Origin of the sequence: Streptomyces sp. A5-4, from assembly GCF_051131715.1 — a bacterium.
Classification (GTDB): domain Bacteria; phylum Actinomycetota; class Actinomycetes; order Streptomycetales; family Streptomycetaceae; genus Streptomyces.
The window spans coordinates 6,350,053-6,407,723 of the sequence record NZ_CP178591.1 but is presented as its reverse complement, the minus strand read 5'-3'; the positions used below and the strand labels follow the sequence as shown (position 1 = coordinate 6,407,723).

51 protein-coding genes and 3 pseudogenes (2 of these 54 only partly in view) are annotated in these 57,671 nt (G+C 70.3%); 9 read left to right on the top strand and 45 right to left on the bottom strand.

Going from position 1 to position 57,671, the window contains the following annotated elements:
• Together tsf and rpsB are read right to left on the bottom strand one after the other, a co-directional pair.
• Positions 1-655 carry the 5' portion of a translation elongation factor Ts gene (gene tsf, locus ACLLJJ_RS30115; protein WP_434597162.1) on the bottom strand. 182 nt of this gene lie to the left of the window's left edge, so only the first 655 of its 837 coding nucleotides appear in the window; the start codon lies at positions 653-655; its stop codon lies off the left edge, out of view.
• 107 nt (positions 656-762) lie between these two features.
• Entirely contained in the window at positions 763-1,737 is a 975-nt protein-coding gene (gene rpsB / locus ACLLJJ_RS30110; RefSeq protein ID WP_283515803.1) for a 30S ribosomal protein S2, read from the bottom strand.
• A 279-nt stretch (positions 1,738-2,016) separates the two neighbouring features.
• Between rpsB and ACLLJJ_RS30105 the strand changes: the two are divergent.
• Positions 2,017-2,652: pseudogene (locus tag ACLLJJ_RS30105) on the top strand (peptidoglycan DD-metalloendopeptidase family protein); the annotation flags it as partial.
• Positions 2,653-2,813: 161 nt separating this feature from the next.
• On the opposite strand, the gene ACLLJJ_RS30100 reads toward ACLLJJ_RS30105, so the two are convergent.
• The 23 genes and pseudogenes from ACLLJJ_RS30100 to ACLLJJ_RS29990 all read right to left on the bottom strand — a co-directional run bounded on the left by ACLLJJ_RS30100 (position 2,814) and on the right by ACLLJJ_RS29990 (position 21,359).
• Positions 2,814-3,371 carry a TetR/AcrR family transcriptional regulator gene (locus ACLLJJ_RS30100; protein ID WP_434600563.1) on the bottom strand — a complete coding sequence of 186 codons (558 nt, stop codon included), beginning with the start codon at positions 3,369-3,371 and terminating at the stop codon, positions 2,814-2,816.
• A gap of 120 nt (positions 3,372-3,491) precedes the next feature.
• Positions 3,492-4,328: an RNA polymerase sigma factor WhiG gene (whiG, locus tag ACLLJJ_RS30095; RefSeq protein ID WP_283515802.1), complete on the bottom strand. Its 837-nt coding sequence runs from the start codon at positions 4,326-4,328 to the stop codon at positions 3,492-3,494.
• 245 nt (positions 4,329-4,573) lie between these two features.
• On the bottom strand, positions 4,574-5,872 hold the full coding sequence (dprA, locus tag ACLLJJ_RS30090) for a DNA-processing protein DprA (RefSeq protein WP_434597159.1): 1,299 nt from the start codon (positions 5,870-5,872) through the stop codon (positions 4,574-4,576).
• Positions 5,873-6,032: 160 nt separating this feature from the next.
• Positions 6,033-6,671: pseudogene (locus ACLLJJ_RS30085) on the bottom strand (ATP-binding protein); the annotation flags it as partial.
• A 136-nt stretch (positions 6,672-6,807) separates the two neighbouring features.
• Entirely contained in the window at positions 6,808-7,227 is a 420-nt protein-coding gene (locus ACLLJJ_RS30080; RefSeq protein ID WP_434597157.1) for a hypothetical protein, read from the bottom strand.
• A gap of 10 nt (positions 7,228-7,237) precedes the next feature.
• Entirely contained in the window at positions 7,238-7,834 is a 597-nt protein-coding gene (locus ACLLJJ_RS30075; protein WP_434597155.1) for a hypothetical protein, read from the bottom strand.
• Positions 7,831-8,013 carry a hypothetical protein gene (locus tag ACLLJJ_RS30070; RefSeq protein WP_434597154.1) on the bottom strand — a complete coding sequence of 61 codons (183 nt, stop codon included), beginning with the start codon at positions 8,011-8,013 and terminating at the stop codon, positions 7,831-7,833. The genes ACLLJJ_RS30075 and ACLLJJ_RS30070 overlap by 4 nt, the downstream gene beginning before the upstream one ends.
• Positions 8,010-10,652, bottom strand: coding sequence for a tyrosine-type recombinase/integrase (locus ACLLJJ_RS30065; RefSeq protein ID WP_434597153.1), 2,643 nt, complete (start codon positions 10,650-10,652; stop codon positions 8,010-8,012). The genes ACLLJJ_RS30070 and ACLLJJ_RS30065 overlap by 4 nt, the downstream gene beginning before the upstream one ends.
• Positions 10,649-11,842, bottom strand: a complete 1,194-nt coding sequence (locus ACLLJJ_RS30060; protein ID WP_434597151.1) for a tyrosine-type recombinase/integrase — start codon at positions 11,840-11,842, stop codon at positions 10,649-10,651. Before ACLLJJ_RS30060 ends, ACLLJJ_RS30065 begins: the two co-directional genes overlap by 4 nt.
• A gap of 125 nt (positions 11,843-11,967) precedes the next feature.
• Positions 11,968-12,948, bottom strand: a pseudogene (locus ACLLJJ_RS30055) (ATP-binding protein); the annotation flags it as partial.
• Positions 12,948-13,316: a YraN family protein gene (locus ACLLJJ_RS30050; protein ID WP_434597150.1), complete on the bottom strand. Its 369-nt coding sequence runs from the start codon at positions 13,314-13,316 to the stop codon at positions 12,948-12,950. The gene ACLLJJ_RS30050 and the pseudogene ACLLJJ_RS30055, both read right to left, overlap by 1 nt.
• Positions 13,317-13,414: 98 nt before the next feature.
• Positions 13,415-13,723, bottom strand: coding sequence for a DUF2469 domain-containing protein (locus ACLLJJ_RS30045; protein WP_003993268.1), 309 nt, complete (start codon positions 13,721-13,723; stop codon positions 13,415-13,417).
• Positions 13,724-13,778: 55 nt separating this feature from the next.
• A complete protein-coding gene (locus tag ACLLJJ_RS30040) occupies positions 13,779-14,303 on the bottom strand; it encodes an NUDIX hydrolase (RefSeq protein WP_434597144.1) in 525 nt (174 codons plus the stop codon).
• Positions 14,304-14,322: 19 nt separating this feature from the next.
• On the bottom strand, positions 14,323-15,081 hold the full coding sequence (lepB, locus tag ACLLJJ_RS30035) for a signal peptidase I (protein ID WP_434597143.1): 759 nt from the start codon (positions 15,079-15,081) through the stop codon (positions 14,323-14,325).
• A 50-nt stretch (positions 15,082-15,131) separates the two neighbouring features.
• Positions 15,132-16,055, bottom strand: coding sequence for a signal peptidase I (gene lepB, locus ACLLJJ_RS30030; RefSeq protein ID WP_434600562.1), 924 nt, complete (start codon positions 16,053-16,055; stop codon positions 15,132-15,134).
• Positions 15,982-17,034, bottom strand: a complete 1,053-nt coding sequence (gene lepB / locus ACLLJJ_RS30025) for a signal peptidase I (RefSeq protein WP_434597141.1) — start codon at positions 17,032-17,034, stop codon at positions 15,982-15,984. The genes lepB (ACLLJJ_RS30030) and lepB (ACLLJJ_RS30025) overlap by 74 nt, the downstream gene beginning before the upstream one ends.
• Positions 17,027-17,788: a signal peptidase I gene (gene lepB / locus ACLLJJ_RS30020; protein ID WP_434597139.1), complete on the bottom strand. Its 762-nt coding sequence runs from the start codon at positions 17,786-17,788 to the stop codon at positions 17,027-17,029. The genes lepB (ACLLJJ_RS30025) and lepB (ACLLJJ_RS30020) overlap by 8 nt, the downstream gene beginning before the upstream one ends.
• A 46-nt stretch (positions 17,789-17,834) precedes the next feature.
• Positions 17,835-18,185, bottom strand: coding sequence for a 50S ribosomal protein L19 (gene rplS / locus ACLLJJ_RS30015; RefSeq protein WP_283515794.1), 351 nt, complete (start codon positions 18,183-18,185; stop codon positions 17,835-17,837).
• A gap of 134 nt (positions 18,186-18,319) precedes the next feature.
• Positions 18,320-19,141, bottom strand: coding sequence for a tRNA (guanosine(37)-N1)-methyltransferase TrmD (trmD, locus tag ACLLJJ_RS30010; RefSeq protein WP_434597136.1), 822 nt, complete (start codon positions 19,139-19,141; stop codon positions 18,320-18,322).
• Entirely contained in the window at positions 19,141-19,743 is a 603-nt protein-coding gene (gene rimM, locus ACLLJJ_RS30005) for a ribosome maturation factor RimM (protein WP_434597134.1), read from the bottom strand. Before rimM ends, trmD begins: the two co-directional genes overlap by 1 nt.
• Before the next feature lie 102 nt (positions 19,744-19,845).
• On the bottom strand, positions 19,846-20,085 hold the full coding sequence (locus ACLLJJ_RS30000) for an RNA-binding protein (RefSeq protein WP_283515791.1): 240 nt from the start codon (positions 20,083-20,085) through the stop codon (positions 19,846-19,848).
• Positions 20,086-20,087: 2 nt separating this feature from the next.
• Positions 20,088-20,543 carry a 30S ribosomal protein S16 gene (rpsP, locus tag ACLLJJ_RS29995; RefSeq protein WP_434597131.1) on the bottom strand — a complete coding sequence of 152 codons (456 nt, stop codon included), beginning with the start codon at positions 20,541-20,543 and terminating at the stop codon, positions 20,088-20,090.
• Between the two features lie 222 nt (positions 20,544-20,765).
• Positions 20,766-21,359 (bottom strand): hypothetical protein, encoded by a 594-nt coding sequence (locus tag ACLLJJ_RS29990; RefSeq protein WP_434597130.1) that lies wholly within the window; start codon positions 21,357-21,359, stop codon positions 20,766-20,768.
• Positions 21,360-21,935: 576 nt separating this feature from the next.
• Here ACLLJJ_RS29990 and ACLLJJ_RS29985 point away from each other — a divergent pair.
• Positions 21,936-22,805 (top strand): SAM-dependent methyltransferase, encoded by an 870-nt coding sequence (locus ACLLJJ_RS29985; RefSeq protein WP_434597128.1) that lies wholly within the window; start codon positions 21,936-21,938, stop codon positions 22,803-22,805.
• Positions 22,806-22,913: 108 nt separating this feature from the next.
• Here ACLLJJ_RS29985 and ffh read toward each other — a convergent pair whose 3' ends face one another.
• From ffh to nsdA, 5 genes are all read right to left on the bottom strand, one after another.
• Entirely contained in the window at positions 22,914-24,464 is a 1,551-nt protein-coding gene (gene ffh, locus ACLLJJ_RS29980; protein ID WP_434597125.1) for a signal recognition particle protein, read from the bottom strand.
• A 134-nt stretch (positions 24,465-24,598) separates the two neighbouring features.
• Entirely contained in the window at positions 24,599-27,076 is a 2,478-nt protein-coding gene (locus tag ACLLJJ_RS29975; RefSeq protein WP_434597123.1) for a [protein-PII] uridylyltransferase, read from the bottom strand.
• A gap of 84 nt (positions 27,077-27,160) precedes the next feature.
• Positions 27,161-27,499, bottom strand: coding sequence for a P-II family nitrogen regulator (locus ACLLJJ_RS29970; protein ID WP_274562355.1), 339 nt, complete (start codon positions 27,497-27,499; stop codon positions 27,161-27,163).
• Positions 27,496-28,860, bottom strand: coding sequence for an ammonium transporter (locus ACLLJJ_RS29965; RefSeq protein WP_434597120.1), 1,365 nt, complete (start codon positions 28,858-28,860; stop codon positions 27,496-27,498). Before ACLLJJ_RS29965 ends, ACLLJJ_RS29970 begins: the two co-directional genes overlap by 4 nt.
• 343 nt (positions 28,861-29,203) lie before the next feature.
• Entirely contained in the window at positions 29,204-30,679 is a 1,476-nt protein-coding gene (gene nsdA / locus ACLLJJ_RS29960; RefSeq protein ID WP_434597118.1) for a transcriptional repressor NsdA, read from the bottom strand.
• Between the two features lie 426 nt (positions 30,680-31,105).
• Between nsdA and ACLLJJ_RS29955 the strand changes: the two genes are divergently transcribed.
• Complete coding sequence (locus tag ACLLJJ_RS29955; RefSeq protein WP_434597115.1) at positions 31,106-31,777, top strand: bifunctional DNA primase/polymerase; 672 nt, start codon at positions 31,106-31,108, stop codon at positions 31,775-31,777.
• Between the two features lie 98 nt (positions 31,778-31,875).
• Here ACLLJJ_RS29955 and ftsY read toward each other — a convergent pair whose 3' ends face one another.
• Positions 31,876-33,099, bottom strand: coding sequence for a signal recognition particle-docking protein FtsY (gene ftsY / locus ACLLJJ_RS29950; RefSeq protein ID WP_434597112.1), 1,224 nt, complete (start codon positions 33,097-33,099; stop codon positions 31,876-31,878).
• Positions 33,100-33,250: 151 nt separating this feature from the next.
• On the opposite strand from ftsY, the gene ACLLJJ_RS29945 reads away from it, so the two are divergent.
• Both ACLLJJ_RS29945 and ACLLJJ_RS29940 read left to right on the top strand, forming a co-directional pair.
• The gene (locus ACLLJJ_RS29945) at positions 33,251-34,714 is read left to right on the top strand and encodes a cytosine permease (RefSeq protein WP_434597110.1); all 1,464 of its coding nucleotides are present in this window, start codon (positions 33,251-33,253) and stop codon (positions 34,712-34,714) included.
• A 60-nt stretch (positions 34,715-34,774) separates the two neighbouring features.
• A complete protein-coding gene (locus ACLLJJ_RS29940) occupies positions 34,775-35,761 on the top strand; it encodes an LLM class flavin-dependent oxidoreductase (RefSeq protein WP_434597107.1) in 987 nt (328 codons plus the stop codon).
• Positions 35,762-35,812: 51 nt separating this feature from the next.
• Here the strand turns inward: ACLLJJ_RS29940 and ACLLJJ_RS29935 are convergent, their stop codons facing one another.
• The 4 genes from ACLLJJ_RS29935 to ACLLJJ_RS29920 all read right to left on the bottom strand — a co-directional run bounded on the left by ACLLJJ_RS29935 (position 35,813) and on the right by ACLLJJ_RS29920 (position 42,132).
• Positions 35,813-37,231 (bottom strand): sugar porter family MFS transporter, encoded by a 1,419-nt coding sequence (locus ACLLJJ_RS29935; RefSeq protein WP_434597104.1) that lies wholly within the window; start codon positions 37,229-37,231, stop codon positions 35,813-35,815.
• 195 nt (positions 37,232-37,426) lie between these two features.
• The gene (gene smc / locus ACLLJJ_RS29930) at positions 37,427-41,050 is read right to left on the bottom strand and encodes a chromosome segregation protein SMC (RefSeq protein WP_434597102.1); all 3,624 of its coding nucleotides are present in this window, start codon (positions 41,048-41,050) and stop codon (positions 37,427-37,429) included.
• 213 nt (positions 41,051-41,263) lie between these two features.
• Positions 41,264-41,479: a hypothetical protein gene (locus ACLLJJ_RS29925; protein WP_283515778.1), complete on the bottom strand. Its 216-nt coding sequence runs from the start codon at positions 41,477-41,479 to the stop codon at positions 41,264-41,266.
• Positions 41,480-41,850: 371 nt separating this feature from the next.
• Positions 41,851-42,132 (bottom strand): acylphosphatase, encoded by a 282-nt coding sequence (locus tag ACLLJJ_RS29920; protein WP_434597100.1) that lies wholly within the window; start codon positions 42,130-42,132, stop codon positions 41,851-41,853.
• 147 nt (positions 42,133-42,279) lie between these two features.
• Here ACLLJJ_RS29920 and ACLLJJ_RS29915 point away from each other — a divergent pair, with 147 nt between their 5' ends.
• A complete protein-coding gene (locus ACLLJJ_RS29915; RefSeq protein ID WP_434597098.1) occupies positions 42,280-43,215 on the top strand; it encodes a CAP domain-containing protein in 936 nt (311 codons plus the stop codon).
• Positions 43,216-43,340: 125 nt separating this feature from the next.
• Here the strand turns inward: ACLLJJ_RS29915 and mutM are convergent, their stop codons facing one another.
• From mutM to ACLLJJ_RS29870, 9 genes are all read right to left on the bottom strand, one after another.
• Entirely contained in the window at positions 43,341-44,210 is an 870-nt protein-coding gene (mutM, locus tag ACLLJJ_RS29910) for a bifunctional DNA-formamidopyrimidine glycosylase/DNA-(apurinic or apyrimidinic site) lyase (protein WP_434597096.1), read from the bottom strand.
• A gap of 110 nt (positions 44,211-44,320) precedes the next feature.
• Entirely contained in the window at positions 44,321-45,163 is an 843-nt protein-coding gene (rnc, locus tag ACLLJJ_RS29905; protein ID WP_434597094.1) for a ribonuclease III, read from the bottom strand.
• 7 nt (positions 45,164-45,170) lie between these two features.
• Complete coding sequence (gene rpmF, locus ACLLJJ_RS29900) at positions 45,171-45,344, bottom strand: 50S ribosomal protein L32 (RefSeq protein ID WP_003965982.1); 174 nt, start codon at positions 45,342-45,344, stop codon at positions 45,171-45,173.
• Positions 45,345-45,346: 2 nt separating this feature from the next.
• Positions 45,347-45,991 carry a YceD family protein gene (locus ACLLJJ_RS29895; protein WP_434600561.1) on the bottom strand — a complete coding sequence of 215 codons (645 nt, stop codon included), beginning with the start codon at positions 45,989-45,991 and terminating at the stop codon, positions 45,347-45,349.
• A gap of 133 nt (positions 45,992-46,124) precedes the next feature.
• Positions 46,125-47,222 carry a cell division initiation protein gene (locus tag ACLLJJ_RS29890; protein WP_434597083.1) on the bottom strand — a complete coding sequence of 366 codons (1,098 nt, stop codon included), beginning with the start codon at positions 47,220-47,222 and terminating at the stop codon, positions 46,125-46,127.
• Positions 47,223-47,362: 140 nt separating this feature from the next.
• Complete coding sequence (coaD, locus tag ACLLJJ_RS29885) at positions 47,363-47,842, bottom strand: pantetheine-phosphate adenylyltransferase (protein WP_283515879.1); 480 nt, start codon at positions 47,840-47,842, stop codon at positions 47,363-47,365.
• 26 nt (positions 47,843-47,868) lie between these two features.
• Positions 47,869-48,453, bottom strand: coding sequence for a 16S rRNA (guanine(966)-N(2))-methyltransferase RsmD (rsmD, locus tag ACLLJJ_RS29880; protein ID WP_434597082.1), 585 nt, complete (start codon positions 48,451-48,453; stop codon positions 47,869-47,871).
• Between the two features lie 172 nt (positions 48,454-48,625).
• Complete coding sequence (gene recG, locus ACLLJJ_RS29875) at positions 48,626-50,833, bottom strand: ATP-dependent DNA helicase RecG (RefSeq protein WP_434597080.1); 2,208 nt, start codon at positions 50,831-50,833, stop codon at positions 48,626-48,628.
• 194 nt (positions 50,834-51,027) lie between these two features.
• The gene (locus ACLLJJ_RS29870; RefSeq protein WP_434597078.1) at positions 51,028-52,683 is read right to left on the bottom strand and encodes a DAK2 domain-containing protein; all 1,656 of its coding nucleotides are present in this window, start codon (positions 52,681-52,683) and stop codon (positions 51,028-51,030) included.
• Positions 52,684-52,924: 241 nt separating this feature from the next.
• Here ACLLJJ_RS29870 and rpmB point away from each other — a divergent pair, with 241 nt between their 5' ends.
• The 3 genes from rpmB to ACLLJJ_RS29855 all read left to right on the top strand — a co-directional run bounded on the left by rpmB (position 52,925) and on the right by ACLLJJ_RS29855 (position 57,556).
• Positions 52,925-53,110 carry a 50S ribosomal protein L28 gene (gene rpmB / locus ACLLJJ_RS29865; RefSeq protein WP_078877327.1) on the top strand — a complete coding sequence of 62 codons (186 nt, stop codon included), beginning with the start codon at positions 52,925-52,927 and terminating at the stop codon, positions 53,108-53,110.
• Positions 53,111-53,229: 119 nt separating this feature from the next.
• Complete coding sequence (locus tag ACLLJJ_RS29860) at positions 53,230-56,280, top strand: BTAD domain-containing putative transcriptional regulator (protein WP_434597075.1); 3,051 nt, start codon at positions 53,230-53,232, stop codon at positions 56,278-56,280.
• Positions 56,281-56,314: 34 nt separating this feature from the next.
• Positions 56,315-57,556: an FAD-dependent monooxygenase gene (locus ACLLJJ_RS29855; protein ID WP_434597073.1), complete on the top strand. Its 1,242-nt coding sequence runs from the start codon at positions 56,315-56,317 to the stop codon at positions 57,554-57,556.
• On the opposite strand, the gene thiD is transcribed toward ACLLJJ_RS29855, so the two are convergent.
• On the bottom strand, positions 57,534-57,671 hold the 3' end of the coding sequence (gene thiD, locus ACLLJJ_RS29850) for a bifunctional hydroxymethylpyrimidine kinase/phosphomethylpyrimidine kinase (protein WP_434597071.1). It continues 666 nt past the right edge of the window; only the last 138 of its 804 coding nucleotides appear in the window; its start codon lies beyond the right edge, outside the window; its stop codon occupies positions 57,534-57,536. The genes ACLLJJ_RS29855 and thiD overlap by 23 nt on opposite strands.

Below are 57,671 nucleotides of genomic sequence, written 5' to 3'. Positions count from 1 at the left end.
CGCGGGAGGTGGCCTCGGCGACGCGGCGCTCGTTCTCGACGACGTCCGCGGGGACCTCGTCGCGGTTCAGGTACTTCGGCGAGAACGCGGTGATGTGCTGAGCAACATCCTTCGCGACCTCGGGGTTTTCCTTGTCCAGCTCGACCAGGACGCCGACCTGCGGCGGAAGGTCGGGCATGGTGCGGTGCATGTACGCAGCCACGTAACCGCCGGTGAACTGCGCGAAGCGGTCCAGGACGATCTTCTCGCCGAGGGTGGCGTTGGCCTCGTCGACGTACGCCTGAACGGTCTTGCCGGACTCGATCTCCGAGGCGAGCAGCGCCTCGATGTCCGCCGGGGACGTCTTGGCGACGTGGGCGGCGAGCGTGTTGGCGACGACCTGGAACTTGTCACCCTTGGCGACGAAGTCCGTCTCGCACTTCAGCTCGAGCAGGACGCCGGAGGTCTTGTCCTCGGAGATGAGGGAGACGACGGCGCCGTTCTCGGCAGAACGGCTCTCGCGCTTGGCGACGCCCTTCTGGCCCTTGACGCGAAGGAGCTCAACGGCCTTGTCGACGTTGCCGTCGGCCTCGTCGATCGCCCTCTTGCAGTCCATCATGCCGGCGCCGGTGAGCTCGCGGAGCTTCTTGACGTCCGCGGCGGTGTAGTTCGCCATGGTTGTAAATCTCTCTCGAAGTCGAAGCGAAGATCTACGGAGTGGACAGCGGGGGCGGGCGCCAGTAGTGGCACCCTCCCCCGCCGTCATCAGCCGTAGCGGAGGTGTCAGGCCTTGTCGGCCTCGGCGGCCGGAGCGGCAGCCTCGTCCTCGGCGACCGGGGCGGCAGCCTCGGTGACAACCTCAGCGGCAGTCTCGGCGGCGGCGGGGGCCTCGTCGGCCTCCTCCGCGTCGGCGACCTTCTCGGTCTCGGCGGAGGTCTGGACGTCGCCCTCGGCGGCCGGAGCGGCGTCGTCAGCCTTCTTGTCGCCCTCGAGCAGGTCGCGCTCCCACTCCGCGAGCGGCTCGCCGGCGGCCTTCTCGCCCGGCTTCTTGTCGCCCGTGGCGGCACCGGAACGGGCGATGAGGCCCTCGGCGACGGCGTCGGCGATCACGCGGGTGAGCAGGGTGACGGAGCGGATCGCGTCGTCGTTGCCCGGGATCTTGTAGTCGACCTCGTCGGGGTCACAGTTGGTGTCGAGGATCGCGACGACCGGGATGTGGAGCTTGCGCGCCTCACCGACGGCGATGTGCTCCTTCTTGGTGTCCACGATCCAGACGGCGCTGGGCACCTTGGACATCTCGCGGATACCGCCGAGGGTCTTCTCCAGCTTGATCTTCTCGCGGGAGAGAACCAGCAGCTCCTTCTTCGTGAGGCCCGATGCGGCCACATCGGCGAAGTCGATCTGCTCAAGCTCCTTCAGACGCTGAAGGCGCTTGTAGACGGTGGAGAAGTTCGTCAGCATGCCGCCGAGCCAACGCTGGTTGACGTAGGGCATGCCCACGCGCGTCGCCTGCTCGGCGATCGCTTCCTGCGCCTGCTTCTTGGTGCCGATGAACATGATCGAGCCACCGTGCGCGACCGTCTGCTTGACGAACTCGTAGGCGCGGTCGATGTACGACAGCGACTGCAGCAGGTCGATGATGTAGATGCCGTTGCGCTCCGTGAAGATGAATCGCTTCATCTTCGGGTTCCAACGACGGGTCTGGTGACCGAAGTGGACGCCGCTTTCCAGCAGCTCCCGCATCGTGACGACGGCCATGGCCGTACTCCTTGGGTTACTCGGTTGCCGCGACCGCAGGATTGCGGCCACGCCTGACGCCCCGATGCGCCGTGCCACGAGGGACCGAGCGGCGCGGCCACCGACCGCTGAGAGGGTGGGTGGCGGGGCGTGCGAAGTCGACCCGGTGACCCGGATCGCCATCAGAAGTGTACGGGACCCTGGCGGTGCCGGGTGACGGCGTTATACACAACCGACCGGTGGTCCACAGATCCGGTTCATGATCCCCGCGGAACGGTCCGGCGCGCGACGGTTTGTGCCATGCGACGACTGACTCCGCAGGCTCTGACCCTGCTGCCGATCCTGCTGACCCTGCTGCTCTGCGGGGCTTCACGGGCCTCGACCGGGGAGGCGCCGGGCCCGTTCCCGACCCCGGGCGGGGCTTCGGCCCAGGCTCCCAGGGCCCCGGCCGGGGCCCCGCTCCTCACACGGTCCGGTGGTGCGGCGGGGGCCACGGCCCATGGCCGGTCCGCTTTCCCGGTCGGGGCCCCGGCCCCTGCCCTGTCCGGTGCACCGGCCGGGGGCGAGCCCCCTGTTCCGCCCGGTGCTCCCGGCTTCCGGGCCCCGGCTCCGTCCGGTGCCGGGGACGCTTCCTGGCCGGTGGGCGACGGGCGTCCTCAGGTCCTGCGGGGCTGGGAGCCTCCCCCGTCTCCATACGCGGCCGGCCACCGGGGCGTGGATCTGGCCGCGGCGCCGGGCGCCCCCGTGCGGGCCGCGGTCGCGGGGCGGGTGACCTTCGCGGGCGGGGTCGCCGGTCGTGGGGTGCTGTCCATCGCCCTGTCCGGCACGGGCGACCCGCCCCTGCGGACGACGTACGAGCCGGTGCGCGCGGTGGTCTCCAAGGGGAACGAGGTCCGGGCCGGCCAGTTGGTGGCGACCGTGCAGGACGGCCCTTTCCACTGCCCGGTCGGCTGTCTGCACTGGGGGCTGCTCCGGGGCATGACATACCTGGACCCGCTGACGCTGCTCCCGCCCCAGCTGCTGCGCGGCGGCCCGCCGCGCCTGCTCCCGGTCTTCGGCGTCCCGGTCCCGCTGCCCACCGCGCCCGGTGGGGCGGCTCAGCCCCCGACGCCGCGCAGGGCCATCGCGACCGCGGTCTCCGCGATCACTCCGGGCTCCTCCGCCGCACCGAGCTCAATGCGCCGCACCGCCGCGTCGACCACGCCCTGCAGCATCATCGCCGCCAGCCGGGGCTGCTCGTGGCCCAGCTCGGCGAGTGCCTCCACGATCATGGTGACCAGACCGCCGTGCGCGGCGCGGATCTTCTCGCGGGCACCGGCGTCGAGCTCACTCGCGGAGATGGCGACGACGGCGCGGTGCCGCCGGTCACCGACCAGGTCCAGTTGGGAACGCACATACGCCTCGACCCTGCCCGCCGGGGTCGAGGCGCGCGCCATCGCGTTCTCGACCTCGGCGGCCCAGACCGGGAAGTCGACGGCGCACAGCTCCTCGACGACCGCGGCGCGCGACCGGAAGTACTCGTAGACGGACGACCGCGCGAGGCCCGTGCGCTCGGCGAGGGCGGGGAAGGTCAGCGCCTCCGTACCGCCTTCGGACAGCAGGGAGCGGGCGGCGTCGAGCAGGGCGCCGCGCTGCATGGTCCGGTGCTCGGCCACAGAGGCCGCTCGAATCCTTGGCACGGTCCCACTCTACGGATGAGGCGGCGCGATGACGACGGGACCGGTGAGGCATTCCGATTCGGCGCCCGCCGCAGCGCCCGGCGCCGTTGCTCGCGGTCAGCGCCCGGCGTCGGCCAGTTTCGCCCTGAGCTGCAGCACCGACTTGGTGTGGATCTGGCTGACCCGGCTCTCCGTGACGCCCAGCACATTGCCGATTTCGGCGAGGGTGAGGCCCTCGTAGTAGTAGAGCGTGACGACGGTCTTCTCGCGGTCGGGGAGCGTGTTGATGGCGCGCGCGAGCAACCGCCGCAGCTCCCGGCCCTCGGCGACCTCGACCGGATTGTCGGCGGCGGTGTCCTCAAGGGTGTCCATGATGCTCAGCCGGTCGCCACCCTCGCCCCCGACATGCAGCAGTTCCTCCAGGGCCACCACGTTGGCCAGGGACAACTGGCTGAATACCGCGTGCAGTTCCTCCAGGGCAACGCCCATCTCCGCGGCGACTTCGCTCTCCGAGGGGGTGCGGCGAAGCTGCGCCTCCAGCGTGGTGTAGGCGCGTTCGACGGCCCTGGCCTTCTGTCGTACCGAGCGCGGGATCCAGTCCAGGGCCCGCAGTTCGTCGATCATCGCGCCCCGGATGCGCGTGATCGCGTATGTCTCGAACTTGATGGACCGCTCGATGTCGAACTTCTCAATGGCGTCGATGAGCCCGAAGACCCCTGAGGAGACGAAGTCCGCCTGCTCGACGTTGGGCGGCAGCCCCACGCTCACCCGTCCCGCGACGTACTTCACCAGCGGTGAATAGTGCAGGATCAGCTGCTCCCGCAGCCGCTCGTCGCCCGTGGTCTTGTACGACCGCCACAACTCGTCGACCGACGAGGGTGCGGGGGGGCGCACTCTGCTGCGGGCAGCGGTCGGCACTGCCGCGCGGTCAGACCCGGAGGTGTGCTGGGGCATGCGTTGCCTTGAGCCGTTCTGCTGTGATGTGTGGGGGGGGATCTTGCGTCTGGGCGGGAATCCTCGTGAGCGTAGCGTGACTGAAGTGTCGCAGTGCGCGCAGGATATGAGATTGTCCTCCTCCGGATGAGCGCCGCGGACCGCCCTCCGGCGCCGGGAACGGCACCGCGAACGGCGGCCCCGGCGGCGCCTTCGCGGCGGCCATAAGGGCCATCTTCGTCACCCTTTCACCCGAATACCGCTGGTCAAGCACCGCCTCGCCGCTCGTTCGCATGGCGTGAGACGCCGGGAACCAACTGCCAGCCGTCCCCTTGCCGTTCGACGAACCCCAACGAGTGCAGCTCGTACAGCTTGCCGAGCGCGTCGTCGGGGGTGGTCCCGGCGCCGCGGGCGACGTCGCGCGCGTCGGCGCGGCCACGGGCCGGCAAGGCGTCGAGCACCTGGGCCGCGACGGGGCCGAGCAGGTCCCTGGGAAGCACCGGCCCCCGGCGCGCCGGGGCGAGATCGCCGATGCTTCCGACCAGCTCCACCACTTCCGCGGCGTCGGTGACCAGTACGCCCTCGCCCCGCAGCAGTTCGTGCACGCCTGCCGAGAGCCCGCTGGTGGCCGGGCCGGGCACTCCCATCGTGAAGCGGCCGAGCTTGTTCGCACTGCGCGCGGTGACCAGCGAACCGCTGCGGTACTCCGCCTCGACCACGACGGTGCCCCTGGTGAGCGCGGCGATCACCCGGTTCCTGAGGATGAACCGGCTGGGCGTCGGGTGACTGCCGGGCGCCAACTCCCCGATGACCAGGCCCTGTTCGGCAATGCGACCGATCAACTCCGCGTGGCCGCGCGGGTAGGCGACGTCAACGCCACAGGCCAGTACCGCCACGGTCGCCCCGCCCGCCGCCAGCACCCCGCGGTGGGCGGCGCCGTCGACCCCGAACGCGGCTCCGGAGACCACCACCCAGCCGCGCTCCGCAAGGCCGGTGGCCAGCGACGCAGCCATGTGCGCTCCGTAGGGTGTGCAGGCCCTGGCTCCGACGACGGCGACCGAGCGCAGCGCCCATATGCGCAGCTGGGGCCGCCCCCGGACCCACAGCCCGATCGGCCTGGCGTCGCCGAGGTCGTCGAGCTGTCGGGGCCATTCGTGGTCGTCCGGGCAGACGAAACGGCCTCCGACCGCGGCCACGGCCGCCAGGTCGCGTGCGGGCTCAGCCGCAGCCGCCCGCGCCTTGAAACCGCCGAGCCGATGCTCGCTCACCCCGGTCAGCGCCGCTCCTGGTGCCGCACCGGCACCTTCGGCCCCGCGCCCCCCTTCACTCCCGGTTCCCCGCCCTGTCCCACCGACATCCCCGGCCGCCGTGTGGCCCTGCGCGCGCCCCGGAGCCCAGCCCGGCTCCGGGCCCGGCACCTCGGTCCCGTCCGAGGTGAGCCTGCGCATCAGCTCCACCGCACCCAGCTCCCGCAGCCACCGCCCGCCAACCTCGTCCCCCGGTTCGATGACCCGGGTCAACGCCGCGCGAGCCAGCCGCTCGGCCTCCCACGCCGCCCCGCTCACCGCCCGCCACCGCCCCGGCAACCGCCCGCGAGCCGGCGTCCGGTCGATCCGACGCCGTGAGCGCCTTCGACCCGGCGCCCGCCTCCGACCCGGCGCCCGGACGATCCCCCCAGGGGACCGAAGGATGCGCCTCGGCATCCGGACGATCCGCACCGCGGCCTCATGAGTCGGCTCCGATCAGCTCCGCCGCGCCACGCGCGATCCCGGTACGAAGCTCCAGCGCCAGATCGACGTGCCGCGCGTCGGGCCGATCGCAGCCGGCCAGGTCCGCGACGGTCCAGGCGACGCGCAGCACCCGGTCGAGGCCACGTGCCGTCAGCAGCCCACGCTCCAAGTCGCGTTCGGCAGCGTCGAGAGCGCCGGGGGCGACCTGCCAGCGGGTACGCAATTCGTGACCCGGCACTTCGCTGTTGGTGGTCCACGGGGTGCCGTCCAGCCGCGCCGCCGCCCGCTCCCTCGCTTCGCGCACGCGCCCCGCGACCGTCTCCGTGGAATCGCCGCGCCCGCCCTGTCCCATCAGGTCGGCGCGCCGCACCGGCTCGACGCCGACCCGCAGATCCACCCGGTCGAGGAGGGGCCCCGACAGCCGTGCCTGGTATCTGCGGATCGCCGACGGCGGGCATTCGCAGCCCGCACCGTGCAGGGTGTGCCGGCCACAGGGGCACGGATTGGCCGCCAGGATCATCAGGAACCGCGCGGGCAACCGCACCACTCCGGCGCTGCGCGCCACCACCACGTGTCCCGATTCGAGCGGCTGACGCAGCGAGTCCAGGGCCCGGCCGCTGAATTCCGGCGCCTCGCCGTCATTAGGAGGCGCGAAAGCGTCAACGTCGCCCCTGACCTGCGGCAACACGTCGCGTATGTGTCCGTGACGTTCAGCGGTGCTGTTGTTCATAGTTCAGCCCCTTCGGCCCCTGGTGCGGGGTGAGGTCGGATCAGAAGGACGCGGGTGCCAGCAGGTCGACGGTGTGCCCAAGCTCCCGGGGGTCGATGAACACCCTGGAGTCGATGTAGCGGGTGCAGGTCTCGTGCCACCTGTCGCTCTGCTGCTCGGCCCAGACCACGGGACGGCGGCAGATCACGAAGGAGTCGGCGCCGGGGTCCTGCTGGATGACGATCAGCGCGGGCTCACCGGTGGTCTTCTCGGCGTGGACATCGACGAAGGGAAGGTGCCGCATGTCGCCGTCCCAGCGGACGGCCGGTGCGGCATCGGCCAAGGCGAAAGTCGTCGCGAGGAGCCAGGCGGCCTTCTCGGGTCGAATGTCGTCGGCCAACCAGGAGGTCAGGGGCAAAACGCAGTCCTCGTCGCCAGCGGCGAGGGGGTCGAGGGGGTCGTTGAGGTGATAGACGAACACGGCAAGTCCTTCACTGCTGAGCACCGGCCGGGACGGCCTGCTGGAGTTCGAGGAGTTGGACTTCGAGGTCGGCGATGCGTTTGTCGGAGAAGCGCAGGTTGGTGCGGGCTCCTTCGAGACGCTCCTGGAGCTTTCGGTGCTCCTGCGTCACCTGCTGCAGGCGGCGCTTGAGGGTGGTGTTCTCGGTGGTCAGGTGCTGGACGGACTCGCCGGGGACCGTCTGGTCGATGTCACGGAGCTGGCCCATGAGGTCGCCAATCCGCTGCCGTTGGACCAGGACCTCGCTCTGGGTTCGGGTGAGTTCAGCCTCGGCGTTCAGGGCTCGCTCGCGCCAGGACGCCTCGATCTGCTCGTGCTTCTCGCCGGTGCGCCGGTCGTGGCGGCTCTTGCTGTCGACGACGGCCTGCTGGACGAGTGCGCGGGCGTCCGCGTTCTCGTAGAGGAAGGTGGCGGACACGTCCGCCCGGTCGGCGATCGCCCGCACTCCGAGCCGGCCGCGTTCGCGGCGGAGCTGGGCGATGGCCTTCTCGACGCGGGTGAGTTTGTCCTGGGTCTGTTGGCGTCTGGCAGCGATGGCCGCCGCGGTCTGGCCGGGTCCGGAGCTCACGGAGCCACCTCGCCCTCGTCGTCCGGCCGGGCCGCGTCGACGACCGTGATCGCGCCACTCTCGACGTACTCGAATGCCGCGGTGGTGTCCGCGTGGATGTAGTGCTCGCTCGACTCGACGGGGATGTGTCCCAGCTGCTGGCGGGCGAAGGTCTGCAGTTGGCGGTCGGTAGTGGTCATGACAGTTCCTCGTTGTCGTCGGTGGTGTACTCGTCGTCGAACTCGGTGTCGCCGTGGTCTTCGTGCTGGGCGAGTTCGTTGGCGCGGAAGGCGGTGGCCCAGACGCGGCCGAAGTAGTCCTGGGGGCGTCGCAGGTCCAGAGCGAGGGCTTCATCGAGAAGACCGACGGCGGCCAGGGCCTTCTCCAGGCCGTCGATCGCGCGGGCGGTGGGGTCGAAGAGCTGGTGGAGGTAGTCGGTGACCTCGGGGTTGCCGGCGCGTTCGGCGAGCATCCGCCAGTGCTCGCGCTTGCGATGCCAGTAGACGAGGTCGGCGCCGGACATCACGAACTTCTCGCAGTTGTGGCAGTCCAGCTTCCAGGGGCAGGCGCCGCCGTCGACCACGACCTGGAAGGTGCAGAAGCCGCCTTCGGCCGGGGTGGACTTGCGGGTGAGGTCGATCATCATCGCCTCGGCCTGCTCAGGGCTCATCGGTTCGCCGCCGGACAACACCACGCCCGGTTCGATGGCGCCGGGGCCGGTGACCCAGATCGCGTTGAGGGCGTCCTCGAGTTTCCGGTCGGTGTTGGCGAGGTGGACGTAGTGCTCGGCCATCGCCTCGGAGACCTGCCCGAGGTAGCGCTTGACGTGGGAGAGGTTCGCCCCGGCCTTCAGCAGGTTGGTGGCCAGGGAGTGCCGGGCCTGGTGGGTGACGACGTGGATGTCGGTGAGCGAGTCGATCCAGTCCCGGAACTGGCGGTTGAACCAGCCGTAGCTGATGCCCTTGATGTGGTTCCGGTTGGAGTTCCGTGCCGGGAACAGGGCGATCTTCCGTCGTTCCTCACCCGTCGGGACGCGGCCTTCGCGTTCCAGGAACCGGTCGATGGTGCGGGCCTGGCGGGCCTTGAGCCGCTCGTAGAGTCGCTCCGAGATGCGGATCGCCTCGTCGTAGTTGCCGACCTTCGTCGCGTCGTACCAAAACATCGGCAAGCCACCGAGCCGGCCGATGCACTCCAGCCGCAGATCCAGCACCTCGCAGCAGCGACGGCCGGTGATGACCAGGCCCTCCCAGATGTCCCGCAGACCCCGATCCTCGGTGTCCTGGGCATCCAGAGCCTGCAGGTTGGTCTCGTTCGCGACCGCCTGGGCAACATCGTCGGGGAACGGACGGCGTCGGCCTTTGACCCTCTTGCCCGCGGGAATGGCCAGGACGAAGGCCCGGTCCAGACCGAGGCGTTCGAGGTCCCCGTCCATCAACGCCTTGTGCAGGATGCGGCGGACGCCGTCGAAGTAGCCAGCGACCATCCCCGGGGTCACCGGGTCGTTGTCCTGGCCGCGGCGACGGCTCGCTGCCAGCGGGCGGATCCCGTGCTTGGCCCGGTGCCGCTGGTCGGCGACGAAGTCGACCATGTGACGACCCTCGAGGAGACGCGGGTCGTGACCGCCCTCTGGGCCCTGGATCTCCAGGAACGCGCTGAGCTCTGCAGCTCCGCGCCGTACCAAGTCGAAAGGCTGCGTGCTGCGGGGCGGGTCGGTCAGCAACCGGTGGGACATCTGGTCCCAGACCAGATCACGAAGCCACCGCTGCGAGATGTTCGTCAGGTCGACCTGCCCGCGGTGCCTGGCGAACTTGACGCCGAAGTGCTCGGTCTCGATGTAGCCGGCGTCCTTGGTGTCCTCGCGGGTGAAGTAGATCAGCCGCAGCATGCGGAGCATCAACTTGGCGACTAGCGCCGGGAAGTTCCTCATCTGGTTGAAGTCGAGGTCGGCCAGCGAGTTGACCTTCAAGTTGCGGCAGTCGTCGGCGACGTACTGGATCCAGGGCAGCGGCCAGTGCCCGGCCTCGACCGTCATCTGGGTGCGCTGGAACATGCACCACTGGATCTCGGCCTTCACCAGAGGACTCAGCCCGAGAAGGGACACCTTGCCGTCCATGCGGTGGCACGGGTCCGCTTCCTTGCACCAGTTCCGGAACGCGAGTTCGTCGTCGTAGAGCACCGGGATCGGCTTGTCCCGGTCGGCCAGCCACCGGCCCCACTGGTGCGGCAGCCGTGCCCTGCCCGGAGAGCTGTCCTTGCGATAGCGGCGGAGGTGACGCTGACACAGCCCCACCGGGTTCTCCGCAAGGTTCGCGCAGGCCAGCACCCGGCACTCCCCGAAGGGCACGAACGGCTGCTGCTTCGCAAGGAACGTCTCGTAGTCCGGCTCCCCGGGCAGCCCCTTCCGATGCTTCCAGACTCCCTTGGCGGCCCGCCATCGCTGGGTGTGCACGAAGCACAACGGCGAGGAGGCCCAGGCCGGGATGTCCGGGCAGATCGTGCAGTCCTCGGGCTGGTAGTGAGAGACCGGCTTCAGTGGCTCGGCGCTCCGCATGAAGTCGCCCAGCAGCACGCCGGCCTTTCGCTGGCCGCGCCACTCGATCTCGTGAACCGCGCAGAGCGACCGGCACGGCTCCTGAGCCCGCTCACACTGCGGGACCGCGCAGATCCACCCGTAAGCCTCGTGCTCCTCCGGGATACGGATTACGTCCTGGCGGAACAGCGCGGTGTCGAAGCCAGGGGCCTGCATCAGCGCCTGGAGGATCTCCAGGCGGTCGCCGGTGGTCCGGCTCGGCTGATCAGGAGTGATGACCGGCAGCAGCTTGCGGACGGACTCGCTCACGACTCCTCACCCCAGACCGCCTTCAGCGCGGAGGTGAACTCCGGGGAGTGCATGTCGGGGTGCCCGTAGACCTCGTCGACGGTCGTGACCGACGCCCAGTTGCCGGCCTCCTTGGCCACCCAGGGGTCGTTGTTCGTGACGTCGAGGATCTTGTTGGTGGTCGTGTGCCGGAACGCGTGCGGCTTGATACGACCAGGCAGATCAGCCCGGCGCCCGGCCCGCCGCAGCATCCCGCGGGCCGCGTCTGGCGTCCACGGCTCGCCGATCCTCGGCCCGGACAGCTGGATCAGGAGCATGCCGTGCCCCGTCGCGTACTTCGCGTACTCGGTCGTCATGTACTTGAAGTAGGAGCTGACCATGGCCGGGCTCACCCGGTAGATCTCACCGCCGGTGATCACGTCGTCGGCCATTTTCCAGTCCTCCTTCTTCTTCGCCTTGGCTCGGTTGGGGTTGGTCTGCCGGTGACAGACGTGGACGTGCGGGCTCTTGCACTCGCCGCAGGCCGCGTTCTCGCGCAGATGCAGGTCGACCAGGTGCAGGCCGGTCAGGCCGCCGATCCGCAGGGTCGTGTCGGACAGCCAGGTCACGACCATCTCGTCGCGGGCGGTGTTCACCGCTCCCATCAACTCCGGCCGGGCATCATCCGGCAGCATCTTCGGGTGCCGCCGGCGGGTGCCTTGCCGCGGCGCCAGCGGATTCGACGGCATCGAGGTCTTCATGTGTCCCAGGAAGGACCTGTTGCGGTCCGCCTTGGTGGGCAGACGATCGACGTCCAACGCCTCGCGCAGCTCGTCGTTGATGCCCCGCTTCACGCACTGGTGCAGGTAGAAGCCCTTCAGCACGGTCGCCGAGATCGACAGCGCCGACTTGCCGTACGGGCGCTTCTGCGGCACCCGCCACGGCATCCCGTACGGCATCGGCACCTGCGCGCCCACCGCACCCTGGTAGCGGTGGAGGTCCATGATCTTGATCGTCTCCGTGGTCAGGCCCTCGCGAATGCGCCACCGAAGGTGGTCAACGAGGTAGTAGGCGTAGGTCTCCTGGGAGCCCGAGCCCTCGTAGACGCGCAGATAGCTCTCCGACTCCTCATCGAGCGAGCAGTCGGGGCAGACGATCCCGAACGACCAGCTGCCGTCCATCCGTCTGATCTTCTGCACCCGCAGGTCTTTCAGCACCAACGTGCTTCGCACCAGGCATTCCTTCCGTTTCATCCCGTACGGGGCGAACAGAAGCAAACCGTTAGCTAAAGACCTACGTGACGCGGCCAAAAGGCCCCTGAACGAGGGACACGAACACTTCGTTAGTGGTCGCTAAAGTCCAGAAAGAGCACGCCCCGATGCGCGAGCGAAACGGCCCCCGGCCTCGGCAGCCCGTTGCCCCCGCCGACGAGCGACTGCATCGTCGCCGAATGGTGCGGGGCGCAGTAGGGCGGGGTCGTGACCAGAGGTTCGCCCGGCGGCAGGATGCCCGCCACCGAGTGCACCGCGGTCACCTCCAGCGACTCCGATCTTGTCAGTGCCGGAAGAATCGCGGGCAATCGCTCCGCCAGCATCGTCTTGCCCGCGCCCGGCGGTCCGTGCAGCAGCAGATGGTGTCGGCCCGCCGCCGCGACCGCCAGGGCCGTGCGTGCCCCGCGCTGCCCGGCGACATCCGCGAGGTCCGGTTCGTTGCCCTCGCCGTCACCGATGGCCAGCCCGGTGCCCGCCCCCGCGCCGGGCACCATGAGCCCGGACAGCATCGGGTCCGGCCGCCCCTTCTCCCGCTCCTCCTCCTCCGGCACCTCCGCGCCCGTCAGTACCGCGATGAGCTGGCGCAGGCTGCGCACGCCCAGCACCGAGATCCCCGGCACCAGCGCGGCCTCCGCCGCGGTCTGCTCCGGTACGACGACCTGGCGGTATCCGGCCTCGGCCGCGGCAAGGACCGCGGGCAGCACACCGCGCACCGGGCGGACCCGGCCGTCCAGCCCCAGCTCCCCGATCATCACCAGGTCGGCGATCTCCCTGGGATCGATGCGCTCCGCCGCCCCCAGGACGGCTACGGCGACAGCGATATCAAATCCGCTGCCGCTCTTGGGCACGGATGCCGGGCTGAGCCCCACGGTGAGCTTCTTCTGAGGCCAGTCGGCGCCCGAGTTCACCACCGCCGCCCGCACCCGGTCCCGGCTCTCGGTCAGGCTCTTGTCCGGCAGCCCCACCAGCGAGAAGGCCGCCACCCCCGGCTCCAGGTCCGCCTGGACCTCCACCACCACGCCCTCGACCCCGACGAGCGCCACCGAACACGTACGCGCGAATCCCATCAGGCCACCCCCCGCGCGTGCTCGACGACCGGTGCCCCGCGCCGCGGCAGCACCACCCCGACGAGGTCGATGCGCACCCCGCCCGGCGGCGGCCCGCCGTGCTCGTGCGTCCAGCGTTCGGCGAGATGACGCAGCCGCTGTGCCTTGACCTGTCTGACGGCTTCCATCGGGTGCTCGAACGGGCCCGCTCTGCGAGTCTTGACCTCGCAGATGACCAGCGCGTCGCCGTCCCGGGCGACGATGTCGATCTCCCCGGCACGGCAACGCCAGTTGCGCTCCAGGACGGTCATGCCGACCTCGGTCAGCCTGCGGACCGCCAACTCCTCGCCGTACCTGCCGAGTGCACCTGTCGCATTCTTCGCGTTCATTCGGTTCCACCTCCGGAACCGAATGTGCCGCGAACACCGCAAACTAGTGGATCTTGGTGGACAACCGGCCGGTTGTGGAAAACTCAGCCACCCGGACCTCAGCCACTCGGAAGCTCAAGGTCACTCTTGTTGAGCTCCTCGATATTCACGTCCTTGAACGTGAGCACGCGCACCTGCTTGACGAACCTGGCCGGCCGGTACATGTCCCAGACCCAGGCATCCGCCATGGAAACTTCGAAGAAAACCTCACCCTGCACCGAGTGCACCTGCATCTCGTAGTCATTGGTGAGGTAAAAACGCCGCTCGGTCTCGATCACGTATTTGAACAGACCGACGACATCGCGGTACTCCCGGTAGAGCTTCAGCTCCATCTCGGTCTCGTACTTCTCGAGGTCCTCGGCGCTCATGGCATGTTCCCCTTCAGCCTTGCGTCCCCTCAGCGTGCGCCAGCCCCGTGCGCCCCTATGCGACTTCCGGGGCCAAGACCATCGGCGTACTTGGAGGACCTTCGTCGAGCAGCGTACGCAGCAGCCCGGCGAGCTTGATGGGATACACCGTCTCACGCGTCGCGGACAGTTCGGCGGAGGTCCACCACCTCAACCCGGCGACGCTCCGCCGCTCCAGTCCGGTCATCCCGTCCATCACGGTCTTCGTCCGGTTTGTACGGGCCAGATAGAACCACTCGTCCTGTTCCCAGCGCCGCCCGTCGAACGGGAACGAGCAGATGCGCTGCCACAGCACGGGGCCGAGCTCGACCTCTGTGATGCCCGTCTCCTCGGCGACTTCGCGCAGAGCGGCCTGCGCCCTCGTCTCGTCGCCCTCCAGACCGCCGCCCGGGGTGAACCACCAGGTGTTCGCCGGATCGTCCGGCTCGTACCCGTGCAACAGCAGGACCCGGTCCTGCGGATCGAGCAGGATCACCCGCGCGACTCTCCGCAGGGGCGCCCCGGACACCCCGCTCGCTCCCGCTCCAGCGCTCATTCCCATATCACCGTCCACGCTCGGATCACCGCTCACCGGCAGTGGCAGCCTGCGCGGTCCTCGCCGTCTTCGCCTTCCTCCGCCGGACCCGCTGCGCGATCGGTCCGTACGCCGCTCCACCGAAGATCAGCACCATGCCCGTCACGACAGTGGCCAGCACCAGAACGATCGGCCCCGGCCGCGAGACCCCGCCCGGCAGTGCCTCGAAGCTCTGCGGGCGGTCGAGTATCCCGCCCATGGGCCAGGCAATGGCGTCCACGCGGGCGTCCACCTTGGAGACCGGCACCGTCCCCTTGGCGGCGTCCCCGATGTGCCCTCGCGAGTCCACCGACGTACGCCGCTCGTCCCCCAACAGGAAGAGGTGGCCCTCGGGCACCTCGGAGGTGAAGGGTGCGGTCGAGGCCGGTTCACCGCTCTGCAGATACGGTTCATCGAGGGGCTTGCCATTCAGCGTGAGCCGGCCGCCCTTGGCGCAGCAGGTGACCTTGTCACCGCCGACGGCGACCACACGCTTGACCATCGGCAGATTGCCCCACAGCGAGTCGGTGAAGACCACTACGTCTCCGCGCCGCACGTCGGCGCCGCCTATTCGCTGCGCCAGCACCCGGTCCCCCGCCTTGACCGACGGGGTCATCGAGTCGGTCGGCACCGTGTACGGCTTGTACTGCACGGCTCCCCAGGCGAACCCGCCGAGGAAGAGCACACAGCCGACGGCCACGGCCAGCCCCGACAGCACACTGCCGAGCCGGCCGCGGCCGTCTTCTTTACGTCCTGTTCCGCTCATCCCAGCGCTCCCCACTTCGGAGATCGGCAATCGCTGATCCGAGCGGCACCCTACCCGGCGGTACGCCCGGCGGTCAGCTTCCGCCTGCGCCAGAGCACCAGAGGCACCGCGCCCGCGAGGCCCAACGCGCTGGGCGCCGCGTTCATCGCTGCCGAGGCGGCGTTCAGCCCGGACTGGTCGAACGTGCCGGGAACGGGCAGCGTCGACCAGCGATTGACCGGCCAGGCCACCACGATGGCGCGTCCGACGACCTCGCTGACCGCGACCGTGCCACCGCCGTCGAGCTCTTGGTGGTAACGGGAATCCAGCGAGTTCTGCCGGTGGTCGCCCATCACCCAGATCCGGCCGTCGGGCACCTTGAGCGGTCCGAACGGCTCGTCGTTGCACGGGGTGTCACCGGGGAAGATGTACGACTTCTCGTCCAGCGCCTTGCCGTTGACCTGAACCGGCCCGTTCTTCTTGCACTCGACCGTGTCACCGCCGACCGCGATGACCCGCTTGATCAGGTCCTTCTCCTCCGCCGACGGCATCAGGCCGATGAAGCTGAGGAACTTCTGCACGACGTTCGGGTCGGGCGCCGTGGTGTCGTCCAGCCAGCCGCCCGGGTCGTGGAACACCACGACCTCGCCGCGCTCGGGCTCGGAGCCGAACCACGGTGTCAGTTTGTCGACCAGCACCCGGTCGCCCCGTTGCAGAGTGTCCTGCATCGAGTCCGACGGAATCGAGAACGCCTGCACCAGAAATGTCTTGATCAGCAGAGCCAGCAGGAGCGCGATACCGATCAGCAGCGGCAGCTCCTTCCAGAAGGAACGGGCCTTCTTGGGCCTCTCCCTCTCGTCGCCGTCCGCCGTGTCGTCGTCGAGCCCCGGAGCCTGGCCCGCGTACTCCGCGCTGCGCACCTCATCTGCCGCGGCCGCGGGTGACTCTGGCCGGTCCTCGGGCTCGTCGCGTCCGGATCGTGCGCCGACCGCCAAATCCCCCACATCCACTCCTCACTCCGTGCCACTGCCCACGCCATAGGAGGCGCAGACCCACCACTCCCATAACGAGCGGGAGTTCCGCAGGGGTCGGGAGCCGGATCATCACGTTCGGATCCTGGGACGCCACCCTATTCGACGGACCGAGGGCCGACGTCGCCGCGGCGCGCGCGTCAGGGACCGAGGCGTACGTCCCGGGCTCCTCCAACTGCCGCCAGTGGGAGAACGGCCAGGCGATGACGACAGCCCTTCCCACCACCTCTTCCTCCGAGACCGTGCCGGTGAACTGCTCGTCCAGGTGGAACCGGGAGTCCGCCGAGTTCGACCGGTGGTCGCCCATCACGAAGAGCCGCCCGACCGGGACCTTGACCTCGAATTTAAGGCTCGACGGACGGTCGCCCGGATTCAAATAGGGTTCCGCGAGCGGTACAGCGTTGACGGTGACCCGTCCGTCCTTGTCGCAGCACTTCACGGTGTCCCCGCCGACCGCGACGACCCGCTTGATCAGATCCTGTTCGTCCTCGGAGGGCAGCAGGCCGATGAAGGTCAGGGCCGCCTTGATCTGCTTGACGCCGACGGGGTCGTTCTTGATCTCGGTCTTCTCGTCCTTGAGCCAGCCACCGGGGTCCTTGAAGACGACCACGTCGCCGCGCTCGGGTCTCGACCCGAACCACGGCGTCAGTTTGTCGACCAGCACCCGGTCGCCGATCCGGATCGTCTGCTCCATCGAGCCGGACGGGATCACGAAGGCCTGCACCAGGAACGTCTTGAGCACGAGCGCGATCAGCAGCGCCACGGTTATCAGGATCGGTATCTCTTTGACGGCCGACCTGCGCCGCCGCCGCTTCACCTTGCGCGCGAGTTTGCGCCGGTCCGCCCGGCCAGGCAGCACGGGCCCACTCGTCGGCCGCGTCCCCGTCGGCAGCCGGGTGTCCGCCCGATGGCCGCCCGATCGGGCCCGTCCGCGGTTACCCATGGGCCCCGACCGGTCCGGGCGCCCGTACCTGCGTGAAGGCGTCCGACCGCTCCAGTGCCGACCAGCGGCCCATCGGCCAGCCGATCCAGTCGGCCCGCCCGATGACCATGTCGACGGGCACCATGCCGCCGCCGGGCTCCCCCAGGTGGTCACGGGAGTCACGGGAGTGCGACCTGTGGTCGCCCATGACCCACAGCGTGCCCTGCGGTACGACGATGTCGAACGGGACCTCTGACGGGGTGTCGCCCGGGTGCAGATACTTCTCGTCCACCGGTCGGCCGTTCACCTCGACCCTCCCCCGCTCGTCGCAGCACACGACGCGGTCACCCCCCACGCCCACCACGCGCTTGATGTAGTCGGTCTCGGCCGGCTCGGCCAGTCCCACGGCCGCGGCCACCCACCGCACCAGCCCGGTGACCGGGTTTCCGGCCGGCTCCTCCTGCGTGAAGGACCCGGTGCCGTCGAACACGATCACATCGCCGCGCCGCGGTACAGAACCGAAACGGTACGCCACCTTATTGACGAGTACCCGGTCCCCGATGTTCAACGTGGGCTCCATGGAGCCGCTCGGAATCAGGAAGGGCTGGAGCACGAAAGTGCTGAACAACAGCAGAAAGGACGCGCAGGCGAGGCCGAGCAGAGCGGGCCTGCGCCACGGGGCGTCCAGAAAACGCACAGAGCGCGACCCCTCTCCCTCCCCCGCTTCAGGGGGGGAAGAGCGGTCGCGCTCCGAGACGTGTTCTTCGGTGTCCATCGGGACCTGAGCCTATCCGGCCGGTCCCTCGGCGCCTGTGGTGCGATCAGCGGTCGCGCTTCTCCTTGATCTTCGCGGCCTTGCCGCGCAGCTCACGGAGGTAGTACAGCTTCGCGCGACGGACGGCGCCACGGCTGACGAGCTCGATCTTCTCGAAGATCGGGCTGTGCACCGGGAAGGTGCGCTCGACACCGACGGAGAAGGAGACCTTGCGGACCGTGAAGGACTCGCTGACGCCGGCACCCTGACGGCGGACGACTACGCCCTTGAACTGCTGCACACGCGAGCGGTTGCCCTCGATGACGCGAACGTGGACGTTCACGGTGTCACCGGGACGGAAGGCGGGCAGGTCGGTACGCAGCGATGCGGCGTTCACTTCGTCGAGCAGGCTTGCCATGTTGGCTGCTTTCTTCGCGCCGATGCCACAGGTCATCGAGCGGTATGTGTAGAGAAGTATTCGAGGTGCTGTCCGCGTCGGGCGGGCGTCGTTCCCCCTGTGGCAGGGGCGCACGCCGGACACACAGCAGCGGCCTATTCTTCCACGGCTTCGGGGCTGCGCCCAAATCGGCCGTCGGCCCCCGGCTGCCAGCCGAGAATGCTCAGCATCTGCCGGTCGTGCTTGTCGAAGGCGGCCGGGTCACAACGCTCGATCAGATCCGGCCTGTTGGCGGTCGTACGGCGCAGCGCCTCGTCCCGCCGCCACCGGGCGATCTTCCCGTGATGCCCGTTGAGCAGGACGTCCGGGATGTCACGGCCGCGCCACTCGGGCGGCTTGGTGTAGACGGGGCCTTCGAGGAGATTGGCCATGGCGCCGGGCGCGAAGGAGTCGTCACGGTGCGATTCGGCGTTGCCGAGGACGCCGGGCAACAGCCTGGCCACCGCCTCTGTGATCACCAGCACCGCGGCCTCGCCACCGGCCAGCACGTAGTCCCCGATGGATACCTCGTACACGGGCATCCGGGTCGCGTACTCGTCGATGACACGGCGGTCGATGCCCTCGTAGCGCGCGGGCGCGAAGACCAGCCAGGGGCGCTCGGACAGTTCGACCGCGACCTCCTGGGTGAAGGGCCGGCCGCTGGGCGTTGGCACGACGAGGACCGGGCCGTGCGCGCCGGTCTCGTAGCCGCTCGCCAGGGCCTCGTCGAGCGCGGCACCCCACGGGCCGGTCTTCATGACCATGCCGGGGCCGCCGCCGTACGGGGTGTCGTCGACCGTGTTGTGCCGGTCGTAGGTCCACTCCCGCAGATCGTGCACGTGTACGTCGAGCTGCCCACGCGCGCGTGCCTTGCCGACGAGCGAGACGTTCAGCGGCTCCAAGTACTCGGGGAAGATCGTGACGACGTCGAGCCTCATCAGCCCTTGTCCTCCGGCGCGGCCTTCTCCTCGGTCTCCGCCTCGGTCTCCGCCTCGTCGCCGGCCTCGGTGTCGGCCTCGGTGTCGGCCTGGCCGCCGTCGATCAGGCCGGGAGGCGGGGTGATGACGGCCCGCTGCTCCTCCAGATCGATCTCGCTGACGATCTCCTCGACGAAGGGGATCATGACCTCGCTGCCGTCGGGCCGTGCCACGACGAAGAGGTCCTGGGACGGGAGGTGCAGGATCTCGGTGATGCGGCCGACATCCGTGCCGTCCTGAAGGACCACGTCGAGGTCCATCAGCTGGTGGTCGTAGAACTCCTCGGGGTCCTCCGGCACCGCCTCCGGGTCCACATCCGCGATCAGGAGTGTGTTGCGCAGCGCCTCGGCACCCGTACGGTCCTTGACGCCCTCGAAGCGCAGCAGCAGCCTGCCGCTGTGCACCCGGCCGGTCTCGACCGTCAGCGGCCCGGTCGATGCGGGCTCCGTGGCGAGTACGGCGCCGGGCCCGAGCCGCAGCTCCGGCTCGTCCGTACGTACTTCAACGGTGACTTCGCCCTTGATTCCATGGGCGCGGCCGATCCGCGCGACTACCAGCTGCACTCTTGTCTCTCCTGTCGTGTGCCTGCGGCATTGCTCCGCAGACGACTACGGGCCGGGGCGGGCCGAAGCCCTCCCCGGCCCGTGCCGGTAACGCTCAATACTTCAGTGCGCCTGGTCCACGTCGACGAGGTCGACGCGGATGCCACGGCCACCGATGGCGCCCACGACGGTGCGCAGGGCGCGTGCGGTGCGGCCGTTACGGCCGATCACCTTACCGAGGTCGTCGGGGTGCACCCGAACTTCGAGCACACGCCCACGACGCAGGTCCCGCGAGGCGACCTGCACATCGCCGGGGTTGTCGACGATGCCCTTCACGAGGTGCTCGAGAGCGTCCTCGAGCATGATCAGGCCTCGGTGGGCTCAGCAGCGGCCGCCGGGGACGCAGCGTCCTCAGCAGGCTCGTCCGCCTTCTTGTCGGCCTTCTTCGCCTTGGGGGTGATGGCCTCACCCTTGGGCTCGTCCGCGGCGTCCTTGGTGAGGGCCTCGAACAGCGCGCGCTTGTCGGCCTTCGGCTCCGGCATGAGCAGCGGGGCCGGGGCGGGAAGGCCCTTGTGCGCCTGCCAGTCGCCCGTGAGCTTCAGGATGGCGAGCACCGGCTCGGTCGGCTGTGCGCCGACGGACAGCCAGTACTGCGCGCGCTCCGCGTTGACCTCGATGCGCGAGGGGTTCTGCACCGGGTGGTACAGGCCGATCTCCTCGATCGCCCGGCCATCACGGCGGGTGCGGGAGTCGGAAACGACGATGCGGTAGTGAGGCGAACGGATCTTGCCCAGACGCTTCAGCTTGATCTTGACTGCCACTGGAGTGGTCTCTCCTGGAATTGACGTGGTTGGGCACAACAAGATGCCACGTGGGGTTGCGGTACTCGGGGTGCCCGATGGACGCGTCAGCCGGAGGAGAGAGGGGTCCTGTGCGGCTGTCGAGTACAGCTAGCCATTGTGCCACACACCTGCGGCGCGGCATCACCCGACCGACATCGTCCTCCGGTACGGGGCGCGGGCGCGGCGGTGGCGAGAAAGAGGTCAGCCGGCCGCGACCACTACCTCGGGGATGCGGAACGGCTTGCCGCAGCCGCCGCAGACGATCGGGGCCTGGGCCAGGACCGACGGGACGACGCGGACATTGCGTCCACAGTCGCACACGGCCTTCACCCGCACCCCGCCGCCGGACGAACCGTGCCTGGCGGCAGGTCCGCGGAAGGTGCGCTTGGTGTCCGAGGTCGTCGCGACCGTGTGGGCCTTCAGGGCACGCTGCAACCGCTCGATGGTGGGCCGGTAGCGTCGCTTCGCCTCCGGGTTGAGCGAGACCAGTGAGAAGCCGCTGCTCGGGTGCGGCTCCTCCGGGTGGTCGAGCCCGAGCTCCTCGGCGATCGCGAGGAATCTGCGGTTGTGGTATCGGCCGGCGCGCGAGGTGTCACGGACGCCTCGTGCGGCGGCGATGCCGTGGACTGCCTCGTGCAGCAGTCGTTCGAAGGAGAGCTTCGCGCCACAGGCGGACGAAGACTCTCCGATCAGGGACTCGGGCGCGGCTAGATCCGGCAGCTCGGCGTGGTACCGCTGAATATCGGCCCATGCCTGTGCCAGCTCTGCGGCGAGAACAGGTGGTGTCGTGCTCACGTCGTGACAACGAGCCGAGGTGCCCCGGTGTTCCTATTCCGGGGCATCCCAAATAATTTGCACGTACCAGTCAGTTGCCATTGATGCATCCCGACGAGGGCGGGTGCGCTGATCTGCGGAGAACTCGCGCAGCTCACGCCAAGCCGGTACGTACCCGCGCGTACGCCCCGGCGCGTAGCCAATGCCCGCACGCCGGGACATCAGTTGGGGCGGGAGGCGCTGCTGTCGACCCATGCGTCGACCGCGACCCGACCGGCCCGGATCCGCGACAGCGAGGGTATCGGGTGGGCCGTGGCCGCCCGGTGTCGCCCCACCCCCGACGGACCGGACACCGCACGGCCACGGTCGGTCCGGACGTCGTTGCCGTGGCGGGAATCCCGAACCGGCGGCACTCTTGAACGTGAATCCGCTCCGGCGCGGGGGCGCACAACCGGGGCACACAAGCATTGCCATACAACCCCTGGACTTGGGGACGGATGCGCAGTTCCCTGGCATACGGGGGATGTACGAGCGCACGCACACGGGGGATGCCAATAAGGGCAAGACATGACCTCTCGGCGGATTGGGGCGCTTTCGATGACACCGACGCTCGTCCAGCACCACCTGAACACGGCCTCGGCACCCCCCACGGGCGCGGACGCGCGCGCCCGCGACTGGGCCGAGATCCAGGAACGGATGCTGGTGCCGCTCTATGAAGCGGTGTACGAGCGGCTCGGGGTGGGCGCCGCCACCCGGCTGCTCGCCCTTGGCTGCGGCTCGGGTCTCGCCCTGCTGATCGCGGAGTCCCGCGGCGCCTGCGTGACGGGGGTCGACGCCGACCGCGAACGGGTCGCCCTGGCCCGCGAACGCCTGTTGCCGGACGGCACGCCGACCCGCGAGCCCGAGGACGGCCCGGCCAAGCTCGCCCGGCTGTTCGACTGCGGCTCGGTGGAAGGCAGGGACCCCAGCGAGCCGGCGTACAACCTCGTCACGGCCCTCGAACCGCTCGGCTGCGCCGCCGGGGACTCGGAGGGGCTCGCGCCCGCACTCGAAGGCGCGCTGCCGCTCGCGGAGCGGGGCAGTCCGGTGGTCCTGGTGGGCTGGGGCCCGCCGGAGCGCTGCGCCACTTCGGCCGTCCTTCGGGTCGCCTCCCGGCTGACGGACACCCTGCGCAGCACTGGCGGCGTCTGGCGCCCCGCGCACCGGGACGACCTGGAGAACGTGGCCGCGCGGGCCGGGCTCAAGCCGGACGGCTCGGGCCGGGTGGCGTGCCCCTTCGGGTACGCCGACACGGAGAGCGCCGTACGCGGCCTGCTGTCGACCGGGCTCTTCGACGCGGCGATACGGGCGACCGATCCGGCGCAGGTCGAGAAGGAACTGGCAGAGGCGCTTCATCCGTACGTGCGTCGGGACCGGACGGTCTGGATGCCGAACGTGTTCCGTTACCTGATCGCACGCACACCCTGAGTCCGGGACCCGTGGGCCCGAGGCACCAACGCGCTGTGGGCGCCCACTCTTTGAAGGAGGGGCGCCCACAGCGACGTAGGAGCGCTGACGCACGTCAGGGGACGGGCGTCAGCCCATGAACTTCTTGAACTCGTCCGGCAGCGCGAAGTCCTGCGGGCTCTGCGCGGGCGGCTGACCCGCCGCGCCACCCGACTGAGCGGCCTGCTCGCGGCGCTCGGTCTCGGCCTGCTCCTCCGCCTTGCGCTTCATCGGGTTGCCGCTCTTGCGCTTGCCCTTGGCCTGCTTGACCTGCTTCTTCTGCCGGCCGGGTCCACCACCCATGCCCGGAATCCCCGGCATGCCCGGCATCCCGCCGCCCTGCGCCATCTTCGACATCATCTTGCGGGCGTCGAAGAACCGCTCCACCAGGTTCTTCACGGCGCTGACCTCGACGCCCGAGCCCTTGGCGACCCGGGCCCGGCGCGAGCCGTTGATGATCGTCGGGTCCTGGCGCTCCGCAGGCGTCATCGACTTGATGATCGCGGCGGTACGGTCCACATCGCGCTCGTCGATGTTGTTGATCTGGTCCTTGATCTGCCCCATGCCGGGCATCATGCCGAGCAGCTTGGAGATGGAGCCCATCTTGCGGACCTGCTCCATCTGGGACAGGAAGTCGTCGAGCGTGAACTCCTTGGGGCCCTTCGCCAGCTTGGCCGCCATCGCTTCGGCCTCTTGCTGGCTGAAGGTCTGCTCGGCCCGCTCGATGAGCGAGAGCATGTCGCCCATGCCGAGAATGCGGGACGCCATGCGGTCCGGGTGGAACGCGTCGAAGTCGTCCAACTTCTCGCCGTTGGAGGCGAACATGATCTGACGGCCGGTCACCTCGGCGATCGACAGCGCCGCACCACCGCGTGCGTCACCGTCGAGCTTGGACAGCACCACGCCGTCGAAGCCGACGCCGTCGCGGAAGGCCTCCGCGGTGTTGACCGCGTCCTGACCGATCATCGCGTCGACGACGAACAGGATCTCGTCGGGGCTGACGGCGTCGCGGATGTCCGCGGCCTGGCGCATCAGCTCCTGGTCGATACCGAGGCGGCCCGCGGTGTCGACGATGACGATGTCGTGCTGCTTGTTCTTGGCGTACTCGATCGAGTCCTTTGCCACCTTGACCGGGTCACCGACACCGTTGCCGGGCTCCGGCGCGTACACCGCAACGCCGGCACGTTCGGCGACGACGCTCAGCTGGTTCACGGCGTTGGGGCGCTGGAGGTCACAGGCCACCAGGATCGGGGAGTGGCCCTGACCCTTGAGCCAGAGGCCGAGCTTTCCCGCGAGGGTGGTCTTACCGGCGCCCTGGAGACCCGCGAGCATGATCACGGTGGGCGGGTTCTTGGAGAAGCGCAACCGACGGGTCTCACCGCCGAGGATGCCTACGAGCTCCTCGTTGACGATCTTGATGACCTGCTGGGCCGGGTTCAGCGACTGGGAGACCTCGGAGCCGGCGGCGCGCTCCTTGATCCTGACGATGAACGCACGCACGACCGGCAGCGCGACATCCGCTTCGAGCAGGGCGATACGGATTTCACGGGCCGTGGCGTCGATGTCCGCCTCGGAAAGGCGGCCCTTGCCCCGGAGGCTTTTGAATGTCGCTGCGAGGCGGTCGGAAAGAGTATCGAACACGGCGGTCGCGGATCCTCGGGTCGGGGGCGGGCGGACGAGTCGCACTCCAGGGTATCCGCCCTGGCAACACAAGCGGCTCCCGCCCGTCGAACGACGACGGGGCGGGAGCCCGGAACGGGGCAACGACGGGGCCGCTAGCGCAGCCTGTCCTCCATCACCCGCGCCAACTCGGCGGCCACAGCCCCCGGCAGGGGGTCCCCCTCCGGGGTCGTCACATAGAACGCGTCGACCGCGTTCGCGCCCAGTGTGGACACGTGCGCGCTGCGCACCAGCACCGAGGCGGCCTCCAGCGCGTGCCCGATGCGGTACAGCAGCCCCGGGGCGTCCTGCGCGCGCACCTCGATCACCGTCGCGAGCTGTGAGCCCGCCGACGCCAGCGTCACGCGCGGCGGCGGAGCGTGCGAACCGCGACGGCGGGGGTTCTTCTCGTACGCCTTCTCGCGCTCCGCCAGCCTCGCCGGAATGTCCAGCGAGCCGTCCAGGGCCCGTACGAGATCGGCACGCAGCCGGGTCGCCTGCGGCAACGAGCCGTACTCGGCCGCGACCCGCCAGTCGAGCAGCAGCACCGCCGAGGGGGCTTCCCCTTCGACGGCCATCGGATCGGGCAGCTCGGCGGCGCGCAGTTCTGCCGTGCGTACGGTCAGCCGGTGCATCGCGAGGACGCCGGCCACGGCCGGGAGCACCCCGGGCTGGTCGGGTACCGCGATCAGCAGCTCGACGCCGAGCGGCTCAGGTGCGTCGCCCTCCTGCGCCGCCGGCCCCTCCGTCTGGGCGTGCAGCGACAGGACCGGGCCGCCGGTACGGAAGGCCTCAACGGCGAGGCGCTCCTGCTCCGCGCTGGGGACGGTGGTCTGTTCGGGAGCGGCGGGTGCCTCGCCGGCCAGCACTGCGGCGACCCGCTTGGCCAGGTCGGTGACGAGGGAGGCACGCCAGGTGCTCCAGGCGGCGGGCCCGGTGGCCAGCGCGTCGGCCTCAGTGAGGGCGTGCAGCAGCTCCAGGGTGCCCGTCGAGCCGACGGCGTCGGCGACGGCCCGGACGGTGGACGGGTCGTCCAGGTCGCGGCGGGTGGCGGTCTCGACGAGGAGGAGGTGGTGACGTACGAGCGTGGCGATCACCTCCACGTCCTGGCTGGTGAAGCCGATCCGGGTGGCCGCGTCGCGGGCGATGATCTCGCCGGCCACCGAGTGGTCCCCCGGCCATCCCTTGCCGATGTCGTGCAGGAGGGCGGCGATCAGCAGCAGGTCGGGGCGGCCGACCCGGCGGGTCAGCGAGGAGGCCTGCACCGCGGTCTCCACCAGGTGCCGGTCGACGGTCCAGGTGTGCACGGCGTTGCGCTGCGGGCGGCAGCGCACCCGCTCCCAGTCCGGCAGCAGCCGGGTGATCAGTCCTTCCGCCTCCAGCGCCTCCCACACCCCGATGGTCGCCTGCCCGGCGCCGAGCAGCGTGATGAGTTCCTGGCGCGCCTCGGCCGGCCACGGCACGGGCAGGGGGCGTGTGGTGGCGGCCATGCGCCGTACGGCGTGCATGGACATCGGCAACTCGGACTGGGCCGCGGCGGCGGCTGCCCGCAGGGGGAGCACGGGGTCGCGTTCGGGGCGCGCGGTGCGGGCGAGCACCACCTCGCCCTCCTGCTCGACCACGCCCTCCGCGAGGGGGGTGCGGTCGTTGACCGGTCTGCTGCCGAGCATGGCGCGCAGCCGGGGGCGCACGGAGCGGGCGCGCAGCACCCGGTTCACCTCGCGCCAGGTGACGTCGCTGGCGTACGAGATGGTGCGGGCCGACTCGTACACCTCCCGCAGCAGGGTGTCGGCGTCGAGCAGGCCGAGTTCGGCGGCGACCTGGTCCTGTTCCTGGAGGGCGAGACGGTCGGTGGCGCGGCCGGTGGTCAAGTGCAGTGCGTCGCGTACGTCGAGGAGTTTGCGCCGCGCCCCGTCGAGGCCTTCGCGCGGGGCGTCGGCGAGCCAGGAGGCCGCGACGGCGCGCAGCACGGTGGCGTCCCGCAGTCCGCCCCGCGCCTCCTTGAGGTCGGGCTCCAGGAGGTATTGGAGTTCCCCCTGGCGCACGGCGCGCTCCTGGCACAGTTCGTGGAGTTCGGGCAGGCGTTTGGGTGCCAGGTTTCGCCAGTCGGCGAGTACCGCGGTGCGCATCCCGGCGGTGAGGCCCAGGTCGCCCGCCACATGACGGGCGTCGAGCAGTCCGAGCTGCGCCTTGAGGTCCTCACCCGCCGTCTTGCGGGCCTCGGCGGGCGTCCGTACGGAATGGTCGAGGTCCAGGCCCAGGTCCCACACGGGGTACCAGACGCGGTCCGCGAGTGCGGCGATGGCGCCCTTCTCCGCGTTGCCGTCGTGCAGGAGCAGCAGGTCGAGGTCGCTGCGCGGCGAGAGCTCGCCGCGGCCGTAGCCGCCGACGGCGACCAAGGCCGCGCCGCGTACGCCCGCCGACCGTGCGGCCGTGCTGAACAGCGCTTCCAGCCACTCGTCGGTCAGCCGGGCGAGCCCGGCACGGCGCGGCGGCCCGGACTGCGACTTCTCCTGGAGAAGTCGCAGCCGGGCCGCCGCGTAGCCGCTGGGTCCCGAGTCCTCTGTTCCGGTGCTCACATCAACGCTCGTCACCCAGCAGCTCCCGTTCACGCTTTCGTTCCACGAGGTCCTCCGCAGGCCCAACGAGTGAAGGCCCGAGGAGATCCTCCGGGGGTCCTAGAGGGCGTCCGGGCCGCGTTCGCCGGTCCGTACCCGGACCGCCGTCTCGACGGGGACGCTCCACACCTTGCCGTCGCCGATCTTGCCCGTACGGGCGGCTTTCACCACCACGTCGATGAGCTGTTCGGCGTCACTGTCCTCGACCAGCACCTCGATGCGGATCTTCGGTACGAGGTCGACGGTGTACTCGGCGCCGCGGTAGACCTCCGTGTGACCGCGCTGGCGTCCGTACCCGCTGGCCTCGGTGACCGTCAGCCCCTGGACGCCGAAGGCCTGGAGCGCCTCCTTGATCTCGTCGAGCCGGTGCGGCTTGACGACTGCGGTGATGAGTTTCATGCATCCACCTTCTTGGTCTTCGGCCCGGCTCCGGCCGTGCCGCTCTGGCCCGGGGCGTGGACGGCCGTTCGGGAGGCCGAGCCGCCGCCGGCTCCGCTGAAGTCGTAGCCCGTCTCGGCATGTTCGACCTGGTCGATGCCGGCGACCTCGACGTCCTCGTCGACCCGCATGCCCATCGTCTTGTCGATGGCGAACGCCAGGACCGCGGAGACGATCAGAGAGTAGGCCAGGACCGCGAAGACTCCGACGGCCTGCTTGCCGAGCTGGTCGAGCCCGCCGCCGTAGAAGAGGCCCTTGGCGTCGGACTGCACACCGCCGGTGGCGAAGAAGCCGACGAGGAGCGAGCCCACGACACCGCCGACGAGGTGGACGCCGACGACGTCCAGGGAGTCGTCGTATCCGAGCTTGTACTTCAGGCCGACGGCCATGGCGCACAGCACACCGGCGATGGCGCCGACCGCGATGGCACCGAGCGGGCTGACGGCGCCGCCGGACGGAGTGATGGCGACGAGGCCCGCGACCGCGCCGGAGGCGGCGCCGAGGGTGGTGAAGGAGCCGTGGCGGAGCTTCTCGTACGCGAGCCAGGCGAGCATCGCCGCCGCCGTGGCGACCTGCGTGTTGATGAACATCACGGCGCCGACGCCGTCGTCGTTGCCCAGCCAGGAGCCGGCGTTGAAGCCGAACCAGCCGAACCACAGCAGACCGGCGCCGAGCATTACCAGCGGGAGGCTGTGCGGGCGCATCGGGTCCTTCTTGAACCCGACGCGCTTGCCGATGACGAGGATCACGCCGAGGGCGGCCGCGCCCGCGTTGATGTGGACGGCGGTGCCGCCCGCGAAGTCGATGACGCCCAGGTCGAAGAGCCAGCCGCCCTCGGCCCACACCCAGTGCGCGACCGGGAAGTAGACGACGGTGACCCACAGCGTGATGAACAGCGTCCAGGCGGTGAACTTCACCCGGTCGGCCAGCGCACCGCTGATGAGAGCGGGGGTGAGCACCGCGAACATCAGCTGGAACACGGCGAAGCCATAGACCGGGATGGTGTAGCCGCCCCAGAGTTCGGTGACTCCGATGCCGCTCAGGCCGACGTAGTCGGAGGACCAGCCGATGACGGATCCGATATCGGTGCCGAAGGCGAGGCTGAACCCGTAGAGCACCCACAGGATCGTGACGATCCCGAGGCTGATGAAGCTCATCATCAGCATGTTCAGCGTCGACTTGACGCGGACCATGCCTCCGTAGAAGAAGGCCAGGCCAGGCGTCATGAGCATCACCATGGCGGAACAGATGAGCATGAAGCCGGTATTGGCGGCAGACAGCTCTGGGGCGTCTGCGGCAAGCGTCGTGATGCCTGGAGGCATCGGCGTCTCCTCGTCGTCGGTGCGGCCCGTGCGGGGGCGGAGCCTGTTGGCCTGTACGGCAAGAAATGGGGTGAGCCGGTTATGCGCCCTGAGGTTGGCCCAGCGCCGTTTCGGTCAGTGCCGCACGATGTTTCGCCACAGTGACGAAGAGGTCCCACGTGTTACGTACGAATGAACTCCCGGATCGCATTCGGGTGACGCGGATACCCTCTGCCCCCATCGGAGCGCCCTCGCCCGCGCACAGCGGGAACCGGCCGCGACCTTCACCCGCTGACCTGGCGCGGGGGAGCCGAGTCGGGCTGTACGGGGTGACTGTCGCGGCCGGCGTCGGTGGGCCGCCCGCTCAGACCGCTTCGGCGGCTTCGGGCAGCTGGGCGGCGAGCCGGTCGGTCAGGTCGACGACTTCGGCGACGTCGCCGAAGTCCCTGGCGGCCGTGTCGACCGTCTTGCGGAGCCGGTTGTTGACACGCTCCGAGCGCACGCTCTTGGCGACGCGCAGCGCCAGCCCCGACAGCACCACGGACTGCTCGGGCTCCTTCTTGAGCAGATGCACGGTGGCCATGCCGATGAGGTTGAGTGCGTACGACCGCTGATGCTCGGGGTCCTTGCCGAAGAGGTCCACGGCGCGCTGCATCACCGGCTCGGACAGTGAGGCGTAGGTGGGGCTGCGGCCGGCCACATAGGCCAGGTCGCGGTAGGAGTGCGCGTTCTCCCCGTTGAGCTCGGCCTCGGAGAAGAAGCGGATCCAGTCGGGCTCGGGCTCGCCGTCCAGGCCGGAGTCCTCGAAGGTGTTCTCCGCCATCCGGACGGCCCGCTTGCACTTGCTGGGCTGGCCCATGTTGGCGTACGCGCGGGCCTCCATCGCATACAGCATGGCCTGGGTCCTGGGGGTGGCGCAGTCCCTGCTGCCGTACTGGGCGAGGTGGACCAGTTCCAGGGCGTCGTCGGGGCGGCCGAGGTGGATCATCTGGCGGCTCATGCTGGACAGGACGTACGAGCCGAGCGGCTTGTCGCCCGCCTCCTTGGCGGCGTGCAGGGCGAGGACGAAGTACTTCTGCGCGGTGGGTTGGAGACCCACGTCGTAGCTCATCCAGCCGGCCAGCTCGGCCAGCTCGGCCGCGCACCTGAAGAGCCGCTTGGAGGTGGCGGCGGGCTGCGACTCCTGGAGCAGGTCGGTCACTTCGTGGAGCTGTCCGACGACGGCCTTGCGCCGCAGGCCGCCACCGCACTGGGCGTCCCACTGGCGGAACATCATGGTCGTGGACTCCAGCAGGTCCAGCTCGGGATCCGAGAGCCGTGAGGGCCGCCGGGACGCGGCAGCCGGCTCCGGGTGGCTGGGCCCGCCGGGCGGAGAGGGCACCAGCCAGCGCTGCATGGGCTCGATGAGCGCGGGGCCCGCGGCCAGCGCCAGCGAGGTCCCGAGGAAGCCGCGCCGCGCGAGCATCAGGTCGCTGCGGGAGAATTCGCTGAGCAGCGCGACCGTCTGCGGACCGGCCCAGGGCAGGTCGACCCCGGACACCGAGGGCGACTGGTGGGCGGAGCGCAGCCCGAGGTCCTCCACGGCGACGACGCTGCCGAAGCGCTCAGAGAAGAGCTCGGAGAGGATGCGCGGAATCGGCTCGCGAGGCTGCTCGCCGTCCAGCCAGCGGCGGACCCGCGAGGTGTCCGTGCTGATGTGGTGGGCACCCATCTGCCGCGCTCTGCGGTTGACTTGGCGTGCGAGCTCTCCCTTGGACCAGCCGCTGCGCGCGAACCACGAGCCCAGCTGCTCGTTCGGGCGCTTTTCAGCGTTCGTACCGCCTGCGCCACTGCCGCCCACTGGAAGCCCCCATCCCGCTGAATCCTCTTTTGCACGAACCCCTAACAGAATGCCGTGAGTTGCGGCCCGCTGTCCGGAGGATGCGCCCCCTCGAACAGGCAAACGGATTGCCTCCGGCATACCCAAATGCGCGCCCGTTCCGAGGTTCGTGTACTGAAAGTAATCCTACGATCACCCCTCCGGCGAGGGCGATCCCTGAAACGCCACCATTCGCCACCCCTTCGAATGAACTCCCCCGCCGCTGGGCGCGATTCACTTGACAGACGACGATCAGGAGTCGGTGGAGCGAAGTGCGCCGGGGCGCGCGGGCCGGTCCGCACCACCCCCGTGGACACAGTGCGCCGCCGGATCCATCCGGGCGAGACGCACTGTCACCGGGCCGCTCCGGATCGTAACCACCGGCGCTTTTCACCCGTTGGAGGGGGCATGGGCTTCACGATCGGTGGCATCCGCGAGATCAGGTCCGGCTCACGGCGTCGCAGCCGCGCATCAGAGTGCACAACGGTGGCCGAGTACACCGGCCTGTGGGGCTGGGCCGTACGGCCGGGCGCCAGGGCCGGGAACCCGGCCGGCGCCGGCGGGGCCCGGGAGTGCTCGTGCGGGGACGCCGGGTGCGGGTCGCCGGGCGCCCACCCTCTGGAGTTCGCGCCCGAAGTGCCCGCGGGCGCCACCCTCGACGAGGTCACCACGACCTGGTCGCAGTTCCCCGGCGCGGCGGTACTGCTGCCGGTGGGCCACTCCTTCGACGTCATCGACGTGGCCGAGGCCGCGGGGCGCCGGGCACTCGTACGGCTGGAGCGGATGGGGCTGCCCCTCGGTCCGGTGGCCGCCACCCCGGACGGCCGGGCGCACTTTTTCGTCGCCCCCGGGGCGACCGCCGAGCTTCCGCAGCTGCTCTACCGGATGGGCTGGGACGACGCGGATCTCGACCTGCGCGGCCTGGGCGCCGGAGACCACATCACGGCGCCGCCCTCCGACCTCGGCGGCCTGGGGCCGGTCCGCTGGCTGCGCCCGCCGGCCCTGGACACGGCGGCGCCCCCGCAGGCCCGGCTGCTGCTCGGCACCCTCGCGTACATCTGCCACCGCCTGCTGCCCTGAGGGGCCATGAAACCGAAGTGCCCCACCGCATCCGCACCATGCGGTGGGGCACTTCTTCGCTACGTACGCACGCGCTCGTGCGCGATCGCTCGCGCGGGTCAGTCGCCGATCAGCGCGTCGACGAACGCCTCGGGTTCGAACGGCGCGAGATCGTCCGCGCCCTCGCCCAGGCCGACCAACTTCACCGGCACGCCCAGCTCGCGCTGGACCGCGATCACGATGCCGCCCTTGGCCGTGCCGTCCAGCTTGGTGAGCACGATGCCGGTGATCTCCACGACCTCGGCGAACACCCGCGCCTGGACCAGACCGTTCTGCCCGGTCGTCGCGTCGAGCACGAGCAGCACCTCGTCCAGCGGGCCGTGCTTCTCCACGACTCGCTTGACCTTGCCGAGCTCGTCCATGAGCCCGGTCTTGGTGTGCAGGCGCCCGGCGGTGTCGATGAGTACGACGTCCGCGCCCTCGGCGATACCTTCCTTCACCGCGTCGAAGGCGATCGACGCGGGGTCGCCGCCCTCGGGGCCGCGTACCGTGCGCGCGCCGACCCGCTCGCCCCAGGTCTGGAGCTGATCGGCGGCAGCGGCGCGGAAAGTGTCCGCCGCGCCCAGCACCACGCTGCGGCCGTCGGCCACCAGGACGCGGGCGAGCTTGCCGGTCGTGGTGGTCTTGCCGGTGCCGTTGACGCCGACGACCATGACGACGCCGGGGGTCTCCTCGCCGCCCTCGGTCCTGACCGTGCGGTCCATCTCGGTGTCCAGGAGGCGGAGCAGCTCCTCGCGCAGGAGCGTGCGCAGCTCCTCGGGCGAGCGGGTACCGAGCACCCGGACGCGCTCGCGCAGCCGCTCGACCAGCTCCTGAGTGGGAGCGACGCCGACGTCCGCCGTGATCAGCGTGTCCTCGATCTCCTCCCAGGTGTCCTCGTCGAGGTGCTCACGGGAGAGCAGGGTCAACAGACCCTTGCCGAGCGAGTTCTGCGAGCGGGCGAGCCGGGCACGCAGCCGCACCAGGCGGCCCGCGGTGGGCTCGGGGATCTCGATCTCGGGCGCGACGGGCGGTGCGACGACCGGGTCCTCGACGGCGACGGGCTCCGCCAGGGCCGTCTCGGCGTCGGGGAGGTCCACCTCCTCGATGGTCCGGCGCGCCTCGTCGCGCGGTGGTGCCGCGTCCTCACCGACCTGCGGTTCGACGGGCGGAGCTGTGACGGTCGGGGCGCTCGGCGGCGATGCGGGCGGCAGCTGCTTCTTCCGGCGGCTGCCGACCACGAGCCCGCTGATAGCGCCGACCGCGACCAGGGCGATGAGAACAACAAGAATGACGATTTCCATAACCCTCCCAGTATCAGTCACTCCGCATCCGGCGACCTCTTTGGAGGATCGCACCAGAAGCCCAGGGGCAAATTAGACCTTTTGATATGACCTTAGGTTGGTGTGCCCGTAGGATGCTGTTGGTTCCCCCACCTCTGCACGGAGTTCCCCCATGCCTGAAGCGACCGCCCCCGAGTCCGGGAGCGCGATAGAGACCCGCGGTCTCGAACCCGTTCCCGACGCCGAACGCTCGGGCCGTGTCCGTGAACTCTTTCCCACCTGGGTCGCCGCCAATATCAGCGTGCTGCTGCTCACCATGGGCGCGGGCCTGGTCGTTTTCAACGGCCTGAACATCTGGCAGGTGCTGGCCGTCGCCTTCGCGGCGCCCGTCCTGTCGTACGGCCTGGTCGGCCTGATCTCCATCGCGGGCAAGCGCGGCGGCTCCCCCGGCATGGCTCTCTCACGCGCCGTCTTCGGCCAGCGCGGCAATCTCTTCCCCGGCTCGCTCATCTGGGTCGCCCGCTGGGGCTGGGAGACGATCAACGCGGTGACCGGCGCATACGCCGTGCTGACCGTGCTCGACCTGCTCTTCGGCATCAAGAGCAACACCGTGCTGATCGTCGTGACACTGCTGCTCTTCGTCGGCTGCACGTTCGTCGTCTCGGGCCTCGGCATCAACGCCCTGCGCCGGTGCAGCACCTGGTCGACGTACCTCTTCGGCGCCTTCAGCGTCCTCGTGCTCGCCTATCTGATCGCCGACACCGACTGGTCCGCCGTCTTCGCCAAGCCGGCCGGATCCACCGCCATGATGATCGCGGGCATCGGAACCATCGCGGCCGGCGGCATCAGCTGGGTCCCCTCGGGTCCCGACTTCACCCGCTACCTGCCCCGCAAGGCCTCCGGCAGGGCGCTGGTCGGCACCACGATCGGTGGTGCGGGCGTCGTTGTCCTGCCGATGGTGCTGATGGGCTCGGTGATGGCCGTCAGCACGCCCGACCTGGCGTCGGCCTCCGACCCGGTCTCCTTCATCGGCGAGCTGCTGCCGACCTGGATCGCCGTTCCGTATCTGCTGATCGCCCTGATCGGCATGCTGCTGATCAACTCGATGTCGATGTACTCGGCCGGCTTCACCGCGCAGACGCTGGGCATCAAGGTGCCGCGCGCCTGGGCCGTGAGCGTGAACGCGATCATCAGCCTGATCTTCGGTTTCCTGCTGATGGTGGTGTCGACCAGCTTCTTCGGTTCCTTCATCTCCTTCCTGACACTGCTCGCGGTGGCGTTCTCGGCCTGGATCGGCGTCTTCGGCGTGGACATGCTGCGCCGCCGCACCTACGACGGCGACGCCCTGATGGACACCACGCGCACCAGCGCCTACTGGTATCGCGGCGGCTTCGCCTGGTCGGCCATGGCCTCGTGGGGCGCCGCACTGCTGGTGGGCCTGCTGTTCACCAAGGTCGACTGGTTCACCGGCCCGCTGGCCGGCTCCTGGATCGGGCGCAACGGCCTGGGCTGGGCGGCGACGATCGTCGTGGCGGCGCTGCTGTACGCGCTCCTGCCGAGGCCGAAGGACACAAGCGTGAAGAGCGGCCCCGCGGCTCGGACCGAGCCGGAGCCCGCCGCGACCCTGTCTATCTGACGCATCGTCAACTAACGTCCCCCTTCGCCACCCACCACCCGGCGAAGGGGGACGTTAGTCATGACCGTCACAGTGGTCAGGTTCAATCTCGTCGACCCCCGCGCGACGCCCGAGACTCTCTCCGCCCGATACCGCGCCGCGCTGGAGATGGCCGCGTACGCCGACGACCGCGGCATCGCGACGGTCCAGACCGAGGAGCACCACGGCGCGGCCAACGGCTGGCTCCCCTCCCCTTTCGTCTTCGCGGGCGCGGTCTTCGGCGCCACCCGCCGCATCGCGGTCACCGTCTCCGCGGTCATCGGCCCGCTGCATGACCCCTTGCGGCTGGCCGAGGACATCGCCGTACTCGACCTGCTCAGCGGCGGCAGGCTGGTCACGGTCGCGGGGATCGGCTACCGGCCCGAGGAGTACGAGGCCCACGGCGTCCCGTGGAACCGGCGCGGCAGGCTCCAGGACGAGCTTCTGGAGACGCTGCTGAAGGCGTGGACCGGCGAGCCCTTCACGTACCGCGACCGCACGGTCCGTGTCACCCCGCGTCCGTACACCCAGCCGCATCCGATGCTGCTGGTCGGCGGCAGCTCCGAGGCCGCGGCCCGGCGGGCCGCCCGGCTGGGGCTGCCGCTCTTCCCGAGCGCTCATCTGCCGGAGCTTGAGGCGTACTACCAGGCACGGCGGGTGGAGTACGGGACCGAGGGCTTCTGCATGATGCCCGCGGCCGAGACCGCGCTGCTGCACATCGCGCGGGACCCGGACCGCACCTGGGCCCAGTACGGCGAGCACTTCCTGCACGAGGCGAGGACGTACGCCTCGTGGCAGTCGAAGGGCATCCGTTCCGCGGTGCGGTCCACCGCCACCACCGTCGACGAGTTGCGCGACGAGGGCGTGTACCGGGTGCTCACCCCCGACGCGTGCGTGTCGCTGGCGGAGGCCGGCGGCGGCACGGCGAGCCTGGTCCTGCATCCGCTGTGCGGCGGCATGCCCGTCGACGAGGGCTGGCGCAGCCTGCATCTGCTCTGCGAAGACGTACTGCCCCGGCTCAAGAGCTGAGCCGGGGCAGTACGCGCGGAACGGGGTGCGACAGGGCGGGGCGCCGGGGCGTCAGCCCATTTCCTCCAGCGTCTTGCCCTTGGTCTCCTTCACGAATTTGAGCACGAAGGGGATCGAGAGCACCGCGAAGAACGTGTAGATGACGTACGTCCCGGAAAGGTTCCAGTCGGCCAGGCTCGGGAAGCTCGCCGTGATCGCCCAGTTGGCGATCCACTGCGCGGACGCGGCGACACCGAGCGCGGCGGCGCGCAGCCGGTTGGGGAACATCTCGCCGAGGAAGACCCAGACCACGACGCCCCACGAGAGGGCGAAGAAGAGCACGAAGGTGTGGGCCGCGATCAGCGCGACGATGCCCTGGGTGTGCGGCAGCTTGCCGTCGACCAGGTCGGCGGAGAAGGCCCAGGCCTCGAAGGCGAGGGCGATCGCCATACCGGTCGAACCGATGAGCGCGAGTGGCCTGCGGCCGATCCGGTCGACGAACAGCATCGCGATCACGGTGCCGATGATGTTGATGATCGACGTGGTGAACGAGTAGAAGAACGATTCGCTCGGGTCGATGCCCACCGACTGCCAGAGCGTGGCGGAGTAGTAGAAGGCGACGTTGATGCCGACGAGCTGCTGGAAGACCGACAGGCCGATACCCACCCAGACGATCGGCAGGAATCCGAAGCGGCTGCCGAGCAGGTCCTTGAAGGTCGACTTGTGCTCGCTGTGCATGGCGTGCTCGATCTCGGTGACGCGGGCGTCGAGGTCGACGTCCTTGCCCTCGACATCGGCCAGGATCGCCCTGGCCCGACCGGTCTTGCCCACGGAGATCAGGAAGCGCGGGGACTCGGGGATCGCGAAGGAGAGCATGCCGTAGATGATGGCCGGGACCACCATCACGCCCAGCATGACCTGCCAGGCCTCGATGCCGAGCACCTTGCCGCGCTGGTCACCGTCGGCCCAGTTGAGGATGGCCCAGTTGACGAGCTGCGAGACGGCGATGCCGAGGACGATCGCGCCCTGCTGGAAGGAGCCGAGCCGGCCGCGGTACGCCGGCGGGGCGACCTCCGCGATGTAGGCGGGTCCGATGACCGAGGCCATGCCGATGGCGATGCCGCCGAGCACCCGCCAGATGGCGAGGTCCCAGAGGGCGAACGGCAGCGCGGAGCCCACCGCGCTGATCGTGAACAGCGCGGCGGCGATCCGCATGACATAGATGCGGCCGATACGGTCGGCGATCCGGCCCGCGGTGGCCGCGCCGATGGCGCAGCCGATCAGGGCGATGGCGATGACCTGGGCGAGGGTGGCGGATCCGACGTCGTACTTGCCGCGGATGCCTTCCACCGCGCCGTTGATCACCGAGCTGTCGTAGCCGAACAGGAACCCGCCCATCGCGGCTGCCGCCGTGATGAAGATGATGTGCCCGAGGTGCTCCGGATGGGCGCCACGGGCTCCGGACGCCGGTGGTTGCGCTGTGCTGGTCACATGAACTCCTGGGGCCTGGCCGCGTTGCCTGACGTGGGGGCAAGCAGTTCAAGTGGCGCACAACATGAGGCCGCCCACCACTTGAAGGTAAAAACGACGTTGCAGAGACTATGCCTTCAAGTTTCGAACGGGAAGGGGGGTCTTTCCGAGAGTCACGCCACATCGAGCCGACTTGTGTTCAAGTTATGGAGAGTCTTAGCGGAGGCGCTGGCTGATGACCTTGGAGACGCCGTCCCCCTGCATGGAGACCCCGTACAGCGCGTCGGCCACCTCCATCGTCCGCTTCTGGTGAGTGATCACGATCAGCTGGGAACTCTCCTGAAGCTCCTCCATGATCCGGATCAGCCGCTGCAGATTGGTGTCGTCGAGCGCGGCCTCGACCTCGTCCATGACGTAGAACGGACTCGGCCTGGCCTTGAAGATCGCCACCAGCATCCCAATGGCCGTCAGGGAACGCTCCCCTCCCGAGAGCAGCGACAGGCGCTTGACCTTCTTGCCGGGCGGCCGTGCCTCGACGTCCACGCCCGTGGTGAGCATGTTGCCGGGATCCGTCAGGATCAACCGCCCCTCGCCGCCCGGGAAGAGCCGCGAGAACACCCCTTCGAACTCCCGTGCCGTGTCCCGGAACGCCTCGCTGAACACCTGCTCGACCCGCTCGTCGACCTCCTTGATCACCTGCATCAGGTCGGTCCGTGTCTTCTTCAGGTCTTCAAGCTGCTCGGAGAGGAATTTGTGCCGCTCCTCCAGCGCCGCGAACTCCTCAAGAGCCAGCGGGTTCACCTTCCCGAGCTGCTGGTACGCCCGTTCGGCCGCCCTGAGCCGATTCTCCTGCCCGGCCCGGTCGAAGGGCCTCGGCAGGTTGCGCGGGTCCTGCGGATCCTCGGGCAGCTCCTCGCCCTCGGCGGGGGGCGAAGGCGGTACGGCCTGATCGGGCCCGTACTCCGCCACCAGTCCTGCGGGCTCCACACCCAGTTCCTCCAGGGCCTTGGACTCCAGCTGCTCGATGCGCAGCCTCTTCTCCGCCCCCAGTACCTCGCCGCGGTGAACCGAATCAGTCAACTTGTCGAGCTCGCCCTTGAGGTCCCTGCCCCGGCCGCGCTCCGCCACCAGATCGCGCTCGCGCTCCGCCTTGGCGCCCTCGGCCGCGGTGCGCTCCTCGTCGGCCCGTACGAGCGACACCTCGACATGCGCGAGGAGCTGCCGGGCGCCGGCCGCGACGGCCGCCGCCACTCGCGCCTCGTGCCGCAGTCTGGCGCGCCGCTGCTCGGCACGCGCCCGCGCCTCACGCTCCGCGCGCGCCCCCCGGTCCAGCGAGTCGGCCCGTCCCGCGAGGGCCTTGACCCGCTCCTCGTGCGTACGGACCTGGAGCCTGGCCTCCATCTCGGTCTGCCGTGCGTTGGCGCCGTCGGCGGCCAGCCGGTCCCGTACGGAGGTGTCCGGCTCCTCCTCGGTCCCCTCCGCGGTCTCCTCGGCGACCGCCAGGCGCTCCGCCAGCTCCTCGGCCTCCTCAACCGCCCGCTCCAGCGCGTCCTGGGCCTTCGTGGCCGCGGCGGCCGACCGCTCCGCCTCCCCCTCGGCGCCGCGGGCCTGCCCCGCCAGACCGCCCAGCCGCTGGGCGACCGCCGATTTCTCCCGGTCGGCGGCCCTGCGCCGCTCCCCCAGCTCCTCCACGAGCGCGACGCACCCGGTACGCCCCTCCGCGGCCCGCTGCTGCGCTCCGGCCAGCTCCTCGCACCGCACCGCCAGCTCCGCCAGCTCGGCGGCGGCCTCGTCGACCGACGCCTGCACCTCGATGAGGCTGGGCGCGCCCGCCGACCCACCGTGCGCGAAGTGCGCGCCCAGGACATCACCCTCGGCGGTCACCGCGGTCAGCTCGGGGCGGGTCGCGATCAGGTCCTCGGCGTCCTCCAGCGTTCCGACGACCACCATGTCCCGCAGCAGCCGCCGTACGCCGCGCATCAGCCCCTCGGGGCCCCGCACCAGGTCGGCCGCCCTCGGCGGCCCGCTGTCGGAGGCACCCTCATGGCCACCGCCGAGGCCACCCGGGTCGTCGGACCCGGCCGGATCGGGGAAACCGCTCGGCTCTCCCCCGTACGCCCGCACCCCTCCCGGCAGCAGCGCCGCGCGTCCCGCGTCCTGCTTGCGCAGCAGGCGGATGGCTTCGGCCGCCGTCGCCGGGTCGGTCACCGCGATCGCGTCGGCCGCCGCGCCGAGCGCCGCGGCCACGGGGACCTCGAAGCCCGGGGCGACCGTGAGTAGTTCGGCGGCCGGGCCAACCACGCCCGCCAGCCGGTCGCGGGCCCCGAGCAGCGCCCCCGTGCCGTCCTTGCGGCGCAGCCCGAGGGCGAGCGCGTCGTGCCGGGCGGACGTGGCGGCCCGCTGGCGCTCGGCGGAGGTCGCGGCCTCTCTGGCCGCGGTGAGCGCGGCCTCCGCGTCAGCGAGGCCCTGCTTCGCACTGTCGTGCCGGGCCGCCAACTCGGCGTCGCCCGCGTCCAGCCCGTCAACCTCGGCCTTGAGCTGCTCGTACTCGCGCCGCGCCGCGCCCGCCCGGTCCTGGGCCGCGTCCCGCGCCGCGGCCAGCCGGTCAATCTCCGCCTGGGCCGAACCTGCCCTGCCACGGGCCGCGTTGACCTGCCCGCCCAGCCGGGCGAGCCCCTCGCGCCGGTCGGCGATGGCGCGGGCCGCGTCCTTGATCCTGCGCTCCTCGGACGCCAACTCCCGCTCCAGCTCGGCGCGGTGCTCGACAGTGTCCTCCAACGCGCGCTGCGCCGACTCCAGCGCGGCCTCCAGTTCCGCCTCCTGCTCGCGGACCCTGGCCGCCTCGCGCTCCATGTCCTCGGGGTCGCGTCCGCGCCGCTCCTCCTCGGGCGGCGCGCTCGCGCTCTTCACCCTGGCGTCGGCGAGCGAGATCGTGCCGCGTACCCGCTCGGCCAGCTGCGACAGCTCGTACCAGGTCTGCTGCGCACGCTGCAGCCGCGGCGCGAGACGGCGTACCTCGTCCTCCAGCTCAGCCTCGCGCGCCTGCGCGGCCTTCAGCTGCGCCTCGGCCGCGTCCTTGCGTCCCTTGAGCTCGGCCTCGTCGGCGATCTCGGTGCTGAGTGCGGAACGCATCTCGACCAGATCGTCGGCGAGCAGCCGCAATCGGGAGTCGCGCAGGTCGGCCTGGATGACGGCGGCCCGTCGCGCCACCGCGGCCTGCCGGCCCAACGGCTTGAGCTGACGGCGCAGTTCGTCGGTCAGGTCCTGCACCCGGGAGAGATTGACCTGCATCGCGTCCAGCTTCCGCAGCGCCTTCTCTTTGCGCTTGCGGTGCTTGAGTACGCCCGCGGCCTCCTCGATGAAAGCCCGACGCCCCATCGGATCGGCGTGCAGTACGGAGTCGAGCTGTCCCTGACCGACGATGACATGCATCTCGCGCCCGATACCGGAGTCGGAGAGCAGCTCCTGGATATCGAGCAGCCGGCACGTATCGCCATTGATCTGATATTCGCTGCCGCCGTTGCGGAACATGATCCGCGTAATGGTGACTTCGGCGTAGTCGATGGGCAGCGCGCCGTCACTGTTGTCGATGGTGAGGGAGACCTCCGCGCGGCCGAGCGCCGGGCGCCCGGTGGTACCGGCGAAGATGACGTCCTCCATCTTGCCGCCGCGCAGTGACTTGGCCCCCTGTTCGCCCATGACCCAGGACAGCGCGTCCACCACATTGGACTTGCCGGAGCCATTGGGGCCGACGACACAGGTGATACCGGGCTCGAACCGCAGGGTTGTGGCCGATGCGAAGGATTTGAAACCGCGGAGGGTCATGGCCTTGAGATGCACGCCGCCGGACTCTACCTCTCACTGTCGGTTTCGCCCATTAAGGTGCAGGGCACATCAGACGGTAAGGGAAGGGTGTCACGGACGGGGTGAAAAGAAAGAAGGGACGCCGAAGCGTCCCTTTGTAATGCCTTGCTGATGGATCTTGAGTAGATCTCGATACGTAGATCTCAAGCGGCCGAACGAACAGCCTGACGGGCCCTTTACTGGCCTGGATCAGGTGAGCGCAGGCTCCGCCTGGGGTACGTCGATGTCGATGCCGTCGAGCATCGAATCTCCACGGTGCTGAGCGGCGGCGCTGAGCGTGTCGTTCTCGTCCTGAATCCGATTGAGCTCGGACTCAAGATCTTGAACGCGCTGCTGAAGCCGTCGCATCTCGGCGAGGAGTCGCGGGTCGGAACCGCCGACGTAACCGAGAAGCGCCTTTGCCATGATGGATGGTCCTCCACATTGAGTGACCGACCGAAGCGTTGGTGGGTCGTGAGGGAATCGCACCCGCGGTGCTTGTCATCTCTGTCGTTCTCAATGCCAAACAGCTAAGGTGCGCGGGGATTCCAGAGTCTCACCAAAAAGTTTGACGGTCAACACGATCACGCGCCGTATCCACGGGCGGCCCGGGGGCGTGCTGCCGCGCGATGCGCGGCGCCACCTCTGCTGCGGGGCCCTGGGGGCGGGTTGATCATCCGTTCTCGGGCAGCTTTCCACGACCGGGCATTATTGGCAACCACCAGGTCGTTTCTGTCTCCGGCGGCTGCCGCGGACACCCCCGGCGCGCCCTCGGGAAGGCCGCCGAGGAGGGTCGGTCAGCGGATCGCGAAGCCGGTGTATCCGCCGCGCGGTGTGCTCCAGATCTCGGTCACTCCGTCCACCCGGCCGGGAGTGTCGTCCGAGCCGAGCCACTGGAGCAGGCGGTGGCAATTGTCACGCGGGCCCTCGGCGACGACCTGCACCCGCCCGTCGTCAAGATTGAGGGCGAAGCCGGCCAGGCCGCCGATCTCCAAAGCATTTGCCCTGGTGAACCAGCGGAAACCCACTCCCTGTACACGGCCGCGTACCCAGGCGGTGAGCCGGACATCTTCGTTCATGCCTGCACGCTAACCGGCCAATAACCCACGAGGCACTTCGCCCCCACCCGTCATGGCGTACAGTCCCGATCCAATGAGCGTCATCCTTTCGGATGATTCATGTTTAAGACTTCGATCATTACGTCGAGCACGAGGAAGGCACGCCAGATGGGACGCCATCGACGCTCCGCCGCCGGCCCCGCCGAGGCGGACCACGCGGACGGCCGGACAGGCAGCCACCGGAGCGGCGCACGCCGCAAGAGGCGGGCGGCGCCCGTACGGACCGGGCTCCTCGGCGTCTCCGCGGCCGTGGCCATGGGCGCCGTCGCGGTGGCCTCCGGGCTGCTGCCCGGCGGTGACAACTTCTCCCTCGGCGGCGACAACGGCCCCGGCGAGCGGGTCCGCGCCAACGGCCCGGCCGACCTGGACGCGCAGGGCAGCAGCAGCGCGGAGCCCACCGGCCGGGCATCGGTGCCCGCCGACCGCTCCGAGCGCGCGCACGCCCCGTCGAAATCCCCGTCGCCCAAGCCCCCCAAGCCTTCCGCCACCCCTTCCGAGCGGAAGACGGTCGCGGACAGCGAGACGGAGAAGCCCGCCGAGCAGAAGGACAAGGCGGGCAAGAGCGACAAGAGCAGCGAGCCGGCCCGCAGTGCGCCCGCCCCGTCCCGCACGCCCCCGGCGACGGAGAGCGGCGACGAGGCCGGGAAGGCTGTCGGCTCCGGGGCGGCGACGACCGCGGAGGCCGCCGTGCTGACCCTGGTGAACCAGGAGCGCGCGAAGGTCGGCTGCACCCCGGTACGGCCCAACCAGCTGCTGGCCAAGTTGGCCGGGGACTTCAGCCAGGACATGGCCGCCCGCGGCTTCTTCGACCACACCGACCCGGACGGGGCGACCCCCTGGGACCGCGCCGACAAAGCGGGTATCGACGATCTGGGTGGCGAGAACATCGCCCGCGGTCAGGCCGACGCCCGGTCGGTGATGGATGCCTGGATGAAGAGCGAAGGCCACCGCGCGAACATATTGAACTGCGACTACAAGACCCTGGGCGTCGGCGTTCATATCGCCGACGGCGGCCCCTGGTGGACCCAGGACTTCGGCTTCTGATCCTCTGCCGACCGCCTTCCGATCGCCCCGCGCGTCAGCGGGAATGCCCCCGTCGACCGCGACGGGGGCATTTGCTTTTGTGTACTGGTCACTGAATGCAGGACGCACTCACCTGTCGGACGCGCTCAGATCCTGACGGCGCTCGCGCGCGGCGGACGCTGACAGCGCGGGCAGAAGTAGCTGGAGCGGTTCATCCAGGGGCGTCGGCGCATCGCCGTACCGCAGCGGCGGCAGGGCTCGTCCTCGCGCCCGTACGCGTCCAGCGACCGGTCGAAGTAGCCGGACTCGCCGTTCACATTGACGTAGAGACTGTCGAAGCTGGTGCCACCGACCGCGAGGGCCGCGTTCATCACGTCCCGCGCATGCCCGAGGAGCTCGGTCGACAGGGGGCGGGTGAGGGTCGCGGTGGGGCGCTCGTAGTGCAGCCGCGCGCGCCACAGCGCCTCGTCCGCGTAGATGTTGCCGACGCCGCTGATCAGCGACTGGTCGAGGAGGGCGCGCTTGACGGTCGTACGGCGCAGGCGCATCGCCGTATGGAACGCCGCGTCGTCGAAGGCCGGGTCCAGTGGGTCGCGTGCGATGTGCGCGATGACGTCGGGCAGGCCGTCGGGGGTGTTGTCGTGCAGCGAGAGCCCGCCGAAGGTGCGCTGGTCGACGAAGCGCAGCTCGGTGTCCAAGGCGTCGTCGAAGCGGACTCGGATCCGCAGGTGCTTCTCGTCCGTCGCGTCCCGCGGCTGCACGAGCAGCTGGCCGCTCATCCCGAGGTGGCCGAGAATCGACGAGTCGGTGTCCTCCAACGGCAGCCAGAGGTACTTGCCGCGTCGGCGCGCGGCACCGACGCGGTGCCCCTCGAGGCGGATGGCGAAGTCCTCGCCGCCCGCGAGGTGACGGCGTACGGAACGCGGGTGCAGAACCTGCACCTCGGCGACGGTCCGGCCGGTGACCCAGCGTTCCAGCCCGCGGCGTACGACTTCGACCTCGGGAAGCTCGGGCACGGGTCTCCTCCGGGAGGGCTGCCGACTGGGCTGAACGGCCTGGGGGTGAGTGCCCAGGTGCCCCCGACCGGAATTCCGGTCGGGGGCACCTGGGTCAAAGGCCTCGGAACTCAGGCAGTGGCCGGGGCCGACGGCTCTGTGTCGTCGATCGTCGTCGCCACGGGAGCGGCCTTGGCCGCCTCCGCGCGCTCGTCCGCGTCCGCGCTGATCGCGCGCCACGCGGACTCCGCCGCCTGCTGTTCCGCTTCCTTCTTGCTGCGGCCGGTGCCGGTGCCGTACGAGACACCACCGACGCGGGCAGCAGCGGTGAAGGTTTTTTCGTGGTCCGGTCCGGTCTCCGTGACCAGGTACTCGGGAACACCGAGCCCTTCGGTCGCAGTCAATTCCTGGAGACTCGTCTTCCAGTCCAGGCCGGCGCCCAGGCTCGAAGACTTCTCGATCAGTGGATCGAAGAGCCGGTGCACCAGTTCCGATGCGGTGCCCAGACCTTGATCGAGATAGACCGCGCCGATCACCGCTTCAAGGGTGTCGGCCAGGATGGATGCCTTGTCCCTGCCACCCGTGCCCTCTTCGCCCCGGCCGAGCCGGATGAAGGAGCCGAGTTCCAGGCCGCGGCCCACCTCAGCAAGCGCACGAGAATTGACCACAGCGGCCCGCAGTTTGGCCAGTTGGCCTTCCGGCAGGTCGGGATGGGTCCGGTACAGCGTGTCCGTGACCACCAGACCGAGCACGGAGTCCCCGAGGAACTCCAGTCGCTCATTGGTGGGCAGACCGCCATTCTCGTACGCGTACGAACGGTGGGTCAGCGCACGCACCAGAAGGGCGGACTCGAGCTGATAGCCGAGCCGCCCTTCCAGAAGCGTGTGGGACGAGGCTGTGTTCTCCGCCGGCTTCTTGGCGGTTTCCGCCTTGGCGTCATCCGCCGTTTTGTGGCTAGACACAGTGCCTCTCACCAGCCGCTCAGACCTCGAGGACCTGGCGCTTGTTATAAGTGCCGCAGCTCGGGCACGCAATGTGCTGGAGCTTCGGCTCCTGGCAACGCTCACACGAAACCAGGGTGGGGACCGCAGCCTTCCACTGCGACCGGCGGTGGCGCGTGTTGCTGCGCGACATCTTCCGCTTCGGAACAGCCACGGCTACTTCTCCTGCTTCTCGTCGACGCCCGACTCGGCGGCGCCGCCAGTGTTGTCCTTCTCGCCGTCCTGGATGGTCCCAGCGAGTCCTTGCAGTGCCGCCCAACGGATGTCGACGGCCTCATGGTTGTGATCGGGGTTCTCGTCCAGCCTGATTCCGCACTGGGAACACAGGCCGGCGCATTCCTCCCGGCACACCGGCTGCATCGGCAGTGCGAGCACTACCGCATCACGCAGCACGGACTCGAGGTCGAACAAGCCGTCCTCGAGGTGAAGCGTGTCCTCGTCGTCCTCGGCGTCGTCGGCCGGTTCCGCTTTTTTCGAGCGGCCACGGTCGTCGGCGTCAGGGTACGAGAACATCTCCTGGTAATCCGCTGCAACCCTGAGCTCCAGCGGCTCCAGACACCTTACGCACTCCCCCACGGCCGTTGCACGGGAGGTGCCTGTGACAAGCACCCCGTCCATGACGGATTCGAGGCGGAGCTTGAGATTGATCTGTGCGCCCTCGGGCACACCGATCACCCCTTCGATACCGAAGTCCTTGGGGGCTGCTACCGCGCGGGTCAGCCGCTGCAGCGCACCGGGACGCCGGCCCAGCTCGTGTGTGTCGAACACGAGAGGGTTGCGGTGGTCAAGGCGGGCGTTCAGAGCTGTCCTGCTTTCGGATCGCGGTGGTGGGCTGCCATGCCGCGGAACACGATTCGGGCAGCCGGGATCGCGGACGTACTCGCGACCGAACAACCAGGATACTGGACGCTTCCGCCAGGACCCAATCCGGTCCCTAACGCCCCTGCTCGTACTCGCGGAGCTGATCGAGGTTGATCATGCTCGTGTCGAACAGGCTGGTCTCGTCGAGCGCGCTCTGGGGCTGCTGAGGCTGGGGCTGCTGGTGGTCTGCGGCCTGCGGCTGCTCGTAGCCCTGCTGTCCGTACCCCTGCTGGTCGTACCCCTGGTCGTAGCCCTGCTGCTGGTACGCGTAGGGATCCTGCTGCTGGTACGCGTACGGGTCCTGCGGCTGCTGCTGGTACCCGTACGGGTCCGGCTGCTGCTGGGGCTGCGGGTACCCGTACGCGTCGTACGGCTGCTGCGCGGGGATCTGGGGCTGCTCGGGCACCGGCGCGGGAGCCTGCGCCCGCTGCGGGACCGCCTGCGCGGCCTGCGGCTCGGCGAGGTCGGCCAGGAAGTCCGAGTCGCTGCTGTGCTGCGCCCCCGCGCCGTCCTGGGCCGCCATGTGCAGACCGAGCTCGTCCGACGCCACCTGCCCGTGCAGCTTCCGCCGGCCGCGGCCGACCGCCTCGAGCGTCTTGGACAGGACGGCCTGGAAAGCGCCGATCTTGGTGTCGACGTACTCGTCCGCGCGCTGCCGCAGGGTCTCCGGATCGTGGCTGCGCTCCGGCGCCTCCTCGTCGGCGTACCCCTGCTCGTCGAGCCCGGGGCCCCGGCCGAGCAGCTTCTCCCGGCCGCGGTCGACGGAACCGAGGGTCTTGGTGAGGACGACCTCGAAGTTCGCGAGCTTGGAGTCGACGTACTCGTCGGCCTCCACACGGATCTCGTCGGCCTCGCGGCGGGCATCGGTGAGGATCCGGTCCGCCTCGTCCTGCGAGCGCCGGGCGACCTCGGTGTCGGAGATCAGGGAGCCGCGCTGGGCGTGCGCGGACTCGATGATCCGCTCGGCCTCCTCGCGGGCCTGCTCGGCGAGCTGCTCCCGGCCGCCGATCAGTTCCTGGGCCTGCGCGAGCGACCCCGGCAGGGCCTCGCGCACCTCTTCGAGCATCGAGAGCAGGTCGGCGCGGTTGACCACGCACGAGGCCGACATGGGCATGGACCGGGCGCTGCCGATCGCCTCGACAATCTCATCGAGCTTCTTCTGCACATCCACCGCGAGCTCGCCACCTGTTCTTTCGGCCGGGGGGCCGGGGGTCTTCTCGCAGCGGCGCCCAGCGCCTGCCTGGAGACGGACGGGACGACTGTACGGCCAGTCGGCTTCCGACCGACACCGGGTGACGGGCCGTCAGCCGGTCACTTCTGGCCGAGGCGTTCGGTGAGGGCCTCGTGGACCACCTCGGGAAGCAGGTGGGAGACGTCGCCGCCCCAGGCCGCGACCTCCTTGACCAGTGAGGAGGAGAGGAAGCTGTAGGTGGGGTTGGTCGGGACGAACAGCGTTTCGACGCCCGAGAGCCCGTTGTTCATCTGGGCCATCTGCAGCTCGTAGTCGAAGTCGCTGACCGCGCGCAGGCCCTTGACGATGGCCGGGATGTCGCGCTGCTTGCAGAAGTCGACGAGCAGTCCGTGGTGGGACTCCACCTCGACATTGCCGTAGTCGACGGTGACCTGCCGGATCAGATCGATCCGCTCCTCGACGGTGAACAGGCTCTTCTTGCCCTGATTGATCATCACCGCGACGTGTACGACGTCGTACAACTTGGAGGCGCGGCCAATGATGTCGAGATGTCCATTGGTGATCGGGTCGAATGACCCGGGACAGACGGCGCGGCGCATCTGTACTCCCTCGCTCTCCGGTCCGGTCATCGTGCGTCTTCGCACGCAGCGGCGGCGCGACCGTACCAAAACGTCGCCTCGCCGTAACGACGGGCCCGCAGGGCCTCAAAACCCTTGGGCCACTTGAACTCTCCGCCTCTGGTGCTGCGCTCCACGGTGACGAGGGCATCGTCGGTGAGCCACCCCTGGGTGCGGAGTGTGAGCAGGATCTCGCGAAGATCGTCGTCGGTGACGGCGAACGGCGGGTCCAGGAACACCACGTCGTACGGGATCTCGGGCGCCGCACCTGTGACGATCTGCTCCGCTTTGCCCGCCCGCACCTCGGCGCCGGGCAGGCCCAGCGCCCGGACGTTCTCCCGGACGGTCCGGACGGATGTGCTGTCCGCCTCGACCAGCAGGGCGTGCACGGCGCCTCGGGAGAGCGCCTCCAGACCGATGGCGCCCGAACCCGCGTACAGGTCGGCGATCCTGGTGCCGTCCAGTGAGCCGAGGAGCGACTCCCAGGTGGAGAACATGCCCTCGCGCGCACGGTCGGATGTGGGGCGGGTGCCGTTGCCCGGCGGAACGGCCAGGCGGCGTCCACCGGCCGTGCCGGCGATCACGCGGGTCATGAGTGTCGGGCCTCGGATCGGGTGTTGTGGGTGGAGGGGCTGACGTCCTCCCACGATATGGCGTCGATCCGGATCGGTCCCGGCCGGGACCGGTGACCCGGCCCCCTCCTCCGCCGTGCGGCGCCCACCGTCCCCCGCTCACCCCCTTGCCCGTCCCTTGCCGCCCCTCGGCTCAGCCCTTGTCGAGGTACTGCTCCCGCTCCGCGTCGAGGAGCGCGTCCAGGGCCGTGCGCAGCTCGGGGAGCCGTTCGAGGTCGGGGTCGTCGGCGACCACCAGGACGGCCTCCTCGCGGGCCGCCGCGATGACCTCCTCGTCCTCGATGACGGTGAGCATCCGCAGCGAGGACCTGACACCGGACTGGGCCTGGCCGAGCACATCGCCCTCGTGCCGCTGTTCGAGGTCGATACGGGAGAGCTCGAAGCCGTCGAGGGTGGCGGCCACGGCGGCCAGCCGGGCACGGGCCGGGCTCGCCTCGTGCATCTCGCTGACCAGCAGGCACAGCCCGGCGGCCGAGCCGCGGCCGACCCGGCCGCGCAGCTGGTGCAGCTGCGATACGCCGAACCGGTCGGCGTCCATGATCACCATGGCGGTGGCGTTGGGAACATTGACGCCGACCTCGATGACGGTGGTGGCGACCAGGACATCCACCTCGCCGGCCGAGAAGCGGCGCATCACGTCGTCCTTGTCGTCGGGCGCCATCCGCCCGTGCAGGACTTCGATGCGCAGGCCCTTGAGCGGACCGGCGGCGATCTGCTCGGCGATCTCCATGACCGCCAGCGGCGGCCGCTTCTCGGGGTCCTCGTCGGCGGACTTCTTCTTGGCGGCCCTGGGGTCGTCGTCCCCGTCGCCGATGCGGGGACAGACGACGTACGCCTGGTGGCCGTTCTCCACTTCCTCGCGCACCCGCTCCCAGGCGCGGGCGAGGAAGTGCGGCTTGTCCTTGGCCGGTACGACATGGCTGGCGATCGGCAGCCGGCCGGCCGGGAGCTGGTCGAGGACCGAGGTCTCCAGATCGCCGAAGACCGTCATCGCGACCGTGCGCGGGATGGGTGTCGCCGTCATCACCAGCAGGTGCGGCGGCTGCTTGCCCTTGGAGCGCAGGGCGTCGCGCTGCTCGACCCCGAACCGGTGCTGCTCGTCGACCACGACCAGGCCCAGGTCCTGGAACTGCACCTTGTCCTCGATCAGCGCGTGCGTGCCGATCACGATGCCCGCCTCGCCCGTGACCAGGTCGAGGAGGGCCCGGCGGCGGGCGGGCACGCCCATGGAGCCGGTGAGCAGCACCACCTTCGTGCCGAGCTCCGCGCCGCCGAGCATCCCACCCTCGGCGAGCTCGCCCATCATCTCGGTGATGGAGCGGTGGTGCTGCTGGGCGAGCACCTCGGTGGGCGCGAGCATCGCGGCCTGGCCGCCCGCGTCGACCACCGTGAGCATGGCGCGCAGAGCCACCATGGTCTTCCCGGATCCAACTTCGCCCTGGAGCAGCCGGTGCATGGGGTGCTCGGTGGCGAGGTCGTCGAAGATCTCCTTCGTGACCGTCAGCTGGCCTTCGGTGAGGGTGAAGGGCAGCTTCGCGTCGAAGGCGTCGAGGAGGCCGCCGGGGGTGGGTGTGCGGGCCACGGCGGGCAGTTGGTTCTCGGCGAGGCGGCGGCGGGCGAGGGCGACCTGGAGGACGAACGCCTCGTCCCACTTGAGGCGGCCGCGTGCCTCGTCGATGTCCGCCTTGGTGCTCGGCCGGTGGACCTTGCGGAAGGCGTCGGGCAGTCCGGTCAGTCCGCGTCCTTCGCGGAGCGCGAGCGGCAGCGGGTCGCCGACCTCCTGCCAGCCGGTGGCCTCCATCGAGTCCAGGACCAGGTCGACCGTCTTGGCGATCTTCCAGGACTCCATCTGGGCGCAGGCCGGGTAGAGCGGGATCAGCTGGTTCGCCCAGACCTCGGCGGCGTCGTCGCCGCTGTCCTTGCCGAGCATTTCGTACGCCGGGTGGGAGAGCTGGCGGATGTTGCGGAACATGCCCACCTTGCCGGAGAACATGCCGCGGCGGCCGGGCAGCAGCTCCTTCTGGTGGTGATAGATCGACTTGCCGAAGAAGACCAGCTGGAGCCGTCCGCTGCCGTCGGTGAGGGTCACCTCCAGCCGCTGGCCCTTGCCGTTGTTGAACCGCAGGACGCGGGCGTCGGCGACCTGGGCGAGCACGGTGGCGTGCTCGTCGAGCGGGAGATCGGCGAGCTGGGTCAGCTCGCCGCGCTCGGCGTACCGCCGCGGGTAGTGGTGCAGCAGGTCACCGACCGTGTGCAGGTCGAGGTGCTCGGCCATCACCTTCGCGGTGGTGCCGCCGAGCGTCTTCTTGAGTGGTTCGTCGAGCGCGGGCACGCGATCCATTGGACACCATGGCTCCGACAATGGGTGGCCGGTCGCGGGCAGGGCCTGTCCTCCGTGGGTCCGCGTCGACGGGCGGGCCGGGGCCGGCGCGGTCGCGCAGGGCCGGAGTCGCCGCCCACGTCGCGGGATGGGCAGGTGCGCCCGAAGCGCCCGGAAGCCGGATCGGCGCTACCCGGTCCTGTTCGCGGGCGCTCTCACTCGACGCCGATCAGGAGCGGCGACGAGTGCCTGCCGCCCTCGTACGTCACGGTGTCGACGGCCAGGTGGGATTCGCGTACGTGGGCTTCCAGTCGCTCGGCGAGGTCGGGCCGGGTCGCGTCGCCGAGGATCAGGGTGACCATCTCGCCGCCGGCCGCCAGCATCCGGTCCAGCACCGCGCGGGCCGTCGTGGTCAGGTCGGCGCCGATCACGACCACGTCGCCGTCGATGAGACCCAGCACGTCGCCGGCCTGGCAGATGCCCGCCATCGTCCAGGACTGCCGTTCGGCCACGGCCACTTCGCCGTAGCGGGTGGCGCCGGCCGCCGATGTCATCGCCACGACGTCCTCGTCGAAGCGGCGGTCGGGCTCGTGGACGGCGAGGGCCGCGATGCCCTGGACCGCGGCCCGGGTGGGGATGAGGGCGACCCGTACGCCTTCGGTACGGACCTGCTCGGCGGCGGCTGCCGCGGTGTGGCGCAGGTCCGCGTCGTTCGGCAGCAGGACCACCTCGCGCGCGTGGGCCCGCCGGATCGCCTCCGCCAGCTCGCCGCTCGCGGGCGGCTCCCCGGGGCGCGCGAGGACCGTGGTCGCGCCCGCCTGGGCGCACAGGTCCGCGAGCCCCTCTCCCGGGACCACCGCGACGACCGCGCGCTGGGCGCGCTCGCGGGGCGGGGCCGCCCGGTCGGCGGCGAAGTGCGTGATGCGGATGCGGTACGGGCGGCCCGCCTCGACGCCCGCCTCCACGGCGGCGCCCGCGTCGTCCACGTGCACGTGGATGTTCCACAGGCCGTCGCCGCCGACGACCACGAGGGAGTCGCCGAAGGTGTCGAGCCGGGTCCGCAGCCGGGCGACCGCCGTGTCGTCCGCCTCCAGGAGGTAGAGCACTTCGAAGGCCGGGCCGCCGTCCGCCGGGAAGTCCGAGGCGTCGGCCGGGTCCGGGTGACAGCCATCGGCCACGAGTGCGTGCGCCGGCTGCTTGCGCGCGGTGACGGCCTCGCCCGAGACCACTTCGACCAGAGCGCCGAGCAGGGTCACCAGTCCCTGGCCGCCCGCGTCCACGACGCCCGCATGGCTCAGCACGGCCAGCTGCCCGGGGGTCGCGTCCAGTGCCTGGCGGGCCCCCTCGTACGCCGCGCGCGCCACCTGGGCCGTGCCGCCCACGGCGCTCTCCCCGGCGGTGGCCGCGGCGGCGGCCACCGTCAGGACGGTGCCCTCCACGGGGTGCGCGACCGCCTGGTACGCCGCTTCGGAGGCCCTGCGCAGGGCGCGGCGGAGCACGTCGGCCCGCATGACCGGCGCCCCTTCGGCGGGGACCTCTTCGGACAGCACCTGTTCCATGCCGCGCAGCAGCTGCGCCAGGATCGTCCCCGAATTGCCCCGCGCCCCGATCAGCGCTCCGTGGGCCATCGCCCGCATCGCGTCGGCGAGGGCCGGGACCGAGGTGCCTCCGGTGACCGTCTCGTGCGCGGTGAAGACCGCTTCCACCGCCTGGGCCGCGGATTCCACGGTCAGGTAGAGATTGGTGCCGGTGTCTCCGTCGGCGACCGGATAGACATTGATCGCGTCGATCTCCTCGCGGGCCCTGCCCAGGGCTTCCAGCGCCAGTGAGCACCAGGTGCGCACCGCGACGGCGTCGAGGTTCTGCGGCACCTGGCGTCCTCCTTGAGAGCGGTTGCACCGCAGGGTAGACCCGCAACGAGCCCGGTCGGGGCCGGGGGCCGGGGCGGGGGCAGCGGCAGCCATGGTAGTTTCGTTGTACGGGAGCAGCCGATGTATGCTGCTCCGGTTGCCCGATGAGAATCGGGACTTTCCCCCGGCTACGCCACTCGAATCTTCGATCCCGGCATGCCGGGATCCACTGTAAGAGCACCTGAAGTCTTTGGAGTGACCCGTGGCTGCCAACTGCGACGTCTGCGGCAAGGGGCCGGGCTTCGGCAATAGTATTTCGCACTCGCACCGCCGTACGTCTCGTCGCTGGAATCCCAACATCCAGCGCGTGCGTGCAGTGGTCGGTCGGACGCCGAAGCGGCTCAACGTCTGCACTTCGTGCATCAAGGCCGGCAAGGTCTCGCGCTGACGTAACGCCAAGCGCGGCCACCTAGCTGGTTGCTTAAGAACCGGCCCATCCTTGTGATGGGCCGGTTCTTTTATGCCCACTCCCCTCCTGCGCCCCCGGTGAGCTGCCAGAATCGGTACGTGCGCTTCGGAATCCTGGGTCCTCTCGACATACGTTCCGACAACGCCGACAGCGAAGGCGCGGACGGCAGGGGCGGCGCGCTCGATCCGGGCGGCCCGCGCCCGCGCGCCCTCCTCGCCCTGCTGCTGCTCGACGTGGGCCGGGTGGTGGGCACCGACCGGCTGACCGACGGTCTGTACGGTGGCGAGCCGCCGGCCGGCGCCGCCAACGCGCTCCAGTCCCAGGTGTCCCGGCTGCGCAAGCGGCTCGGCGTACGCATCGAGTCGCTGCCCGCCGGTTACCGCCTGGTCGCGGACCCCGAGGACGTCGACGTCCACCGCTTCGAGCGGCTCTCCCGCGAAGGACGCCGGGCCCTGACGGCGGGCGATCACCGGCGGGCGGCCGAGCTGTTGCGGGAAGCGCTCGGGCTGTGGCGGGGGCCCGCCCTGGCGGACCTGGCCTCCGTGCCGTTCGCCGAGGCGCAGGCGGTCCGGCTCGACGAGCTGCGGCTGGCCGCGCTGCACGACCGCACGGAGGCGGATCTCGCGCTGGGCGGCGGCCCCGAGCTGGTGCCCGAGCTGCGCGAGGTCATCGCCGTACACCCGCTGCGGGAGCGGCCGTACGGGCAGCTGATGCGGGCCCTGCACGCGGCGGGACGCCCGGCCGAGGCCCTCGGTGTGTACGAGGACGCCCGCCGCACGCTCTCCGACGAGCTGGGCGCCGACCCCTCCCCCGAGCTGGCCGCGCTCCATCTGGAGCTGCTGCGCGGCCAGGCCCCGGCGCGGGCCACCGCCAGTGGCGTCCCCGCGCAGCTCACCTCCTTCGTGGGCCGGTCGCGGGAACTGGAGCGGATCGGCTCACTGCTTTCGGCCGCGCGGCTGGTGACACTGACCGGGCCCGGCGGGGCCGGCAAGACGCGGCTCGCGGTCGAGTCGGCCGGTCGCTGGGCTGGGGCGGTCTGTTATGTCGAGCTGGCGCCGATCGCCGACGCGGCGCAGCTGCCGTACGCGGTGCTGGCTGCGCTGGGGGTGCGGGAGAGCGGATTCCACGACCGGGCGGGCGATGCCACGGAACGGCTGCTGTCCGCGCTGGAAGGGCGTGAGCTGCTGCTTCTGCTCGACAACTGTGAGCATCTGGTCGAGGGCGCGGCCCGGCTCGCGGGTCTACTGCTCGGCGCCTGTCCCGGTGTGCGGGTGCTGGCGACGAGCCGTGAGGCGTTGGGCATCACCGGCGAGGCCCTGTGCCCGCTGCCCCCGCTCGCACCCGAGGGCGCCGTCGCCCTGTTCACCGACCGGGCGGCGGCGGTGCGCCCCGGCTTCGGCGGGGACGGCAGCCGCGCGGAGCACGCGCGCGTGGAGCACATCTGTGCGGCGCTGGACGGGCTGCCGCTCGCCATCGAACTGGCGGCGGCCCGGCTGCGTACCCTCACGCTCGACGAGATCGCGGCCCGGCTCGACGACCGCTTCCGGCTGCTGTCGCGCGGGGACCGCACCAAGGCGCCGCGCCACCGGACCCTGCGCGCGGTCGTGGAGTGGAGCTGGGAGCTGCTCGACGACGAGGAGCGGCTGCTGGCACCGCGGCTGACGGTGTTCCGCGGGGGCGCGACGCTGGACGCGGTCGAGCGGGTCTGCGGCGTCGCGGACGCCGAGGACGTGCTGGCCTCGCTCGTCGAGAAGTCCTTCGTGGAGGTGACGGACGGGCGCTACCGGATGCTGGACACCATCCGGGCCTTCTGCGCGGAGCGGCTGGCCGGCGAGGAGACCGCGCCGACCGCGGCGCACGCCGCGTACTTCCTGGAGCTGGCCGAGACCGCCGAGCCCTTCCTGCGCGGCGAGGCGCAACTCGCCTGGCTGGCGCGGCTCGACGCGGAGCACGCCAATCTTTTCGCGGCTCTGCGGCAGGGCGACCGGTCCACGGCGCTGCGGCTGCTGGCGCGGATGTCCTGGTACGTACGTCTGCGCGGACGGCAGGGGGAGCTGGCCCCGCTCGCCGTCGAACTGCTGGCCGCGGTGGGCCCGCAGGCGCCCGAAGGGCTCGTCGAGGAGTACGTCCTGTGCGTGATCCACACCATCACCGGGCGGGGCGATCCGGGTGAACCCGCTCTGATCAGGCGGTTGGACGCCCTCATGGCCACTCCCGGGCTGACGCTGCGGCTGCCGTTCACGCTCGTTCTGTGGTCGCTGGTGAGCGGGCCGCAGCGCGGCAACGAGGACCAGCTGCGCAGGTTTCGGCCCGATGATCCGTGGACGCTGGCGATGTACCGCATGGGTGGCGGCTTCCAGGAACTGTTCGCCGGCCGGCCGCTCGCGTCGGAGGCCGCCTTCGCCGAGGCCGTGGAGGGCTTTCGGGCGACCGGCGACCGCTGGGGCACGGCCAACTGCCTTGATCCGCTGGCGATGTTCGCGCACTGGCGGGGCGACACCGGGCGCGCGCTGGCGCTGGTCGACGAGGCGCTCGTACTCGTCCGGGAGCTGGCGGCGCCCGAGGAGACCGCCGATCTGCTGCTGCGCCGGGCGGCGATCCAGCTGCACGCCGGCCGGCCGGCCGAGGCCGTCGAGCTGTTCACCCGCTCCGCCGACCTCGCCCGGGGCGCCGGTGTCCCCGACAAGGTCGCGGGCGCGCTGCGCGGCCTTGGCGACGCGGCCCGTCTCACCGGTGACACGCCACGCGCGCGTGAGCACTACGAAGCGGCGCTCGAAGTGTGCGCGGCGACCTGGTTCAGCATCGGCGAGACCCTGCGGATCTTCATCGGGCTCGGCCGCACCGCGGCGGCGGACGGCCGCCCGGAGGAGGCCCGCGACTGGTTCGGGCAGGCCCGGGACCTCGCCGTGGAGCAGCCCGAGGACATCGCCCTCGCCGACGTGGCGGAGGCCTGGGCGGAGGTGGCCGCCCCGGAGGCCGCCGCCGAACTGCTCGGCGCCGCCGAGGCGCTGCGCGGTGCGCCGCTCGCCGGTGACCTCGATGTCGTACGGGTCGGGGAAGCGGCAAGGTCGAGGCTCTCCGCCACGGCGTACAGGGCGGCGTACGAACGGGGTCACGCCCTGCGGTCAGCGGCGGTCAGCGAACGGTAGGAGGACGGTAAGGGGGCCCCGCCAGTCTCAGGGCATGACGAAGCAGAGCGAGACCTCGCAGAGCAACACCCCGCAGGCCGACACCACACAGCGGCTCGCCCACCTCAGCGTTCTGATCTCGGGGGCCAGTGTCGCCGGTCCCGCACTCGCCCTCCAGCTCTCGAAGTACGGCGCGCACGTCACGGTCGTCGAGAAGGCGCCCGCCCTGCGCAAGGGCGGCTTCGCCGTCGACTTCCGCGGCCGGGCGCACCGCACGGCGCTCCAGCGCCTGGGCATCTGGGACGAGGTCCACGCCCGGCAGACCCACATGGGCTGCCAGACCGTCGTGGACGCCGACGGGAGCGAGCGGGTGGACCTGCCCGCCGCGTTCATGAGTGGCGACGTCGAGATCTTCCGCGGCGATCTCTCCGAGATCCTCTACGAGCGCACCAAGGACCGTGTCGCGTACGTCTTCGGTGACTCCATCGCCACCCTGACCGAGGACACCGACGGGGTCGACGTCACGTTCGAGCAGGGCGCCCCGCGCCGCTTCGACCTCGTCGTCGGAGCCGATGGTCTGCACTCCCTCACCCGTCGGCTGGCCTTCGGCGACCAGGAGCACTCCCTGCGCCATCTCGGGTACTACATCGCGGGATTCGACCTCCCCAACCACCTCGCCCTGGACCGGGCCGCCCGGCTCTACAGCGAGCCGGACAGGATGGTGTCCCTCTCCAACTACGACGGCGACCCGGAGCGGGCCGGCGCGACGCTGGTCTTCGCCTCGGAGCGGCTGGACTACGACCGGCGCGACATCGGTGCGCAGAAGAAGATCCTCGCGGAGCGGTTCGCGGACGTGGGCTGGGAGACGCCGCGGATCCTGGCGGCGCTGGAGGCGACGGACAGCCTGTACTTCGACGCGGTCGCGCAGGTCCGCGTCGAGCGGCTGTCCAAGGGCCGGGTGGTGCTCCTCGGCGACGCGGGCCACGGCGCGACGATGGGCGGCATGGGCACCGGCTCCGCCATCGTCTGCGCGTATGTCCTGGCCGGTGAACTGGCCCTCGTGCGCGGCGATCACCGGGTGGCGTTCGCCGCGTACGAGGCGGAGGTCGGTGACTACGCCAAGGGCTGCCAGAAGACGGCGGAGGGCGCGGGCCCGTTCATGGCGCCGCCCACTGAGAAGAAGCTCCGCCAGCGCGACCGCGCCTACCGGATCCTGAGCTCGCGGCTGCTCACCGGAGTCTTCAAGAAGCTCACTGAGAAGGCGGCGTCGGCCATCACGCTGAAGGACTATTCCTGAGCCGCCAGCCGTGGTCGACCGGGCCGATGCCGCCGCCGAGCGCGAAGCCGGCGGCGATCGCCTCGGTCACGTACTCCTTGGCGGCCCGCACGGCCTGCGGCACATCGAGGCCCTT

Bases quoted from the DNA above. Each gene is read 5' to 3' on its own strand.
- rpsB (WP_283515803.1), bottom strand. From the start codon at position 1,737: ATGGCCGTCGTCACGATGCGGGAGCTGCTGGAAAGCGGCGTCCACTTC.
- whiG (WP_283515802.1), bottom strand. From the start codon at position 4,328: ATGCCCCAGCACACCTCCGGGTCTGACCGCGCGGCAGTGCCGACCGCT.
- ACLLJJ_RS30070 (WP_434597154.1), bottom strand. From the start codon at position 8,013: ATGACCACTACCGACCGCCAACTGCAGACCTTCGCCCGCCAGCAGCTG.
- ACLLJJ_RS30050 (WP_434597150.1), bottom strand. From the start codon at position 13,316: ATGAACGCGAAGAATGCGACAGGTGCACTCGGCAGGTACGGCGAGGAG.
- ACLLJJ_RS30045 (WP_003993268.1), bottom strand. From the start codon at position 13,723: ATGAGCGCCGAGGACCTCGAGAAGTACGAGACCGAGATGGAGCTGAAG.
- ACLLJJ_RS30040 (WP_434597144.1), bottom strand. From the start codon at position 14,303: ATGGGAATGAGCGCTGGAGCGGGAGCGAGCGGGGTGTCCGGGGCGCCC.
- lepB (WP_434597143.1), bottom strand. From the start codon at position 15,081: ATGAGCGGAACAGGACGTAAAGAAGACGGCCGCGGCCGGCTCGGCAGT.
- lepB (WP_434597141.1), bottom strand. From the start codon at position 17,034: ATGGGTAACCGCGGACGGGCCCGATCGGGCGGCCATCGGGCGGACACC.
- lepB (WP_434597139.1), bottom strand. From the start codon at position 17,788: ATGGACACCGAAGAACACGTCTCGGAGCGCGACCGCTCTTCCCCCCCT.
- rplS (WP_283515794.1), bottom strand. From the start codon at position 18,185: ATGGCAAGCCTGCTCGACGAAGTGAACGCCGCATCGCTGCGTACCGAC.
- trmD (WP_434597136.1), bottom strand. From the start codon at position 19,141: ATGAGGCTCGACGTCGTCACGATCTTCCCCGAGTACTTGGAGCCGCTG.
- ACLLJJ_RS30000 (WP_283515791.1), bottom strand. From the start codon at position 20,085: ATGCTCGAGGACGCTCTCGAGCACCTCGTGAAGGGCATCGTCGACAAC.
- ACLLJJ_RS29985 (WP_434597128.1), top strand. From the start codon at position 21,936: ATGACACCGACGCTCGTCCAGCACCACCTGAACACGGCCTCGGCACCC.
- ACLLJJ_RS29970 (WP_274562355.1), bottom strand. From the start codon at position 27,499: ATGAAACTCATCACCGCAGTCGTCAAGCCGCACCGGCTCGACGAGATC.
- ACLLJJ_RS29965 (WP_434597120.1), bottom strand. From the start codon at position 28,860: ATGCCTCCAGGCATCACGACGCTTGCCGCAGACGCCCCAGAGCTGTCT.
- ACLLJJ_RS29955 (WP_434597115.1), top strand. From the start codon at position 31,106: ATGGGCTTCACGATCGGTGGCATCCGCGAGATCAGGTCCGGCTCACGG.
- ftsY (WP_434597112.1), bottom strand. From the start codon at position 33,099: ATGGAAATCGTCATTCTTGTTGTTCTCATCGCCCTGGTCGCGGTCGGC.
- ACLLJJ_RS29945 (WP_434597110.1), top strand. From the start codon at position 33,251: ATGCCTGAAGCGACCGCCCCCGAGTCCGGGAGCGCGATAGAGACCCGC.
- ACLLJJ_RS29940 (WP_434597107.1), top strand. From the start codon at position 34,775: ATGACCGTCACAGTGGTCAGGTTCAATCTCGTCGACCCCCGCGCGACG.
- ACLLJJ_RS29925 (WP_283515778.1), bottom strand. From the start codon at position 41,479: ATGGCAAAGGCGCTTCTCGGTTACGTCGGCGGTTCCGACCCGCGACTC.
- ACLLJJ_RS29920 (WP_434597100.1), bottom strand. From the start codon at position 42,132: ATGAACGAAGATGTCCGGCTCACCGCCTGGGTACGCGGCCGTGTACAG.
- ACLLJJ_RS29915 (WP_434597098.1), top strand. From the start codon at position 42,280: ATGGGACGCCATCGACGCTCCGCCGCCGGCCCCGCCGAGGCGGACCAC.
- coaD (WP_283515879.1), bottom strand. From the start codon at position 47,842: ATGCGCCGCGCCGTCTGTCCCGGGTCATTCGACCCGATCACCAATGGA.
- rsmD (WP_434597082.1), bottom strand. From the start codon at position 48,453: ATGACCCGCGTGATCGCCGGCACGGCCGGTGGACGCCGCCTGGCCGTT.
- recG (WP_434597080.1), bottom strand. From the start codon at position 50,833: ATGGATCGCGTGCCCGCGCTCGACGAACCACTCAAGAAGACGCTCGGC.
- ACLLJJ_RS29855 (WP_434597073.1), top strand. From the start codon at position 56,315: ATGACGAAGCAGAGCGAGACCTCGCAGAGCAACACCCCGCAGGCCGAC.